Annotated in this window: 58 protein-coding genes, 1 pseudogene and 1 riboswitch (2 of these 60 cut by a window edge); of the genes and pseudogenes, 23 read left to right on the forward strand and 36 right to left on the reverse strand. The window is 69.2% G+C overall.

Annotation, left to right across the window (positions count from 1 at the left end):
• From ACQ5DX_RS18365 to ACQ5DX_RS18380, 4 genes are all read right to left on the reverse strand, one after another.
• On the reverse strand, positions 1-102 hold the beginning of the coding sequence (locus ACQ5DX_RS18365) for a sensor histidine kinase (protein ID WP_430333924.1). It extends 1,095 nt beyond the left edge of the window; the window shows 102 of its 1,197 coding nt (coding positions 1-102); the start codon lies at positions 100-102; the stop codon falls past the left edge of the window.
• Positions 103-306: 204 nt separating this feature from the next.
• A complete protein-coding gene (locus ACQ5DX_RS18370; protein ID WP_430335731.1) occupies positions 307-1,062 on the reverse strand; it encodes a phosphoglyceromutase in 756 nt (251 codons plus the stop codon).
• A 58-nt stretch (positions 1,063-1,120) separates the two neighbouring features.
• Positions 1,121-1,405 carry a putative quinol monooxygenase gene (locus ACQ5DX_RS18375; RefSeq protein WP_430333925.1) on the reverse strand — a complete coding sequence of 95 codons (285 nt, stop codon included), beginning with the start codon at positions 1,403-1,405 and terminating at the stop codon, positions 1,121-1,123.
• A gap of 97 nt (positions 1,406-1,502) precedes the next feature.
• Entirely contained in the window at positions 1,503-2,177 is a 675-nt protein-coding gene (locus ACQ5DX_RS18380; protein ID WP_430333926.1) for a TetR/AcrR family transcriptional regulator, read from the reverse strand.
• Positions 2,178-2,307: 130 nt separating this feature from the next.
• Between ACQ5DX_RS18380 and ACQ5DX_RS18385 the strand changes: the two genes are divergently transcribed.
• Entirely contained in the window at positions 2,308-3,699 is a 1,392-nt protein-coding gene (locus ACQ5DX_RS18385; RefSeq protein ID WP_430333927.1) for an MFS transporter, read from the forward strand.
• On the opposite strand, the gene ACQ5DX_RS18390 is transcribed toward ACQ5DX_RS18385, so the two are convergent.
• The 6 genes from ACQ5DX_RS18390 to ACQ5DX_RS18415 form a co-directional block, all read right to left on the reverse strand.
• Positions 3,677-5,383, reverse strand: a complete 1,707-nt coding sequence (locus ACQ5DX_RS18390) for a cation:proton antiporter (RefSeq protein WP_430333928.1) — start codon at positions 5,381-5,383, stop codon at positions 3,677-3,679. The genes ACQ5DX_RS18385 and ACQ5DX_RS18390 overlap by 23 nt on opposite strands.
• 242 nt (positions 5,384-5,625) lie before the next feature.
• On the reverse strand, positions 5,626-5,955 hold the full coding sequence (locus ACQ5DX_RS18395) for a transglycosylase family protein (protein WP_430333929.1): 330 nt from the start codon (positions 5,953-5,955) through the stop codon (positions 5,626-5,628).
• 408 nt (positions 5,956-6,363) lie between these two features.
• Positions 6,364-6,918 carry a YbjN domain-containing protein gene (locus ACQ5DX_RS18400; RefSeq protein ID WP_430333930.1) on the reverse strand — a complete coding sequence of 185 codons (555 nt, stop codon included), beginning with the start codon at positions 6,916-6,918 and terminating at the stop codon, positions 6,364-6,366.
• Entirely contained in the window at positions 6,915-8,255 is a 1,341-nt protein-coding gene (gene mshA / locus ACQ5DX_RS18405) for a D-inositol-3-phosphate glycosyltransferase (RefSeq protein WP_430333931.1), read from the reverse strand. Before mshA ends, ACQ5DX_RS18400 begins: the two co-directional genes overlap by 4 nt.
• A gap of 25 nt (positions 8,256-8,280) precedes the next feature.
• A complete protein-coding gene (locus ACQ5DX_RS18410) occupies positions 8,281-9,162 on the reverse strand; it encodes an alpha/beta fold hydrolase (RefSeq protein ID WP_430333932.1) in 882 nt (293 codons plus the stop codon).
• Between the two features lie 22 nt (positions 9,163-9,184).
• Positions 9,185-10,372 (reverse strand): MFS transporter, encoded by a 1,188-nt coding sequence (locus ACQ5DX_RS18415; protein ID WP_430333933.1) that lies wholly within the window; start codon positions 10,370-10,372, stop codon positions 9,185-9,187.
• 121 nt (positions 10,373-10,493) lie between these two features.
• Between ACQ5DX_RS18415 and ACQ5DX_RS18420 the strand changes: the two genes are divergently transcribed.
• The 3 genes from ACQ5DX_RS18420 to ACQ5DX_RS18430 are packed head-to-tail and all read left to right on the forward strand — an operon-like array spanning position 10,494 to position 13,675.
• Positions 10,494-11,267 carry a PIG-L family deacetylase gene (locus ACQ5DX_RS18420; protein WP_430333934.1) on the forward strand — a complete coding sequence of 258 codons (774 nt, stop codon included), beginning with the start codon at positions 10,494-10,496 and terminating at the stop codon, positions 11,265-11,267.
• 53 nt (positions 11,268-11,320) lie between these two features.
• Positions 11,321-12,337 (forward strand): tocopherol cyclase family protein, encoded by a 1,017-nt coding sequence (locus tag ACQ5DX_RS18425; RefSeq protein WP_430333935.1) that lies wholly within the window; start codon positions 11,321-11,323, stop codon positions 12,335-12,337.
• An 18-nt stretch (positions 12,338-12,355) separates the two neighbouring features.
• Positions 12,356-13,675, forward strand: coding sequence for a lipase family protein (locus tag ACQ5DX_RS18430; RefSeq protein WP_430333936.1), 1,320 nt, complete (start codon positions 12,356-12,358; stop codon positions 13,673-13,675).
• A gap of 20 nt (positions 13,676-13,695) precedes the next feature.
• Here the strand turns inward: ACQ5DX_RS18430 and ACQ5DX_RS18435 are convergent, their stop codons facing one another.
• A complete protein-coding gene (locus tag ACQ5DX_RS18435) occupies positions 13,696-15,000 on the reverse strand; it encodes an ROK family protein (RefSeq protein WP_430333937.1) in 1,305 nt (434 codons plus the stop codon).
• 323 nt (positions 15,001-15,323) lie between these two features.
• Between ACQ5DX_RS18435 and ACQ5DX_RS18440 the strand changes: the two genes are divergently transcribed.
• Positions 15,324-16,076 (forward strand): SDR family NAD(P)-dependent oxidoreductase, encoded by a 753-nt coding sequence (locus tag ACQ5DX_RS18440; protein ID WP_430333938.1) that lies wholly within the window; start codon positions 15,324-15,326, stop codon positions 16,074-16,076.
• 15 nt (positions 16,077-16,091) lie between these two features.
• Here ACQ5DX_RS18440 and ACQ5DX_RS18445 read toward each other — a convergent pair whose 3' ends face one another.
• From ACQ5DX_RS18445 to ACQ5DX_RS18455, 3 genes are all read right to left on the reverse strand, one after another.
• On the reverse strand, positions 16,092-17,624 hold the full coding sequence (locus ACQ5DX_RS18445) for an LCP family protein (RefSeq protein ID WP_430333939.1): 1,533 nt from the start codon (positions 17,622-17,624) through the stop codon (positions 16,092-16,094).
• Between the two features lie 40 nt (positions 17,625-17,664).
• Positions 17,665-20,373, reverse strand: a complete 2,709-nt coding sequence (mgtA, locus tag ACQ5DX_RS18450) for a magnesium-translocating P-type ATPase (protein ID WP_430333940.1) — start codon at positions 20,371-20,373, stop codon at positions 17,665-17,667.
• A 93-nt stretch (positions 20,374-20,466) separates the two neighbouring features.
• The gene (locus ACQ5DX_RS18455; RefSeq protein WP_430333941.1) at positions 20,467-20,604 is read right to left on the reverse strand and encodes a hypothetical protein; all 138 of its coding nucleotides are present in this window, start codon (positions 20,602-20,604) and stop codon (positions 20,467-20,469) included.
• 298 nt (positions 20,605-20,902) lie between these two features.
• Positions 20,903-21,072: riboswitch (M-box (ykoK) riboswitch) on the reverse strand.
• Between the two features lie 86 nt (positions 21,073-21,158).
• Here ACQ5DX_RS18455 and ACQ5DX_RS18460 point away from each other — a divergent pair.
• Entirely contained in the window at positions 21,159-22,178 is a 1,020-nt protein-coding gene (locus tag ACQ5DX_RS18460; RefSeq protein ID WP_430333942.1) for a DUF2804 domain-containing protein, read from the forward strand.
• A gap of 10 nt (positions 22,179-22,188) precedes the next feature.
• Here the strand turns inward: ACQ5DX_RS18460 and ACQ5DX_RS18465 are convergent, their stop codons facing one another.
• From ACQ5DX_RS18465 to ACQ5DX_RS18495, 7 genes are all read right to left on the reverse strand, one after another.
• Positions 22,189-22,386 (reverse strand): hypothetical protein, encoded by a 198-nt coding sequence (locus tag ACQ5DX_RS18465; protein WP_430333943.1) that lies wholly within the window; start codon positions 22,384-22,386, stop codon positions 22,189-22,191.
• A gap of 7 nt (positions 22,387-22,393) precedes the next feature.
• Complete coding sequence (locus tag ACQ5DX_RS18470; protein WP_430333944.1) at positions 22,394-23,254, reverse strand: hypothetical protein; 861 nt, start codon at positions 23,252-23,254, stop codon at positions 22,394-22,396.
• On the reverse strand, positions 23,254-23,568 hold the full coding sequence (locus tag ACQ5DX_RS18475; RefSeq protein ID WP_430333945.1) for a WXG100 family type VII secretion target: 315 nt from the start codon (positions 23,566-23,568) through the stop codon (positions 23,254-23,256). The genes ACQ5DX_RS18470 and ACQ5DX_RS18475 overlap by 1 nt, the downstream gene beginning before the upstream one ends.
• On the reverse strand, positions 23,561-24,091 hold the full coding sequence (locus ACQ5DX_RS18480) for a YbaB/EbfC family nucleoid-associated protein (protein WP_430333946.1): 531 nt from the start codon (positions 24,089-24,091) through the stop codon (positions 23,561-23,563). Before ACQ5DX_RS18480 ends, ACQ5DX_RS18475 begins: the two co-directional genes overlap by 8 nt.
• Before the next feature lie 77 nt (positions 24,092-24,168).
• On the reverse strand, positions 24,169-24,975 hold the full coding sequence (locus ACQ5DX_RS18485) for an ESX secretion-associated protein EspG (RefSeq protein ID WP_430333947.1): 807 nt from the start codon (positions 24,973-24,975) through the stop codon (positions 24,169-24,171).
• 192 nt (positions 24,976-25,167) lie between these two features.
• The gene (locus tag ACQ5DX_RS18490) at positions 25,168-26,313 is read right to left on the reverse strand and encodes a L,D-transpeptidase (RefSeq protein WP_430335732.1); all 1,146 of its coding nucleotides are present in this window, start codon (positions 26,311-26,313) and stop codon (positions 25,168-25,170) included.
• Positions 26,314-26,438: 125 nt separating this feature from the next.
• Complete coding sequence (locus tag ACQ5DX_RS18495) at positions 26,439-27,533, reverse strand: UDP-N-acetylmuramate dehydrogenase (RefSeq protein WP_430333948.1); 1,095 nt, start codon at positions 27,531-27,533, stop codon at positions 26,439-26,441.
• A gap of 23 nt (positions 27,534-27,556) precedes the next feature.
• Between ACQ5DX_RS18495 and ACQ5DX_RS18500 the strand changes: the two genes are divergently transcribed.
• The 3 genes from ACQ5DX_RS18500 to ACQ5DX_RS18510 are packed head-to-tail and all read left to right on the forward strand — an operon-like array spanning position 27,557 to position 29,391.
• Complete coding sequence (locus ACQ5DX_RS18500) at positions 27,557-28,057, forward strand: DUF2505 domain-containing protein (RefSeq protein ID WP_430333949.1); 501 nt, start codon at positions 27,557-27,559, stop codon at positions 28,055-28,057.
• Positions 28,058-28,105: 48 nt separating this feature from the next.
• Complete coding sequence (locus ACQ5DX_RS18505) at positions 28,106-28,606, forward strand: DUF2505 domain-containing protein (RefSeq protein ID WP_430333950.1); 501 nt, start codon at positions 28,106-28,108, stop codon at positions 28,604-28,606.
• Positions 28,607-28,611: 5 nt separating this feature from the next.
• Positions 28,612-29,391 carry a class I SAM-dependent methyltransferase gene (locus ACQ5DX_RS18510; RefSeq protein WP_430333951.1) on the forward strand — a complete coding sequence of 260 codons (780 nt, stop codon included), beginning with the start codon at positions 28,612-28,614 and terminating at the stop codon, positions 29,389-29,391.
• An 8-nt stretch (positions 29,392-29,399) separates the two neighbouring features.
• Here the strand turns inward: ACQ5DX_RS18510 and ACQ5DX_RS18515 are convergent, their stop codons facing one another.
• Positions 29,400-30,014: a type IV toxin-antitoxin system AbiEi family antitoxin domain-containing protein gene (locus ACQ5DX_RS18515; protein ID WP_430333952.1), complete on the reverse strand. Its 615-nt coding sequence runs from the start codon at positions 30,012-30,014 to the stop codon at positions 29,400-29,402.
• 113 nt (positions 30,015-30,127) lie between these two features.
• Between ACQ5DX_RS18515 and ACQ5DX_RS18520 the strand changes: the two genes are divergently transcribed.
• Positions 30,128-30,901, forward strand: a complete 774-nt coding sequence (locus ACQ5DX_RS18520) for an LmeA family phospholipid-binding protein (RefSeq protein WP_430333953.1) — start codon at positions 30,128-30,130, stop codon at positions 30,899-30,901.
• A 49-nt stretch (positions 30,902-30,950) separates the two neighbouring features.
• Here ACQ5DX_RS18520 and deoC read toward each other — a convergent pair whose 3' ends face one another.
• The 5 genes and pseudogenes from deoC to ACQ5DX_RS18545 form a co-directional block, all read right to left on the reverse strand.
• Positions 30,951-31,628, reverse strand: a complete 678-nt coding sequence (deoC, locus tag ACQ5DX_RS18525) for a deoxyribose-phosphate aldolase (protein WP_430333954.1) — start codon at positions 31,626-31,628, stop codon at positions 30,951-30,953.
• Positions 31,629-31,671: 43 nt separating this feature from the next.
• Entirely contained in the window at positions 31,672-32,598 is a 927-nt protein-coding gene (locus ACQ5DX_RS18530; protein ID WP_430333955.1) for a dioxygenase, read from the reverse strand.
• Positions 32,595-33,679 (reverse strand): annotated as a pseudogene (locus ACQ5DX_RS18535) (maleylacetate reductase). Before ACQ5DX_RS18535 ends, ACQ5DX_RS18530 begins: the two are co-directional and overlap by 4 nt.
• Before the next feature lie 14 nt (positions 33,680-33,693).
• Positions 33,694-33,867, reverse strand: a complete 174-nt coding sequence (locus ACQ5DX_RS18540; protein WP_430333956.1) for a hypothetical protein — start codon at positions 33,865-33,867, stop codon at positions 33,694-33,696.
• Between the two features lie 73 nt (positions 33,868-33,940).
• Positions 33,941-35,158: an erythromycin esterase family protein gene (locus tag ACQ5DX_RS18545; RefSeq protein WP_430333957.1), complete on the reverse strand. Its 1,218-nt coding sequence runs from the start codon at positions 35,156-35,158 to the stop codon at positions 33,941-33,943.
• A 113-nt stretch (positions 35,159-35,271) separates the two neighbouring features.
• Here ACQ5DX_RS18545 and ACQ5DX_RS18550 point away from each other — a divergent pair, with 113 nt between their 5' ends.
• Both ACQ5DX_RS18550 and ACQ5DX_RS18555 read left to right on the forward strand, forming a co-directional pair.
• Positions 35,272-35,970 carry a TioE family transcriptional regulator gene (locus ACQ5DX_RS18550; protein ID WP_430335733.1) on the forward strand — a complete coding sequence of 233 codons (699 nt, stop codon included), beginning with the start codon at positions 35,272-35,274 and terminating at the stop codon, positions 35,968-35,970.
• Between the two features lie 256 nt (positions 35,971-36,226).
• Complete coding sequence (locus ACQ5DX_RS18555; RefSeq protein ID WP_430333958.1) at positions 36,227-37,102, forward strand: TIGR03619 family F420-dependent LLM class oxidoreductase; 876 nt, start codon at positions 36,227-36,229, stop codon at positions 37,100-37,102.
• A gap of 6 nt (positions 37,103-37,108) precedes the next feature.
• Here the strand turns inward: ACQ5DX_RS18555 and ACQ5DX_RS18560 are convergent, their stop codons facing one another.
• Entirely contained in the window at positions 37,109-37,687 is a 579-nt protein-coding gene (locus tag ACQ5DX_RS18560) for a TetR/AcrR family transcriptional regulator (RefSeq protein ID WP_430333959.1), read from the reverse strand.
• 101 nt (positions 37,688-37,788) lie between these two features.
• Here ACQ5DX_RS18560 and ACQ5DX_RS18565 point away from each other — a divergent pair, with 101 nt between their 5' ends.
• The 3 genes from ACQ5DX_RS18565 to ACQ5DX_RS18575 all read left to right on the forward strand — a co-directional run bounded on the left by ACQ5DX_RS18565 (position 37,789) and on the right by ACQ5DX_RS18575 (position 40,991).
• Positions 37,789-38,928, forward strand: a complete 1,140-nt coding sequence (locus tag ACQ5DX_RS18565) for an acyl-CoA dehydrogenase family protein (protein ID WP_430333960.1) — start codon at positions 37,789-37,791, stop codon at positions 38,926-38,928.
• Between the two features lie 42 nt (positions 38,929-38,970).
• Positions 38,971-40,152, forward strand: a complete 1,182-nt coding sequence (locus ACQ5DX_RS18570; RefSeq protein WP_430333961.1) for an acetyl-CoA C-acetyltransferase — start codon at positions 38,971-38,973, stop codon at positions 40,150-40,152.
• A gap of 77 nt (positions 40,153-40,229) precedes the next feature.
• On the forward strand, positions 40,230-40,991 hold the full coding sequence (locus ACQ5DX_RS18575) for an SDR family NAD(P)-dependent oxidoreductase (protein ID WP_430333962.1): 762 nt from the start codon (positions 40,230-40,232) through the stop codon (positions 40,989-40,991).
• Between the two features lie 66 nt (positions 40,992-41,057).
• Here ACQ5DX_RS18575 and ACQ5DX_RS18580 read toward each other — a convergent pair whose 3' ends face one another.
• Complete coding sequence (locus ACQ5DX_RS18580; RefSeq protein ID WP_430333963.1) at positions 41,058-41,930, reverse strand: LuxR C-terminal-related transcriptional regulator; 873 nt, start codon at positions 41,928-41,930, stop codon at positions 41,058-41,060.
• A 103-nt stretch (positions 41,931-42,033) separates the two neighbouring features.
• Between ACQ5DX_RS18580 and ACQ5DX_RS18585 the strand changes: the two genes are divergently transcribed.
• The 3 genes from ACQ5DX_RS18585 to purU all read left to right on the forward strand — a co-directional run bounded on the left by ACQ5DX_RS18585 (position 42,034) and on the right by purU (position 45,532).
• Positions 42,034-43,665 carry an AMP-binding protein gene (locus ACQ5DX_RS18585; protein ID WP_430333964.1) on the forward strand — a complete coding sequence of 544 codons (1,632 nt, stop codon included), beginning with the start codon at positions 42,034-42,036 and terminating at the stop codon, positions 43,663-43,665.
• A gap of 119 nt (positions 43,666-43,784) precedes the next feature.
• Positions 43,785-44,627: a class I SAM-dependent methyltransferase gene (locus tag ACQ5DX_RS18590; RefSeq protein WP_430333965.1), complete on the forward strand. Its 843-nt coding sequence runs from the start codon at positions 43,785-43,787 to the stop codon at positions 44,625-44,627.
• A gap of 17 nt (positions 44,628-44,644) precedes the next feature.
• Positions 44,645-45,532 (forward strand): formyltetrahydrofolate deformylase, encoded by an 888-nt coding sequence (purU, locus tag ACQ5DX_RS18595; protein ID WP_430333966.1) that lies wholly within the window; start codon positions 44,645-44,647, stop codon positions 45,530-45,532.
• Positions 45,533-45,550: 18 nt separating this feature from the next.
• Here the strand turns inward: purU and ACQ5DX_RS18600 are convergent, their stop codons facing one another.
• The 3 genes from ACQ5DX_RS18600 to ACQ5DX_RS18610 form a co-directional block, all read right to left on the reverse strand.
• A complete protein-coding gene (locus tag ACQ5DX_RS18600; RefSeq protein ID WP_430335734.1) occupies positions 45,551-46,540 on the reverse strand; it encodes an alpha/beta fold hydrolase in 990 nt (329 codons plus the stop codon).
• 48 nt (positions 46,541-46,588) lie between these two features.
• The gene (locus tag ACQ5DX_RS18605) at positions 46,589-47,350 is read right to left on the reverse strand and encodes a MerR family transcriptional regulator (RefSeq protein ID WP_430333967.1); all 762 of its coding nucleotides are present in this window, start codon (positions 47,348-47,350) and stop codon (positions 46,589-46,591) included.
• A gap of 89 nt (positions 47,351-47,439) precedes the next feature.
• A complete protein-coding gene (locus ACQ5DX_RS18610; protein ID WP_430335735.1) occupies positions 47,440-48,324 on the reverse strand; it encodes an AurF N-oxygenase family protein in 885 nt (294 codons plus the stop codon).
• A 310-nt stretch (positions 48,325-48,634) separates the two neighbouring features.
• On the opposite strand from ACQ5DX_RS18610, the gene ACQ5DX_RS18615 reads away from it, so the two are divergent.
• Complete coding sequence (locus tag ACQ5DX_RS18615; protein WP_430333968.1) at positions 48,635-49,213, forward strand: hypothetical protein; 579 nt, start codon at positions 48,635-48,637, stop codon at positions 49,211-49,213.
• A 47-nt stretch (positions 49,214-49,260) separates the two neighbouring features.
• Here the strand turns inward: ACQ5DX_RS18615 and ACQ5DX_RS18620 are convergent, their stop codons facing one another.
• The 4 genes from ACQ5DX_RS18620 to ACQ5DX_RS18635 form a co-directional block, all read right to left on the reverse strand.
• The gene (locus tag ACQ5DX_RS18620; RefSeq protein ID WP_430333969.1) at positions 49,261-49,554 is read right to left on the reverse strand and encodes a DUF2516 family protein; all 294 of its coding nucleotides are present in this window, start codon (positions 49,552-49,554) and stop codon (positions 49,261-49,263) included.
• Between the two features lie 100 nt (positions 49,555-49,654).
• Complete coding sequence (locus ACQ5DX_RS18625; RefSeq protein ID WP_430333970.1) at positions 49,655-50,497, reverse strand: heparin-binding hemagglutinin; 843 nt, start codon at positions 50,495-50,497, stop codon at positions 49,655-49,657.
• A complete protein-coding gene (locus tag ACQ5DX_RS18630; protein WP_430333971.1) occupies positions 50,494-50,973 on the reverse strand; it encodes a helix-turn-helix domain-containing protein in 480 nt (159 codons plus the stop codon). Before ACQ5DX_RS18630 ends, ACQ5DX_RS18625 begins: the two co-directional genes overlap by 4 nt.
• Positions 50,974-51,088: 115 nt before the next feature.
• Positions 51,089-52,300 (reverse strand): DUF445 domain-containing protein, encoded by a 1,212-nt coding sequence (locus ACQ5DX_RS18635; RefSeq protein ID WP_430335736.1) that lies wholly within the window; start codon positions 52,298-52,300, stop codon positions 51,089-51,091.
• A 235-nt stretch (positions 52,301-52,535) separates the two neighbouring features.
• On the opposite strand from ACQ5DX_RS18635, the gene ACQ5DX_RS18640 reads away from it, so the two are divergent.
• The 4 genes from ACQ5DX_RS18640 to ACQ5DX_RS18655 all read left to right on the forward strand — a co-directional run.
• A complete protein-coding gene (locus ACQ5DX_RS18640; protein WP_430335737.1) occupies positions 52,536-53,279 on the forward strand; it encodes a TetR/AcrR family transcriptional regulator in 744 nt (247 codons plus the stop codon).
• Positions 53,280-53,329: 50 nt separating this feature from the next.
• A complete protein-coding gene (locus tag ACQ5DX_RS18645) occupies positions 53,330-53,674 on the forward strand; it encodes a DUF4873 domain-containing protein (RefSeq protein WP_430333972.1) in 345 nt (114 codons plus the stop codon).
• 71 nt (positions 53,675-53,745) lie between these two features.
• On the forward strand, positions 53,746-55,119 hold the full coding sequence (locus tag ACQ5DX_RS18650) for an ABC1 kinase family protein (RefSeq protein WP_430333973.1): 1,374 nt from the start codon (positions 53,746-53,748) through the stop codon (positions 55,117-55,119).
• Between the two features lie 39 nt (positions 55,120-55,158).
• Positions 55,159-55,193, forward strand: the start of a protein-coding gene (locus tag ACQ5DX_RS18655; protein WP_430333974.1) for a polyphosphate kinase 2 family protein. 829 nt of this gene lie beyond the right edge of the window; 35 of the gene's 864 nt are visible here — the first part of the coding sequence; it begins with the start codon at positions 55,159-55,161; its stop codon lies beyond the right edge, outside the window.

Raw genomic sequence — 55,193 nt, forward strand, 5'->3', positions numbered from 1 at the left:
GCGCGCCCGGCGTGCGGCGATTCGGGGGACGAGCACCGCACCGACCAAGCAACCGACGATGGCGGTCGCAACGGCCAACAGCACGGCCTGAACAACAGTCACACGTGAATCGTACGTTCGGCGAACCCGGGCCCGAAGGCGGGTTCGCCGGTTTTCTCGCACGTCATAGGCCCGAGAGCTGGAGTTTTCCGGTCGTTCACCGTTTGTTTCCGATATCGCCGAAACGCCGAGGAAAGGGCGAGGAACGACGAAGGCCGGTACGGATCGGCGATCCGTACCGGCCTTCGAGGCGTATCGGCGGGAGAGCTACTTGGCGCCCTGGTTCGCGACGGCGGCGGCGCCGGCCGCGGCAGCCGCGGGGTCGAGGTACGTGCCGCCCGGGTTCAGCGGCTTCAGGTTCTCGTCCAGGTCGTAGCGCAGCGGGATGCCGGTCGGGATGTTCAGGCCCGCGATGTCCTCGTCGGAGATGCCGTCGAGGTGCTTGACCAACGCGCGCAGCGAGTTGCCGTGCGCGGTCACCAGCACGGTCTTGCCGGCCTTCAGATCCGCCGCGATCGTCTCGTCCCAGTACGGGATCAAACGCTTGACGACGTCGAGCAGGCACTCGGTCAGCGGGACGTCACCGATGTCCGCGTAGCGCGCGTCCTGGTCCTGGCTGTACTCGCTGCCGGCCTCGATCTGCGGCGGCGGGGTGTCGTAGCTGCGGCGCCAGAGCATGAACTGGTCCTCGCCGAACTCGGCCTTGGTCTGGGCCTTGTTCTTGCCCTGCAGCGCGCCGTAGTGACGCTCGTTGAGGCGCCAGTCGCGCACGACCGGGATCCAGTGGCGGTCGCAGGCGTCGAGCGCGAGGTTCGCGGTGCTGATCGCGCGACGCAGCAGCGAGGTGTAGAGAACGTCCGGGAGCAGGTTGTGCTCGGCGAGCAGTTCACCGGCACGCTTGCCTTCGGCCATGCCCTTGTCGGTCAGGTGCACGTCCACCCAGCCGGTGAACAGATTCAGCGCGTTCCATTCGCTCTCGCCGTGGCGGAGCAGCACAAGTGTTCCGGTACTCATGCCCTCAATCCTGGCATGCGCGACTCGGGCGCCTGCGACAGCCATCCGTGCGCACCCTGCGACTTCGTCACCGAAGGCCGACGGTGTGATGGGACTCCCACCGTTCGATCACCGGACCGAACTCGTCGAGGAAGGCCCGCACGTGAACGGTGGTGCCGTGGTCGTCGAGCGACTGACGGGTGTCCCAGTGCTCGAAGCAGTGGAACAGCGCCGGGTCGTCGAGGTCCCGGTAGAACTCGTAGGTGATGCAGCCCGGCTCGGCGAGCGTCGGCTCCACCAGTTCGAGCATCGCCCGGGCCGCACGGTCGGCGTGCTCGGGGTGAACCTTCACCCGGATGAATGCGGTGTGCATGTCGGATGCGTCCTCTCGTCGATCGACCGGTGTCACCACACCGTATGAGCGAGAAGACAAGTCGCGGCAGCAGCTCTCCCGCCGACCGGGACGGTCGTCAACGATCGGCGTCCCCGAACCGGGCGACATACCCGTCGGCCAGGACTCGCAGACCCTCGACGTAGCTCTCCCGCGTCGTGCCCGACGGCCAGTTCTCCGCCACGGCGTGCAGCGCCGGCAAGCGGTCGACACCCGCCTCCCGGATCTTGACCGCCAACGGCGAGATCCCGTCGTCCGACGCGACCGGACGGATGTCGAGGAGCGCCCCGAGCGTGTAGTTCCACAGCGCCCGGTAGAGCAGCAGCGCACGCCGACCGTCCATGCCGAGTTGTTGCCCGGCCGCGATCACACGGTCGACGAGCACGAGCGCACCCGCGCCGCCGCGACCTCCACGTTGCAGCAGTTCGAGGATCCACGCCTCCGCAGCGAGGGTGTCGAAGATCGCCAGGAAGATCGTCTGGATCCGCTCCCGGGGCTGCTCGGGCAGTTCGATGTCGCCGAGGCCCGTCGAGTACTCGTCGAGCACGAGGCCGAGCAGTTGCTCCTTGTCGCCGACGTGCCGGTACAGCGCCATCGGTGTGGTGCCCAGATCCTTCGCCAGCGCCCGCATGCTGAGCGCGGCCAGCCCGCCCGCCTCGAGGTGCTCCCGCGCCGCGACCACGATCCGCTCGGCGGACAGGCTCGGCGGCCGTCCGCGCCGGGGCGCGCCACGGCCCGCGGCGGAAGCAGGCATCCAGCAATTGTGCACGAACCCCTTGCCGACACTCCGATCAGTAAGGTAGACCTAACCAATTATGAGAACGCGTATACAAATATCTGGAGCTGCGCTGACGACGTCCGCGCCTGCCAGTCGAACCGGCCTGGTGCTCGCCGCAGCCGCAGCCGCCCAGTTCCTCGTCGCCTTCGACATGTCGGTCATCAACGTCGCGCTGCCCGACATCCAGCACTCACTGCACTTCGCCGATGCCGACCTGTCGTGGGTCGTCAACGCGTACGCCCTCGCCTTCGGCGGCCTGCTCATGCTCGGCGGCCGGTTGTGCGACGCCGTCGGCACGCGGCGCGTCCTCGTCGCCGGACTGGTGATCTTCGGCGTGGTGAGCGTCGCCGGCACGTTCGCCCCCACTGCGGGACTGCTCGTCGCGGCGCGAGCCCTCCAGGGCGTCGGCGCCGCGATGATCGCGCCCGCCGGGCTCGCCGCGCTCAGCCAGGGCTTCCCCGACGGCGCCGCCCGCGCCAAGGCTTTCGGGATCGGGGCTATGTGCTCGGCGCTCGGCGGCGCCCTCGGGGTCGTGCTCAGCGGTGTCCTCACTCAGGGATTGAGTTGGCGCTGGGTCATGTTCGCCGGCGCTCCCGTGGCACTGCTCGCCGCCCTCGCCGCGATGCGCGGCCTGCCGCGGACCGCGCACCCGTCCGGCGGTTCGCTCGATCTGCCGGGCGCGGTGCTCGCGACCGCGGGACTGACGATCCTGGTCAGCACGGTCATCGCGACCGAGACGCGCGGGTGGGGGTCGGGGCTCGTCCTCGGCGGCGGCGCAGCCACCGTCGCGCTGCTGGCGGCGTTCGTCGTGGTCGAGACGCGCGCGTCGAACCCGCTCGTACGATTCTCGACCCTGCTGCGCCCGAGGATCGGTCTCGCCAACGCGATCATGTGCGTCGTGTGTGCCGGCCAGTTCGGCGGCTTCTTCTTCGTCTCGCTGTACATGCAGCGGGGACTCGGATACTCGCCCGCCACGACGGGCGTCGCCTTTCTGCCGTTCTGTGTCGGACTCGTCTTCGGGATCGTCGGCTCGTCGAAGTTGTTGCCGCGCTTCGGCGCCCGACCTCTGCTGGTGATCGGTACCGCGCTCGCGTCGATCGGCCTGCTCGGCTTCTCCACCATGACCGTCGGCGGAAGCTACGTCACCACCGTGCTGTTGCCGTCGCTCGCGGCGAGCGTCGGCATCGGGCTGTCGTTCATGCCGCTCAGCAACGTGGCCACCGCGGACGCTCCGCCCGGCGAGGTCGGCATGGCATCGGGCCTGCTCAGCGCATCCCGGCAGATCGGCGGGTCGGTCGGCCTCGCAGCACTCGTCAGCATCGCGGCCGCCGTCACCGCAGGTTGGGACGGACCGGCCGACGTCGCGCTGGTGTCCGGATATTCGCGGGCCCTGGCGGTGTGCGCACTGCTGTTGGTCACCGGAACCGTTCTGTCGCTGTTCTTTCCGCGTTCCGTCCGAACTGCGACGACCGGCGTCACTCGGTCAGCCGACGGCTGAGTACACCGAGACGCGCGTCCTCGAGGTCGAGCCGGCGGTTGGCGGCGGAGATCGCCCGGGAGCTGTAGGTGCCGCGGGCCCGGACGCCGAGGAGGTGCTCGCGCTCGGCCGCGAGGGCCTCGAGCCGCAGCCGCAGGTACTCCTCGTAGCGCAGATCGTGTTCGGGATCAGGCACCGCGCCACCCCGAACCTCGTGTCTGCCGATGAGATTGTGATCCCGAGCCAGCGCCACGATCTCCGGATCCGAATGCTCGGCGCTGTCCAGCGCTGCGTCGGCGGCGTCGGCGAGTTCGCCGAGGAGGTTGCCGAACTCGGTGGACAACCGGTCCGCGTCGTCGCCGGGAACCTTCACCCACCGAATGACCAGCGGCAGGGACAGGCCCTGCACCAGCAGTGTCGTCACGGCCACGACGAACGCGACGAGGATCAGCTCGGCTCGGTACGGCGTATCGAGCGGCAGCGTCTGCGCCGCGGCCAGCGTCACGGCGCCGCGCATGCCCGCCCACGCGAGAATCACCCCGCCTCGCAACCCGAGCCGCTCCGTGAGCACGAAGTCGATGTCCGCGGTGGTGCGCCTGACCCGACGTGCCACGAAGTCTTCCCGAAAATTACCGCTCTCGGCGTCGTCGCCGAGCATGTCGAGGCGTTCGCTCCACCGCTTGTATCGAGGCGCCCGCGCGGCCGCGCGGCGCTCATCACGGCGCAGCGAGGCGACGAGCGGGATCACGAAGATCATCCGGATCGCGACGACGGACGCGGCAGTCAGCAGGCCGATGAGGACGCTTTCGCCGAGCGACAGGCCCTCCGCTCGCACTTCGTCGACGAGGCTCTCGATGCTCAGACCCATCAGAAGGAAGACGGCCGACTCGAGCAGGAACGCGACGGTGCGCCAGTTGAGGTCCTCGCTGATCCGGTCCTGAGCACGCAGGTACCGATGGCTCAGATGACCCGTGACCAGTCCCGTCACCACCACGGCGAGCACGCCGGACGCCCCCGCCTTCTCGGTGGGAACGAAAGCGAGGAACGGGATGACGAACGAAACCGACGTGTTGAAGATGGTGTCGTTGAACCACCGACGGATGTGGACGTTCGCGTATCCGACGACCGCACCGATCACGATGGCGACGACGACCGAGTAGACGAAATCGCCGGCAACCTGCCACAGCGACACGGCGCCCGCCATCGCGGCAACCGCCGACCGCAGCAGCACGAGGGCGGACGCGTCGTTGATCAGGCCCTCGCCTTCCAGCACGGCCAGCAGTCGCGAGGGCAGGCCGAGTTTGCGGCCGAGCGACGTCGCGGCGACGGCGTCCGTCGAACTGACGACGGCACCCAGCGCGAATGCCGCGGGCCACCCCAGTCCGGGCATGACGAGGTAGAACAGGGCGCCTGCCGCCAGCGTCGTCACCACCACCAGCAACACCGCGAGGCCGCTGATCGCTTTGAAGTTCCGCCGGAAATCCTGTGCCGGCATCGTCACCGCCGCCGAGTACAGCAGCGGCGGGAGGACGCCCGCGAGAATCCACTCGGGTTCGACGTGCACGTCCGGCAGCCCCGGAACGTAACTCAGCCCGATCCCGACGACCAGGAGACTCAAGGGCGCGGCCACGCCCATCCGCTGCGAGAAGGCCGCAACGGCGACGATGCTGATGACGCCGACGACGGCGACCAAGGTCAGGTCCATACTCGAAATCTCTCGTCAGGCCGGCGCCGCACAATCACGGGGGCTCGTTCCAAACATGTTCCCCATGAGGAGCATTCGCCGATGAGCGCAAAATTTCGACATCGGACGGTCGAGCGAGATTAACAACCCGGGTTTCGATTGCGTCGACCGGGATACAGCTGAAGGGACCCTCCGTGCGCTCGGAGCGCTCGAAGGGTCCCTTCAGCTGTAGACGGGGGCTCAGCCCAGCCCGACCGTCAGGCTCAGAGGTACTGGCCGCACACCGGCCACGCACCGCGGCCCTGGCCGGCCAGCACGTTCTCGGCCACGCGGATCTGCTCGGCGCGAGAGTTCTCGTGCGCCATGCCCGAGCCGCCGTAGGCCTTCCAGGTGCTCGCGGTGAACTGCAGGCCGCCGTAGAAGCCGTTGCCGGTGTTCGCGGCCCAGTTGCCGCTGCTCTCGCACTGCGCGACGGCGTCCCAGTTGCCGGACGCGGCGTTGGCGGTGCCGGCGCTCATCGCGAGCGGGGCCGCGACGAGGGCGGCGGTGGCGGCGACGGTACCGATGGTGCGCTTGACGTTGAACTTGGCCATTTCGGGGTGGATCCTCTCGGTATTGCCGGCGAGACGACCGTCGGACGACGTGGAATGTCGATCCGGGCTCTGATGGGTCTCGCCCCTGCCCCTCATAGGTCTTGCGGTTCCGATCCCGCGGGGCAGATGAGCGGTGCGGGTCGGGTCTTTCCTGTCGTGCTCCCGATCCGTGTGTCTCGGGCTGGTTACAACCGTAGGAGCCGATCACGGAAAGGTCACGGATCGATTTTGTGAGACGGACGTACCCGAAAATAGCCATGACCAGGTAAAACGAGCAGGTCAACCGCCATGAATCATGGATTCGCGCTCGTGTCGTTGCATACTCGCAATGTGATGCAGATCACATGAAACGCGTGAAGGGGATCACTAAATCTCGGCCGGATAACGGTCGAACCGGCCCGTGCGACGTCAGCGAGACCCGGTGGGAGGCCCCCACGTCGGGTCGTCGGATGCCTCGTCGGGTGCCTCGACGAGGTGCTTGAAGGGCTGCAGATTCGCCAGCGACTCGCCGCGCGAGACACGCCACGCCCACTCCCGCTTGATGGAGGTGGCGAAGCCGAGCTCGAGCAACACGTTGAAGTCGCCGTCCGCGGCTTCGAGAACCTGCCCCAGCACGCGGTCCAGTTCCTCCCCGGTCACCGCGTGCGCCGAGATGCGACCCACCAGATAGATGTCACCGATCTTGTCGATCGTGTAGTGCACGCCGTACAACCTGCGGTTGCGGCGCAGCAGGTACTTGTAGACGCCCTCGAAGTTCTCGTCGGGCTTGCGGCACACGAACGCCTCGACGCGGACACCGTGGTTGCCGACGGTGAGCAGGGTCGTGGTCTTGAGCTTGTGCTCGCCGGGCAGCTCGACGATGAACTGGCTGTCGCCCCGGCGGCTGTAGTCGAGCTCGCGCTCCTTCAGCGCCGCGTCGATGACATCCGCGACGACCTCGGGGGTCCGGCCCGGTTCACTCATGCCCGCACTCCACTCGTCCTACGCAGCTTCCACAACCCACGCGACCTGCGCGGCGAGAACTCGGCGCCGTCCCACGCGGCGCGCTGGTACTTCGCGGCCGCGGCCCGATAGCTGGCGAGCAGCGCGTCCGCGGTGTGTTCCCACGAGAAGTTCTCGGCGTGCCGAGGAGCGCGCGCGGCCAGCTCGTCGAGCCGGTCCGGCATCGTCACCAGCGATTGCAGCGCCGACGCCCAGTCATCGGTGCGATGCCCCTGCACGAGCAGACCGGTCTGCCCGTCCCGCACGGCCACGCCGAGCCCGCCGACGTCGGCGGCGATGACGGGCGTGCCGCACGCCTGCGCCTCGATCGCGACCAGGCCGAAGGATTCCGAGTAGCTCGGCACGGCGACCAGATCGGATGCCCGATAGACGTCGGCCAGCCGCTCCGGTGGCTGCGGCGGCAGGAAGGTCACGCTGGTGCGAATGCCGAGCGTGTCCGCCAGCTCGATCAGCGCTTCGGGACGCTCGAGGCCGGTCCCCGACGGGCCGCCGACCACCAGCACCCGCAGCGGCAGCCCCGGCTCCCGCGCGATCACCTCGGCGGCCGCCCGCAGCAGGACATCGGGTGCCTTGAGCGGCTGGATGCGGCCGACGAACGTCACGATCGTCTCCGCCGGGTCGAGCCCGAGCGCCGCGCGGGCCTCGAGCCGATCCCCCGGCCGGTACCGGGCGAGGTCCGCGCCCGGCGCGACCACGTCGATCTTGCTCGGCGAGGCACCGTAGATCGACGCCAGCTGCGCGGCCTCGTCGGCGGTGTTGGCGGTGAGCCGGTCGGCCTCCTCGACCACCTGCTGCTCCCCGATCTGCCGGGCCGCCGGCTCGGGGGTGTCGCCGTCGGCGAGCGAAGCGTTCTTCACGGCCGCGAGCGTGTGCGCGGTGTGGACCAGCGGCACGCCCCACCGGTCCCGGGCCAGCCAGCCGACCTGCCCCGACAGCCAGTAGTGCGAGTGCACGAGGTCGTAGTAGCCGGGCTCGTGCCGGACTTCCTCGCGCAGCACCCCCGCCGCGAATGCGCACAGCTGCGTGGGCAACTCGTGCTTGTCGAGGCCCTCGTACGGGCCGGCGGCGACGTTGCGGACGCGGACACCCGGCGCGGCCTCCTGGACCACGGGCGTGGCCGACGACGTCGCGCGAGTGAAGATGTCGACCTCCACGCCCCGACGCGCGAGTTGGAGCGCGGTCTGCAGCACGTACACGTTCATTCCGCCCGCGTCACCGGTGCCAGGCTGTGCCAGCGGTGACGTGTGTACGGAGAGAACGGCGACCCGTCGGGGTCCCGCGCTGTGCTTGGGTGTCACGCGTCCATACTGCCCTGTCGCTCTTTCAAGAGGTAATTGCGGCCGACTCACTCTCACCGACCGGGACACCCCCGTCGATTCCGACCACGAAGGCTCGCACCTCGTCGACGAACCGCTGCGGATCCTCGACGAACGGCCCGTGCCCGCAGCCCTCCCAGTACGACGCGGTGGCGCCCGGAATGAGCGCGGCAGCGTGCTCACCTGCGGAGACGTCGACGACGGCGTCGGCAGTGCCGTGCAGGACCAGCGCCGGCACGTCGAGGGTGCGCAGCAGGTCGTCGTGGCCGACGGCCCGGGTGAACAGCGCCGCCCGCACCCGCGGCGGTGTCGACAGGCTGGCCCCGAACAGCGTCTGCGACCATGCGCCCTTGCCGGGCGCGTCGTCGATCGGGCCGGTGAGCGCGGTCCCGAAGCTGCCGAGCGCCCCGATCGCGGTCGCCGGGTCCTCGGCCATCGCGGCGGGGATCGCGGCCCTCATCGCCGCACCCACCTTGCCGCCCGCCTCGCCGCGCCCGATGCTCGTGATGGCGCCGACGAACACGACGCCGTCGATCGCCGTAGTGCCGTGCGCGGCAAGGTAATCGCAGATCACCAGGCCGCCGTAGGACCAGCCCAGCAGCACCGCCCCGGACGTGACGGCCTCCGCGGTCAGCACCGCGTCGACATCGGCGGCCCAGTTCGCCGAGTCGTCGTAGCCGAACGCCGGGACGTCGGAGTAACCGTGCCCGCGCAGGTCGACCGCGATCACCCGGAAGTGCTCCGCCAGGTCGGCGAGTACGTCGTCGCCCCAGCAGCGCGACGACTGCGCCCAGCCATGGATCAGGACGAGCGGACGCGACGACGCGCTACCGAACGTTCTGTAGACGAGGGTGGTGCCGTCGGCACTGGTGGTTTCGCGAATCGCCATGCGGCCACCCTAGGGGGCTTCCTCACTCGGTACCGCGCGCACGGTATGCGACGTATGTCCCACCTGCGATGACGAGCGCGGTGACACCCGCGATCACCGCCACGGCGAATCCCGCGCGGGTGCCGAAGTGGTCGATCGTCTGGCCCGCCACCGCCGATCCGACCGCGACGCCGACACCGAGTCCGGTGACGGTCCACGTGATGCCCTCGGTCAGCTTGACGTGCGGGACCACCGACTCGACAAGCGTCGTCGCGACGATCATCGTCGGAGCGACGGTGATGCCCGCCAGCGCGAGCGCCCCGGTGAGGGTGAGGATCGAGTTCGCCGCCAGCAGCGGCCACAACAGGAGTGCGACCGCACCGGTCGCGAACACGAGTTGGCGGCGCAGCGCCGCCCCCGGGCGCATGGCACCGAACACCACACCCGCGACGGCGGACGCGCCCGCGAACAGGGCCAGCGCGATGGTCGCGGCCGCCGGGGTGCCGCGCTCGGTCGCGAACGCGATGCTCGTGACGTCGACGGAGCCGAAGATGGTGCCCATCGCGAGCATCACCGCGACCAGCGCCCACATCGCCGGGATGCGCACGACCGATCCGCCGGTGTGCTCGGTGCGGTCGAGAACGGCCGGTTCGGTGTCGCGCTGCGCGACCAGCGCGAGGGTGCCGACCACCAGGAGGATCAGCGCCAACAGCGGACCGGCCTCCGGGAACACCGACACCGACAGCCCCACCGAGATCACCGGCCCGGCGACGAAGCAGACCTCGTCGAGCACGGACTCGAACGCGAAGGCCGTGCGCAGCTGCGGCTTTCCGCGATACAGCGCGGTCCAGCGGGCCCGGACCATCGCGCCGATCGTCGGCATACATCCGGCCGGGACCGCGAGCAGGAACAGCACGAAGTCGGGTGCGCCGAGCCGCACGCACAGCAGCATCACCGCCAGCGCGCACGCGCTGACCCCGGCCGCCGTCGGCAGGATCCTGCGCTGCCCGTAGCGATCGACGGCCCGCGAGACCAGCGGGGTGATCGCGGCGTACGCGAGCGCGAACACCGCCGACAACGCACCGGCCAACCCGTAGTCGCCGCGCAGCTGCGAGAGCATCGTCACGATTCCGATGCCGACCATCGCGATGGGCAGCCGGGCGACGAAGCCCGCTGCGGAGAAGGCCGCGGCGCCGCGGGCGGAGAAGATCTCCCGGTAGGTGCCGATCATCGCCGCTCGCGACTCCTCACGCGTCCTCGAAGTGGCGCGAGAGCCGTCCTCCGGTGGTCTGATGTGCGAACAGTGTCGCACCCTTGCCTGTCGACGGTGCGCGCGTGTAAGCATTCACCGCATGAGCGTTCTGGTCTGTTTCCACGCCCACCCCGACGACGAGGTGTTCGTGACGGGTGGGGTGATGCGGCAGGCGGCCGACGCCGGGCACCGCGTGGTCGTGGTCACCGCGACGGACGGCGCACTGGGCGAGGTGCCCGACGGCCTGCTCGCCGACGGCGAGTCCCTCGCCGCTCGTCGTCGCCGGGAACTCGAGGCGTCGACGAGCGTGCTGGGCGCGCACCGCGTGGTGATGCTCCACTACGCCGATTCGGGGATGGCCGGCACGCCCGACAACGCGAACCCCGACGCGTTCTGCAACGCCGACATCGAGGACGCGGCGGCGCGTCTGGCGGCAGTCCTCGACGAGGAGGCCGCGGACGTCCTGACGATCTACGACTCGAACGGCGGCTACGGGCACCCCGATCACGTGCAGGTCCACCATGTGGGGGTTCGTGCGGCGGAGATGGCCGGCACCCCGCACGTGTACGAGGCCGCGCTCAGCCGCGACCACATCCGACGCCTGATGCAGGCCAACCCGGAGTGGTCCGAGGACGCGGTGCCCCCGGAACTCGACTCGATCGGGCTCTCGGACGCGGAGATCACCACGGTCGTCGACGTGAGCGCGGCGCTCGCCGCCAAGCGGGCCGCGATGTTCGCGCACGAGACCCAGATCGGCGACTTCGGGCCGTTCCTGCAGATGCCCGAGGAGCAGTTGCTGGCCGCCTTCGGGTTGGAGTGGTTCCGCCGGCGCGGCGCGTTGGACGGCCTCGAGGAGACCGCCCTGCCGCTCTAGCGGATGCCGTCAACTGCCTGCGGATTCGCGGTCCGCGGACCTAGCATCGCCACATGCCCGGCCTCCTCGCTCGCTATCGACGGACGGGCGCCGACGTGCCGTTCGGGAACCCGCTCGCCGCGCACGACGTCGCGATGGAGGGCTATTTCTGGCGGTTCACGCAGCGCGACTCGGGCCGGGTGCTGATCGCCCTCGCGGGCATCAACCGCGCCGCCGACGGCCGCTGGGCGACGCTCGGGCTGGGGACACATCCCGGCGGATTCCTGCGCACCGCGGTGCATCCGGTCGCATCCGCCGATCCCGACCGCCTCGGCGCCTTCGCCGGCAACGCGTTTCGCGGAACCACCGACCGGCTGCGCGTCGATCTCGGACCGGGCGCGCGACTCGATGTCCGGATCATCGATCCCGTGCCGTGGCCGCGGCGACGCCTGGGCGGCTCGAGTGTCTTCCACGTGGTGCCGGCGCTCAACCAGTATTGGCACCCGTGGCTGCTGGGCGGTCGCGTCGAGGGGTGGGCCGAGGTGGACGGCGAGCGGTGGGACCTCGACGATGCCCAGGTGTACGGCGAGAAGAACTGGGGCAGAGAGGGTTTCCCGAAATCGTGGTGGTGGGGCCAGGCGCAGGGCTTCGACGACCCGCGCGTGTGCGTCGCGTTCGCGGGCGGCACCGTCACGGCGGGGCCGCTGCGCACCGAGGTGACTGCCGTCGTCGTGGCGCTGCCGGACGGCCGCGTCGTGCGCCTGGGCAACCCGGTCACGTCCCCGATCCGCGCCCGGGTGGGCGACGGCGCCTGGCTGCTCAGCGGCGGCAACCGGCGGTGGTCGGTGGAGATCGAGGGGCGTGCCCCGCTGTCCGGTGCCCACGTCCTGCCGGTACCACTGCCCTCGGAGCGCCGGAACGTTCCGGGCGCGTTGGAGCACCTCGGCGGGAACTTGCGTGTAACGGTGCATCACAACGGCCGATGTGCACTGTCGGGTGAATCCCACCTGGCGGGGCTCGAGTGGGGCGGGATCTCGCGGGCGCACGACGAACTCCGACGGCGGGAAAGCCGCGGAGACGAACAGAACTGAAGACGGCGAGGGGGAATCTTGCGCACACTTCGATCGACACTCGCGGCGACCGCGGTCGCCGCGGCGGCCCTGCTGATCGGCACGCCGATCGCAGCGGCTGCACCGGACACGGTGGACATGAACAACGTGTTCAGCCCGTTCGTGCTCAGCACGTTCCGGGACGGCCGGATCGCGCCGCCCGAGCAGTGGCAGCCGCGGCACCCCACCACCGATCCGTGGTTCCAGGCCCCGCCCGTCGCCGGTCTCGCCCCCGGCACGCTCCTGAAGGCCCGGCCCGCGACGGTCCAGGTGTACGGCGTGCAGCCGGCGCACGTGCGCGCCTACCAACTCATGTACGTCACCACCGACTTCGACGGCTCGCGCGTCGCGAGCACGGGCATCCTGATGATTCCCGAGAACGGCGACGGCGGGACCTCACCGCGAGCTCGCAAGCTGATCGGCTACTCCGAGGCGAACGACAGCCTCGGCCCCGGCTGTATGCCGAGCGCGCAGTGGACCGGAACCGATCAGGACGACCCGTCGCTGTTCTCGGCACTCGGACCCGTCGCGCAGATGTTCGGCAACGGCTGGGCCGTGATGATGAGCGACACCGCCAACGACGGCGATTCCGCACCCAACGGCTTCTCGATCGGCCGGTTCTCCGGTGCCGCAACGCTCGACGGCCTGCGGGCCGCGATCGCGCTGCCCGATGCCGGATTCGAACGCGACATCCCGATCGGCATCTACGGCATCGCCGGCGGCGGGGTCGCGGCCGGTTTCGCGGCCGAGAGGCAGGCGACGTACGCGCCGGAACTGAACGTCGTCGGCACGGTGCTCCAGGCGATGGTGGTCGACAGCGCGACGTTCGAACGCCAGGCCGACGGCGGGATCGGCGCGGGCTTCGTGTTCGCGAACTCGCTCGGCTACGCCGCGCGCTATCCGGAGATCGATCTCGACGCCGAGCTGACGCCTCTCGGTAGGCAGGTCGCCGACATCTTCAACCGCACCTGCCAGCAGACCTACCTGATGATGCCGTTCCTCCCGCTCAGCGCGCTGTACACGCACGGGCGTCCGGCCGACAACCCCGCGTTCGCCCGCGCGTACGCCGAGAACCGGATGGGGCAGCAGGCCCCGAACTCACCGGTCCTCGTCACGTCGTGCCGGGACGACTTCCTGGTCCCCTACCCCGACGTCGAGAACCTGATCGCGACCTACCGCGCCGGTGGAACCGACGTCACCGTCGAACCGAGCCACTGCGGCGTGAGCGATGTGCTGACCAATCCGTACCGGGTGGGCACCGAACTGCTCGGCATGCAGAACATCGACTGGCTCGTCGGCCGGTTCGCGGACGCCGGCTGAGCGGCGGCGGCCGCGCCGGTTCACACCAGCGCGGTCGCCTTCCGCATGGCCACCAACGGATTCGAGTACAGCGAACTGAGCGAGACCACACCGGCCGCGTGTTCCTGGACCCGGTTGCCGAACCCGGTGATGCGCACGTCGGAACTCCCCGCCCGCGACGCCTTCGACAAGGCCCGCGCCACGTGCGGCACGGCCTCGGGGTAGTCGGTGAACGCCTGTCCGCCGAGGGTCACCCGGTCGGGGTTGAACAGGTCGCGCAGCATCGCCACGGCCCGACCCAGGATCCGCGCTCGCTCGTCGAGGATGTCCTGCGCTGCAAACGATCCCGCACGGGCCTCGCGATACAACGCGACGATCGGCGGTAGGTCGTCGCCGGCGGGCAGCACTCCCGCCTGTTGGGCCGCACGCAGCACACCCCGATCGCTGACCGCCGCCTCGAGGCAGCCGGTGGCGCCGCACTCGCACCGCACCCTCGCCTCGGTGGGCAGGTGTGCAATGGACCCGGGACCGGCCGCCGGGGTGTGCACCTTGCCGTCGAGGGTCAGTGCGAGACCGACGGTTTCACGCGCATAGAAGTACAGCCCACTCCCGCGCACCTCCGTGTTCTCGGCGCGCTGCGGCGTGAGCAACAGCTCGGAGGCGGCCATCGCCTCGACGTGCGCCGCCACCGACACCGGTAGCCCGAACCCGGCGCCGACGACGTCACCGACACGGGCACCCGTCCAGCCGAGACGGTCGTGGTCGACCACGCCGGTCTCCGGGTCGACGCGGCCGCCGAGCGCGACACCCACCCACAGCGGGCGTCGCCGGTGCCAGCGGGCCGCGAAGCCGCGCGCGCTGGCGGTGATGGTCGCGAGTGCGGCGTCGGACGCCCCTCGCGGGGTCGGGATCTCCGCCGCGCCGAGGATCCGTCCGCGCAGGTCGGAGGCGATCACACCGGTGACGACCGCGCCGATGTGGACGCCGACGGTGAGGTATCGCTCGTGCTCCACCTCGAACGGGATGCGGGGCCGGCCGATCGCCCCGGAGACGGCCAGATCGGGGCGTTCGCGCAACAGGCCCGCGGACAGCATCGCCGACACGTGCCGGTTGACGGTCGCGATGCTCGCACCGGACGCCCGGGTGGCGTCGTCGCGGTAGATGGGTCCGCCCGCGGCGGCCGCGCGGAACACCGCGGCGGCCGGCCCGTCTGCAATGCCCAGGCTGGGCGGAACGATGCGGGGCCGGGTGGCGGGACGAACGCCGGTGGGGCGCACGGGTCGCGCGGTGGAGGTACGGGCGGTCACGGATCTCGTTCGGGTGACGTGTGGTGCTGCGGTGAGCATGTCGGTTGTCCTTGCCTCGTCCCGGTGGGGACGGCTGTCGACGCGGTGGGGGACGCGCTGCCGACAGCGATCAGCCCCGGCGCGACGGCCGGGCGATCAGCGTGAAACGGGGTGTGAGCAGCGCAGAATCAGCGGCGAGAGATACGGCAGGGACAACAGAGTTCCCGCGGATGCGGCAGGCGCGAACCCAACGCGGCGGTCACATAGGTGACCCGCGGGGCGGAGGTGGCGCCGGACGACATGACGATCAAGCTAGCATCTGCGGGCCCCGTCCACCCAGCCCATGCCCGGTCCGGTGGCCGTGTCGGCACTACGATCGGGTCATGAGCCTGTCACCGGACACCCGCGTCGCCGTCGTCACCGGAGCCAGCTCCGGCATCGGCGAAGCCACCGCCCGCACCCTCGCCGACCAGGGATTCCATGTCGTCCTCGGCGCCCGCCGGCTCGACCGGCTCGAGGCGATCGCGGAGGAGATCGGGGGCACCGCACTCGAACTGGACGTCACCGACGAGGATTCGGTGGACGCGTTCTGCGCGGTCCTCCCCCGCGTCGATGTGCTCGTCAACAACGCGGGCGGCGCGAAAGGGCTCGCGCCGGTCATGGAGGCGGACCTCGACGACTGGCGATGGATGTGGGAGACCAACGTGCTGGGCACCCTTCGGGTCACGAAGGCGCTGCTGCCCAAGCTGATCGAGTCCGGCGACGGACTGGTCGTCACCGTCACGTCGGTCGCGGCGTTCACCGCCTACGACAACGGCTCGGGCTACACCTCGGCGAAGCACGCGCAGGCGGTGCTGCACCGCACGCTGCGCGGGGAACTGCTGGGCAAGCCGGTCCGGCTCACCGAGATCGCCCCGGGCGCGGTGGAGACCGAGTTCTCGCTGGTGCGATTCGACGGCGACGAGGATCGGGCAGCCAAGGTGTACGAGGGCATCACGCCGCTGATCGCGCAGGACATCGCCGAGATCATCGGGTTCGTCGCGTCCCGTCCGCCGCACGTGAACCTGGACCAGATCATCGTCAAGCCGCGCGATCAGGCCGATTCGGGACGCTTCCACCGCGTCACGCAGCCCTGACGACAACCGATCCGCTCAGTCGACGCACGGGATTCCGCCGGAGATGTCGGCGGCGATCGGCGCCCCCTGGGCACCGGAGGTCGGGATGGCGGCTGCCACCGTGCTCGGGGCGGGCGTGTCGAGGATCGTCATCAGATCCTCGGCGAGGTCGCGTCCGATCACGATGAGGACGTGGTTGGCGGCGACCGACGTGTCGGACTCCGTCTCGGCCCCGAGTTCGTCGGCCAGGCTCTGCGCGGCGGCCTCCGCGCCGGTGCCGTAGGCGATCGTCGTGGTTGCCGTGCTACTCGCAGTAGCCGTGGAACCCGCTGTGTACCCGCGCAATTGGAGTGCCGTGGCGACGGCCGCGGCGAGTCCGTCGTGGCTCGTCCCGTTGTGGACGTCGACAACGACACGCGGGTCGGGGGCGGGCGCCGCGGATGTCGTCGGAGCGGCGCTGGCCGATGCCTGCGACCCGCTGAACAGTCGGGCGACCTCTCCGCGGAGTCGGTTCGGGTCGACGACGTTCACGTCCTGTCCGTCGACCGTGTCGTACCCCTCGATCGGCAATGTGTAGAAGTCCACGCTGCCGTCGGTCAGGTTGCGCGAGTGGAGCGCGAAATCGACAGGGTCGAAACGGGAGTCGATGACGATGTCGTTCTTGACGGCGTCCGCCAGCCCCCGCATCTTGGCGAGGTTGCCGAACACCCCGGTCGACTTCAGGTTCCGGATCACCGCGCTGATGAATGCCTGCTGCCGGTGGGTGCGGTCGAGGTCGCCGTTGTCGAGACCGTGTCGCTGCCGCACGAACGACAACGCCTGCGACGGATCGAGGAACTGCCGGCCGGCCGGGAAGCTCGCCCCCGAGTATTCGGAGTCGTCGACCGGCGCGTTCAGGCATACCTCGAGCGGGCCGAGCACCTTCGCGATGTCGTAGAAGCCGACCAGGTTGACCTCGGCGAAATGGTCGATCGGCACGCGCAGCAGGTTCTGCACGGTCTTCAACGTCGAACGCCGCCCGGCGTCACGGGCCTTCTGCTCGCGCTCCGCCGGATCGGTCACCCCCTGCTCTTCGAGCTCGGAGTCGGCGTCGGCCTTCGCCAACCCGTACGCCTCCTTGATCTTGCGTTTGCCGTAGCCGGGAACCTCGACGTAGTCGTCGCGCGGGATCGCAGCGGCGGTGGCACGACTGCCGTCGCCGGGCACGTGCAGCAGGATCAGCGTGTTGGTGTTGTAGCCGCCGACGTCGCTGTCCCCGGCATGCAACTGGTCGGTGACGAACGCCGCGGGAAGATCGTTGCCGTCCATGTCCTTGCGGCTGTCGAGACCGATCAGCAGGATGTTCGAGTCGCCGTGCGACGACGTGCCGTTCTCGTCGGACACCGCGTCGAGCGCATCCGATCGGGTGAGCCCCGAGATCAAGTCCCGCTGGGCACCCCATGCGAGACCCGTCGACGTCAGGACCAGCACGGACGCCACGGCGCCGACCGCCCGTGCGAACACGGGCGACCGACGCCGCCGGGGCGCGTGGTGGCGACCCCGTCCCGTCGAAGCTCGGCGCGTTTGCACCGCGCCACGGTACCTGACCACCCTGAGAGAAGCCTGCGGCCTACAGCCACCGGCCGAATCGGCGGATGAACAGCACCTTCGCGCACTGGGTGAGGACGCAGTAGGTCGCCAACGTCAGCACCAGCCACGGGAAGTACGTCCACGGCAGCGGCACCAGCCCGAGCGACTGCCCCCATCCCGAGAACGGGAACACCAGACCGAAGATGCAGGCCGCACCGGTCGTGATCATGACCGGCCACGACGCCCGGGACTGGATGAACGGGATTCGCTGGGTGCGGATCATGTGGACGATCAGGGTCTGCGAGATCAACGACTCGATGAACCAGCCCGACTGGAACAGTGCGGCGTGCTCGGGGTTGTTCGCGCCGAACACGAACCACATGAGCGCGAATGTCGTGATGTCGAAGATCGAACTGATGGGCCCGATGAACACCATGAACTTCGCGATGCTGTCGGCCGCCCACTGCCGCGGCCGCCGGACGAACTCCTCGTCGACGCGGTCCCACGGAATCGTGAGCATCGACAGGTCGTACACCAGGTTCTGCACCAGGACGACGGCCGGGATCATCGGGAGGAACGGGAGCAGCGCGCTCGCGACGAGCACCGAGAAGACGTTCCCGAAATTCGAGCTCGCGGTCATCTTGATGTACTTGAGGATGTTGCCGAACGTGCGCCGCCCCTCGATCACACCGTTCTCGAGGACCCCGAGGTCCTTCTCGAGCAGGATGATGTCGGCGGACTCGCGGGCGATGTCCACGGCCGTGTCGACCGAGATGCCGACGTCGGCGTTGCGCAGCGCGGGCGCATCATTGACACCGTCGCCGAGGAAGCCGACGGTGTGACCGCGCCGCTTGAGGGCATCGACGATGCGCGCCTTCTGCAGCGGATTCACCTTGGCGAACACCGTTGTGTCGTCGACGATCTCGTCGAGTGCCGCATCGTCGAGCACGTCGATCTCCGGACCGGTGACCACGGTTCCCACGTCGATCCCGACCTTGCCGCACACCGTTTCCGCGACGATCGGGTTGTCCCCGGTGATGACCTTGACCGCGGTTCCGTGCTCCCGCATCGCCGCGATCGCGGGAGCCGCGGACTCCTTGGGCGGGTCGAGGAACGTGAGAAAGCCGACGAGGGTCATCTCGGCCTCGTCCGATGCGGCGTACTCACGTTCGTGGGAGTCGACCTCGTCCCGATCGAGGTTCCGGGTGGCGACCGCCAGTACCCGCTTGCCCTGGCTGTTGTAGCCGGCCACCAGGCGATCGAGTTCAGCCAGCAGACCCGGTGTGAGATCCTGGGTAGTGTCGCCGACGATCGCGGTGGTGCACACGGCCAGCACCTCGTCGACCGCACCCTTCGTCACGATCAGATCGGTGTCAGCTGCGTCGCTGTCCACGACCACCGACATCCGGCGGCGCTTGAAGTCGAACGGGATCTCGTCGACCACTCCGTGCGCACGGTTGACGGCGTCGATCGTCTCCGGGCCGGCGGCTGCGATGACCGCCTTGTCGAGCATGTTGCGCAGCCCGGTCTGGAAGTGCGAGTTGATCGCCGCCAGCCGCAAGGTTCGCGGACTGACTCGGCCTTGGGTGTCGAGGTGCTCCTCGAGCACGATCCGGTCCTCGGTGAGGGTGCCGGTCTTGTCCGTGCACAGCACGTCCATGGCGCCGAAGTTCTGAATCGAGTTGAGCTGCTTGATGATCACCTTGTGCCGCGACATCGACACGGCGCCCTTCGCCAGGTTGGCGGTGACGACGAGCGGCAGCATCTCCGGGGTCAATCCGACCGCGACAGCGACACCGAACAACAGTGCCTCCGTCCAGCTCTTGGTCAACCCGTTGATGACGAAGACCGCCGGCACCATGATCGACATGAACTTGATCAGCATGAAGCTGACCTTGCGGACACCGATGTCGAAGCTGGTCTCGGGACGCTTGCCACCGAGACCCGCCGTCATCGCCCCGAAGTAGGTGTTGCGCCCGGTATCGACGACAACTGCCGTCCCGGATCCGGACACCACCGATGTCCCCATGAACCCGAGATTCTCGGTGTCGAGGATGTGCGCGGAGTCGACGTCCTCGATCGGATCGGCGGTCTTCTCGGTCGGCATCGACTCGCCCGTGAGCATGGCCTGGTTGACCTGCAGGTCCTTGGCGCGGATGAACCGCACGTCGCCGGGAATCATGTCGCCTGCCGCGAGTTGGACGACGTCACCCGGCAGCAGCTGCGCGATCGGTATCTCGGTCGTCACGGGCTTGCCGTCGCGCTGCCGCGTGGTCGCGGCGGTGGTCGTGACCATGGCCTCGAGCGCCTCGGCGGCCCGGCTCGATCGGTACTCCTGCCAGAACCGCAGCGTGACGCTCACCAGGATCATCGCCGCCACGGTGACGATCCCCTTGTAGTCCGGGCCCTCGTCCGGATCGGCCATGACCACATCGGTGACGTACATGATCGCGCCGATGAACAGCAGGATCAGGATGAACGGGTTCTTGAACGTACCCAGGAACTGCACGAGCGCCGGGGCTGGGCGCTCGTGCCGGACCTCGTTGAGTCCGTGCCGGCGACGCAGCGGCTCGATCTGGTCGGCCCGCAACCCCCGCTTGGTGGTGTGCAGGTCTGCAAGAACACCCGACGCCGCGAGGCGCGCGGATCGGGCGAGCTTCGTGGACTGGTCCTCGGTGAGGAGGGCGGCCTTTCGGGCGCCCGGCTTCTTCGGCTTCGTGGCCGGTGCCGAGACGGCATTCATCGACATGGGTGATGTCTTTCGGTCAGCGCTCCCACCACATGGCGGGAGCGGTCGAATGTCTTGTGGGACAAGAGAACAGCCGGAACCAACTTTTCGGGATCAGCGGAACATTCCGCCGCCGAGCGAGGCTGCGACGACGGCCGGCGGCGCGTAGGACGCGCGCAGGTTCGCCCGCTCCTGCGGGGTGAGGTTGCGGCGCGCCCAGAACTTGCGCACATTCGACAGAGTGAAGGCCATGGCTAACTCCTTGCATGGAAAATCAACCAGGGCAGGACATTTCGCCCAATAGAGGCTACGCCGCGTCGTCACGGAGGCGCACTCGACAACTGATCGGTTGCGCGTCGAGACGAGGAGACGTCAGGCCACCTGGGGCAGAATCCGGCCGAGGCTGAGGAACTGATGGTTCACCGAACTCGGATAGCGACTATCGCTGGTACTGGTGCCTGTACTCACAGGGGTTCCTCACCTCCTCGAAGCCGAGACGCGCGGGGGCGTCGAGCCGTGCACACGGGGAGTACACCCGGACCGACCCGGGTGGGCACCCCTCTCGTCAGAGCTTTGGCACTGCGTGACGTGTCCCGGTACGGGAAGCCACTTCGGGTCACCCCTTCATCCGGGGAGACCTGTCCTAACCTTGGGCGTCTCTCGACGTCGTCAGATCAGTGGCCTGTGTTCACGCAGGAGCCTCACCTATCGAGGTGCTTGCCGAACAAGCATGGCCCGGCCGCTGCGGCCTTGTCAATCCCGCGTCGATCCACGTCGGCGCCCACGGCCTCGAGTAACCTCGCGGCATGCAGCATCGATTGCAGTCGGGCCGACTCCTGGACGCGCGAGGCCGCCTCACCGAAGCAGGTTGGGCGACAGCGGAGATCCGTCACTACGACCGCGCGGCGATCGCGGCGCCATCGTGGCGGGTGAAGGAGTGGGACTACTACTGCGTCCTCACCCCGGATCACGGACTGGCACTGACGGTCGCGGACAACGGTTACATGGGCCTGCTCGGCGTCTCGTGGCTCGATCTCGGTGCGCGCCATGAGGTCACCGAGAACGTGATGCTGCCGTTCCCGATGGGCCGCATGGGTTTACCGGCGAGCGCGGATGCCGGTGACGTCGTCGTCGGCCACCAGAAGATGCGGATCGCGTTCCGCCACGTCGCCGGTGGCCGCGTCCTGACGGTCGACTACCCGGGGTTCGACGGCGGCCGCGGCCTGCGCGGCGAGCTACACCTGGCGCAGCCGCCGATGGATCGCATGGTGATCGCCACGCCGTTCCCGAACGCACCGAAGGCGTTCTACTACAACCAGAAGATCAATTGCCTGCCATCGAGTGGCGAGATCACCGTCGGGGCAGACACATTCGCGTTCGATCCGACCTCGGCATTCGGGGTGTTCGACTGGGGTCGCGGTGTCTGGACGTACGACAACACCTGGTACTGGGGTTCGGCGTCGGGCGTCGTCGACGGTCTGCCGTTCGGTTTCAACATCGGCTACGGTTTCGGTGACACGTCCGCGGCGAGCGAGAACATGGTGTTCGTCGACGGAACCGCACACAAGCTCGACCGGGTGACCTTCCACCTCCCCGAGGGCACCTACGACGGGGCACCGTGGACGTTCAGTAGCAATGACGGACGCTTCGAGATGGCGTTCGAGCCGATCCTCGACCGTGCTGCCGCAGTGGATTTCAAGGTGCTGCGGTCGATCCAGCACCAGGTGTTCGGACGGTTCACCGGACACGTGGTGCTCGACGACGGCAGTCGGGTCACGGTCACCGACCTCCTCGGGTTCGCCGAGGAGGTCCGCAACCGCTGGTGAGCGAAGGCGCTCACCACTCCCGGTAGGTTGGTTCGTCCGATGTGCCGTCCGGTGGGTCGGAGTTGTTCTTTTCCTTGATCTTTCGCTGCACCGCGTGGTAGCTGCGAATCTCGAGAACGAAGAGAACGACGGCGACGACTGCCAGAACGCAGATCACGACGACGAGCTCGGTGGGTACGTGGACCGGCGGTGTGGTTCGTATGGCCATCCGATCCCTAGCCCATGTTCAACGAGCTTGCGGCGCCTGCTGCGTCACCGGACGGCGGAGGTGGCGGTGGCGATCCCACAGCCTTCGACCTCTCGGCCACGTGTGCACCGACGAGCCCGGCCGCGACCTCGGCGTGGGAGCCCGCGACGTGTCGGATCCGCTCACCGACAAGACCGCCCACCGCGTCCCGGACCTCCGCGCCGACTGCCTTGCCCAGCCCCTCGAGTTGGTGCGACACCCCGGCACCCACGCCGCCGGCGACCGCATCCTTGGCGATGTTGGAGAAGTTCATGTGCGGTCGATCTCCGGCAACGAACTGTGCGCCCTGGATGATGGCCGAGAGCCCACCCTCGCGCACTACCCCGGCTGCCACGCTCCTGGACAGGCTTTCGAGTAACTCCCGCAAGATCATTCGCACAGCGACCTGGGTGGCCGCCTCGGCAGCCGGAACGGCGGCCGCGCTCGTCCCCAGCGTGGCGACTGTCGACGCCACGAGCGCAGCGACCTCCGCCGCCAGGGTGGCCAGGGCGACGATGATCGAGAGCTTCGCGTGTTCGACGTCTGCTGCGGTCTGCTCACAGAGGTCCGCGAGTTGACGACACGTCGCCGTGAGTTCGTCGACGACGCCTCCCGGTCCCCCGACGCGCTCCCAGTGCTCGCTCATCGACACGTTGACGTCCCCGACCACTGCCTCCAGCGCACGCTGGATGGCCGCCTCGCCTGCTTCACCGACCTTCTCGATCCGAGATGCAGCGATCTCCCAGTCGTCGGCGAGACGGCGCAGCGACGTCTCGTCCGTCTGGGGCCAGTCCTGCCCGACCGCGACGGACGCGACGGTGCGCAGCGCTCCCGGGATTTCGATGCCCATCAGTTCGTCCCGCCCAGCGACCTCGAGAAGTCGCCATCGGTGACCTCGAATTCCGAAGCGGTATCCCGTAATCCGCCTCCGATGGCCGCGAACGAATCCACCAGCGCGGCCAACGCGGTCAACGCACCGTCCTGCTCGGGCACGTATGCCGATGCGAACGTGGTACCGGCTGCGTCCCCTCCCCAGCTCGGTCCCTCGGCCTCGATCGAACCGCGGAGCATGTTCAGCGCATATGCGAGGTCCTGCGCGCACCGATCGAATCTGGGCGCCTCGGAACGCAGCAGTGACGGATCGACCCGCATCTCGTCACCCACGATGCGCCTCCCGCATGATCGGCGCCCGCCAGTCGTGGAGGTCGTCCGCGTCCGCGTCGGACACGCACGAAGGCGTTGTGGCCGAGGTGAATTCGGTTGCCACGGTCGGGACGAGATTGCGCATCGGGGGGGCACCCGCAACCAGGTCGGGAAGATCGGGGAGGCCGGCCGCAAACGCGGTGACCGGCGCCAGAGCCTCCGCGACCCGCTCCCGCACGTCGGCGGCCGCGGCGCGTGCGGCCGCGGTGACCGACTCGGCGAGCCGGTCCGGGGTGGTGCGGGTGAACGCGCTCGGTTCCACCCGCACCGACAGGACTGCGCCCGCCGCATCCACCGTGACCCGGACCAGGCCGTCCGGCGATTCGGCCTCGGCCGTGGCGGTCGCGACGGCCCCCTGCGCCGCCTCGAGTGCCTCGGTCTGTGCCTGGAGTCCCTCGAGCATCGCGTCCACCTGCGCACGCAGCGCGGAGTTGCTGCGCCGCAGGCGCTGACGCGCTTCCTCTCGAATGCCGTCGTCGGTCATCGATCCCCTCCCTGTCGTCCCTTTCGTTGAAGTAGACGTGGCCGGTCGGGATTCGGTTCCCACGAGTTTCGAATTCGTCAGTGCACCGTCTCGCGGGCACGAATCCTGGCGACGAGCGCCGAGATCTCCACCGCGAGTCGGGGCCCCGACGCGGGCGTCACCGCGATGTCGGCCGTTTCGCGGAGGCAGTAGCGGCCGTCGCCGTCGAAGTCGAGCCAGTGCAGTCCGACGCCGTCGGTGGTGGGGCGGCTGTCGTACGCGGCGCCGGCGAATGCCGTGATCTCACCGATCCCGGTGCGTGGCCGCCGCAGCAGGTCCAGCGCAGCGTCCCGAATGCGAGTGGAGCCCGCGGAGACGAGCAGCGGACCGCTGCCGGATTCAAGATCGCTGCGGCGGAACCGCATCGCCGGGCGGGATCCGGTGGACATCACGGGAAGGGCGGCCGCGATCGCGTTCGGGATCTGCTCCGGGTCCACGCCGTGCGCGAGCACGTCACCGCCGCTGTCGGCGTCGGGCCCGGGCAACTGGATCGCGAGCGTCGCAGTGTCTCCCCGGATCCCGGCGTGCATGCGGATCCGGGTCCCGTCCTCGCGCCCCGCGAACCCGGCCACCTCCACCCGGACGTCGGGGTCGGCGAGAACCGCCAGGTGGCGGTCGAGCGTTCCGGTCAGCCGCGGCGCCCACGACGCGGCCGCTGCCCGTCGCTGCCGGTCCAGGTCGTCCTGCGTGTCCGCGATCGGCCGGAAGCGCAGCGGGTACGGGAGCCGGTCCCGTCCCAGTTGCGCCCACACGACCTGGAATTCGAGACCGGTGAACCGCCAACTGGCGCCGCTCACCCTCCGATCACCCGAGCTACCCCAGTCGAGGCCCACGTCATCCCCCATCACTCCTCCCCGAGTGCGCGACAATGCCCACCGACAATAGACGCGCCGCGGCGGTGGACGGTTCCGATCTGCCTGGACCCGATCAGCCGGGGTGCCCACTCCGTGTCGCCGCGGGCGGGATTCCGCCTCAGCGGACGAAGAATGGGCGCTCAGGCTCGAACTCGCCCGCAGTCCGACGCGTCGGTTCCGGACTCAGACGAGCGCCGACATCGACAGCCACGTCGGCCAGTCGATGGCCCAGTCGTAGAGGTCGCCGTCGGCCGCGGACAGGTCGATGCGGGTGCCGGTGACCTCCACCGGGTCGCCGTAGATGGCGGTGCCGAAGTACTCCTCGGCGTCGGAGAGCGACAGGTTGATGCACCCGTTCGTCACGTTCGACGCGCCCTGCACCCCGACCGTCGCAGGGTTGGCATGGATGAACTCGCCGTTGTTGGAGATGCGGACGGCCCACCGTTCGCGCACGTTCTCGTAGAACGGCGGGTTCGACATCAGGAAGTCCTCGTGCTTCTCGGACACGACGTGGATACCGCTGCGGGTGACGTTGCGGTTCTCGTTGCCCTCGCCGTAGCTGACCGGGATGTCCATGATCGTGACGCCGTCGCGGACCACCTGCATGCGGTGGCTCGGCGCGTTCGCCTTCACGATCTGGCTGCGCCCGATCGTGAAGCTCAGCGACAGGTCGCTCGCACCGTAGGCGCCGCCACCGAAGTCGAGGCCGTACAGCTTGGCGTTCACGTCGACGGTGGTGCCGGGCGCCCAGTAGTTCTGCGGCCGCCAGTGCACGCGGGCGCCGTTGTCGTCGGGCAGCCACGCCCACGCGCCCGGGGTGGGCGGGTTGGTCGTGATCGTCAGCGCCTTCTCGACGGCGGCTTTGTCGGCGATCGGCCCGTCGAACTGCAGGATGATCGGGGCGGCGATGCCCACGACCTGCCCGTCGGCGATGTTGGTGCGCACCGACGTCTTCGTGTCGGGGGCGACGGTGGTGAACGTGCCGGCGACCGGGACCGACTTGCCGTCGGTGCCCACGGCGCTGCCCGACCACATGTACTTCGCGTCGTAGCCGAGCGCTTCGGTGACCGTGAACGACGTCCGGTCCGGGCTCAGCGTGCCCTGGACCGTCTTGCCTGCGGCGTTGGTGAGCGCGACGTTCTCGAGTGTGCCCTGGCTCACGCGCACCGAGATCGGTTCGACCGGATTGACGTTCTGCGCGCCGGAGCCCGGCGTCTGGATCACCTGCGCGACGGGATCGGCGGCGACGGGGTTGCCGTCCGCCGCACCACCGGTCGCGATGGTGCACCCCGCCAGGAGAGTCATACCCAGCAGCGCGGCCACCACCATCAGCAGCCGCGTCCGATTTACCCGTTTCCCCTGATCGCGCACGAAAACCACGGTACTCGCAGTGCGACAGTGGCTTTCGTCACACAGAGACGATCAGGGAACGATCAGGGAACGATCAGGCCAGCTCAGATCACACAACCGACGGTGACGGGCTCCGGTTCGAGCCGCACCCCGAACGCCGACTCCACACCGTCGCGGACGGTGCGGGCCAGTTCGACGAGGTCGTTCGCACTCGCGTGCCCCCGGTTGGTGAGCGCAAGGGTGTGCTTGGTGGACAAGCGGACCCGCGACGCGTCGCCCGGGTACCCCTTGCCGAACCCGGCCCGTTCGATGAGCCAACCGGCCGACAGCTTGGTGCCGGTCTCGCCGGGAAACTGCGGAATCCGCGCTTCCGCACCGACCTTCGCCCGGATCGCGTCGAGCACGGCGGGCAGGCTCGCGTCCGCGATCACCGGATTGGTGAAGAACGACCCGGCACTCCACGTGTCGTGGTCGTCGGCGTCGAGCACCATGCCCTTGCCGCGGCGCAGGTCGAGGACGGTGTCGCGGACGTCCGCGGTGGGGCGGCGCTCCCCCTCCTGCGCACCGAGCGCGGCCGCGAGCTCGCGGTATGCGAGCGGCGCGCTGGCCCCGTCGGGCCGCACCTGCATCTCCACGGCGAGCACCAGCGCGTCGCTGCGGTGCTTGAGGACGCTGGTGCGATACCCGAGCCCCAACTCCGACGGCGCCGCCCAGCGAACCTCACCGGTGGTGCGATCGAGCAACTGCACCCGACGGAGCAGCGAGCCCACCTCGACGCCGTACGCGCCGACGTTCTGCACCGGCGTCGCACCGGTCGAGCCGGGAATGCCGGACAGGCATTCGAGCCCGCCGAGCCCTGCCGCGACGGTCTTGGCGACGACGTCGTCCCACACCGCCCCGGCCTGTGCCAGCACGGTGTCCTCACCGAGCTCGACACCGGCGTCGGCGACCCGGACCACCACGCCGGCGAAGCCGTCGTCGGAGATCACCAGGTTGGAGCCGCCGCCGAGGATCAGCGTCGGCACCCGCGCCTCGTCGAGCAATCGGACGACGTCGACGAGGGTCACAGTGGACGGGCATTCGGCCAGTACCGCGGCGGGCCCGCCGAGCCGCAGGGTCGTCAGGCTTGCCATCGGCACTTGCTCGGACAGCTGCGCGCCGGCCTGCTCGAGGCGCCCCCGGATGAGTGGATCCAACACGTGGAAACGGTAGCGTGCCGTGCATGGCCCGACACATCGAGCATTCCGCGCATTACACCCACACCGTCGCGACGCTGCATGCCGCGCTCACCGATGAGCGCTACTGGCAGGCCCGTTTGCAGCAGGTCGGTGGACCGGGCGCGACGCTCGACCGGGTAACCGTCGGCGACGGCACGATCGACGTCGCGATGACGCAGTCGGTGCCCGCCGAGCACCTGCCTTCGGTGGTCACCAAGATCCGTCCGGGTGACCTGCACATCAAGCGCACCGAATCGTGGGGTTCACTACAGGGCGACCGCGCCCAGGGCACCTTTTCGGCCGAGGTCGAGGGCGCTCCCGGGCAGCTGCGCGGCACCATGACCCTGACGGCCGACGGCGACGGATCGCTGCTGGTCATGGAGGGTGACGTGCAGGTCAACCTGCCCATCTTCGGCGGCAAGGTCGAGGGCGTCATCGCGGGGCAGGTCCTCGAGCTGCTCGACGCCGAGGAGGACTTCACCGGCCAGTGGACGACTGCGACGTAGTCGCCGCTTTCGCCGACTCACGGGGCATCGGCCGGTAATCTGCCGGTCATGGCCCGTCGCATCGACTACTCCGCCAGGTTCGAGCATCCTGCCGAGAAGGTGTACGCCGCGCTGTCCGACCGGGACTACTGGGAGGCGCGGATGGAAGAGATGCGCAAGTACAGCGAGAACCACATCGAATCCCTCGAGGTGAGCGACGGCGGGATCGACCTGGTGCTGCACCACGTGCTGCCGCGCAAGGACCTGCCGGAGATCGCTCAGACCGTGTTGAAGAAGGACCTGATCATCACCCGCAAGGAGAGGTACACGCCGTTCGGGGAGCCGGTGACCGGCACCTACGAGGCGTCCATCCCGGCGGGCCCGGGCAGCCTCACCGGGACGATCGAGTTGTTCACCACCGACAACGGGTGCACTCTGCGCACGACGTCGGAGGCGAAGGTCTTCCTCCCGTTCGTCGGCGGCAAGCTCGAGCAGTTGATGCTGGTGAATCTGGTCGACCTGTTCCGGACCGAGGCCGAGGTCACCGCTGCCTGGCTCGCGCAGCAGTAACCGGCGTGCGTGAGGGCAAACCCGACGGCGTCATCACCCGCGGAACCACAGGTATCAACCGGCTGCGCCGAAGCGACCGCTGGCTCGTCCACAGCCCGGTCGTCGCGCGCACACTGCGCGACGCCCCCGACCCACTGATCGTCGATCTCGGATACGGCGCGATGCCGGTCACGACGTACGAACTGGCGTCCCGGCTCCGCACGGTCCGCGGCGACGTGCGCGTCGTCGGCCTCGAGATCGATCCGGACCGGGTGGTCGAGGGCCGCGACGGCGTCAGCTTCGCGCGCGGCGGTTTCGAACTCGCCGGTCTGCGGCCCACCCTGATCCGCGCGTTCAACGTGCTGCGCCAGTACCCGGAGGACGCCGTCGACCACGCGTGGGGACGGCTGCGTGACGGGCTCGCGCCGGGTGGGCTGATCGTCGACGGCACGTGCGACGAACTCGGCCGGCGGTGTGCCTGGGTGCTGCTCGACCGGGACGGCCCGCGTTCGCTGACCCTTGCGTGGGATCCGTTCGCCGCCGACCGGCCCAGCGACATCGCCGAACGACTGCCCAAGGCCCTCATCCACCGGAACGTGCCGGGCGAGCGCATCCACGACCTGCTGGTGACCGCCGATCGCGCGTGGGCGACATCCGCCGGGCTGGCCCCGTTCGGTCCCCGCACCCGCTGGCGGGAAACCCTGCGCCTGCTGTCCGACCTGGGCGTGCCAGTCGCACCGCAGCGGCGGCGGATCCGGGACTGTGTCCTGACGGTGCCGTGGAATTACGTGGAGCCCGGACGGTAGCCGAGCCGCTACCGGCACGCCCCCAGCGCGTGCTCGATGCGCTCGACCACCTGCTGCGGACGGCCGTCGCACGCGGCCCGCAACTGCTCGGGGTCGAGACGGCCGATCGCGATGCCGTCGCTGACGACCTCGTCGAACAGGTCCTGCGCGATGCCGCCGCACGCGAGGTCCACGGCGGTGCACAGCGGGGTCGTGATGCCGAAGGTTCCGGCCTGTTCGCAGTCCTCGGGCCGCAGTTCGCGGCGGTGCAGGGCGAGTCGACGGGTGGGCGGCGCCTGGGCGGAACCCGGCATGGACAGGTGCACGAAGCTCGGGTGCAGGTGACCGAGTCCGTGCAGTTCGGCCGCGCTCTGGTGGGAGACCACCGCCGCGCCCTCGAACCACGCGCACCACTTGGCGTACTCCTCGAGGTCACTGCGAGGGAACGCGGCAAGGCGGAACAGATCCCGTTCGATCCGCAACCAGGACCCCTCGGCCAGGCGGCCGCCGATATCCTCGGCAGTGCAACCAAGACGCAGCGCCTGCCCGGTCGTGAAATACCCCGCTTGCCGGAGCGCAAGGCGACGCAGATCCTCCCCAGCTTCCGGAGTGGGTTCGCGTCGCGGATCTGTCCAGCCCGCCATGGTGACACCCTACTGCTGTGCTGTGCCCCAGATCACAGGTTTGGGTCTCAGGGTGTCCATACCGAGTCCCGTTTCACAGAAACCGCACAGAGTATTGCTGGAGAATCCTTCCCATGTCGGCACCAGTGAACGCAGCCCAGATGCCCACGGCTCCGAAACCCAAATCGCGCAAGCCGCTCGTGATCACCCTGATCGTGGTCGCGGCGCTCGTCGTCGCATTGATCGGTGGTGAGCTCTTCGTCCGCCAGCGCGCGACCAGTTGCATGGAGTCGCAGTTCCAGAGCCAGCTCGGCTCACCGGTGGACGTCGGGCTCAGCTGGAAGCCCATCCTGCTGCAGATGGTGGACAAGAAGATCCCGTACGTGACGATCGACAGCACCGGCTCGTCGTTCGGCCCGGCGCAGGGCATGCAGGTCCACGCCCGGGCCAACGACATCGAGGCGACCAGCTCGCCCGACAGCAGCGGGACGATCGGCAGTTCGACGGCCGACGCCACCTGGAAGACCGCCGGCATCCTCGCGACGGTGCAGTCGCAGACGCTCGGCAACCTGGTCAGCTCGGTGACCCCCGACCCGTCCACCGGCACGCTGAAGTTCGCCGTCGGCCCGGCCGGCCTCGCGGATCTGACGGTGCGGCCGACCGTGCAGGACGGTCAGATCAAGGTCGAGACCGTCGGCGCCGAGATCCTCGGCCTGGGCCTGCCGACCGCGCTGGTCGACGGCATCGTGCAGACCCTGACCGACAGCCTGCAGCAGTACCCGCTGGGCATGACACCGCAGTCGCTGACCGTCACCGACGACGCGATCGAGGTGCACCTCGAGGGCGGTCAGTACGTGATGCCGCCGCAGGATCCGAACGCGCCGCAGTCCGGCTGCAGCATCCTGTAGCGGTCCGGATCACCGAGGACCAGCACAGTTCAGCGCTGGTCAGAACTGGTCAGTCCTGGTCGCGGAGCCCGTCGAGGACGGCGCGGGTGCGGGACAGACCCAGCCGGGTGGCGCCCGCCTCGATCATCGCCAGCGCGTCGTCCGCGGTGCGGATGCCGCCGCTGGCCTTGACCCCGAGGCGCCCGCCCACGGTCTGGGCCATCAGCCGCACCGCCGCGACGTCGGCGCCGCCCGCCGGGTGGAAGCCGGTGGAGGTCTTCACGAAGTTCGCGCCGGCAAGCGCGGCGGCACGGCACGTCTCGACGATCGCGTCGTCGGACAGCGCCGCCGATTCGATGATCACCTTCAGCACCGGCGTCGGCCCGATCGCCTCCCGAACGGTGAGGATGTCGGCGAGCACCGCGTTGTATTCGCCGGCGACCGCAGCGCCGATGTCGATCACCATGTCGACCTCGGCGGCGCCCTGCTCGACCGCGAGCCGCGCCTCGGCGCCCTTCACGAGTGAATGGTGCTTGCCCGACGGGAATCCCACGACGGTCGCGAGCACCGGTCCGCTCGGGTCGATGCGCAGCGGCAGCATCGACGGCGACACGCACACCGCGTAGGCCCCGAGTTCGCGCGCCTCGTCGACGAGGGCGCGGACGTCGGCGTCGGACGCCGTCGGGTCGAGCAGCGTGTGGTCGACCATGGCGGCGACGCGGGAACGGCTGAGCGCGATGTCGGACATGCCTCGAAGCTTGGCACAGCCCGACTGCCCCCGCGGGGCGGACTCACGTGCCTTCGGGCGCGAGCGTGATGTCGAACCGGGCCCTGGCCCAGCTGCGGCCGGTGAGGTCGCGTCCGTCGGGCGTGGGCTCGCCGGCGGGCTGCTGCTCGAATCGGGTGATCAGCGAGTCCTTGACGCCGAACACGCTGTCGCCGATCGCGATCTGCGGATCGCCGTCGACGAAGATGTGCGTGACCAGCGTCCGACGGTGTTCGGCGGTCACCATGAAGTGCAGGTGCGCGGCCCGGACCGGGGAGCGTCCGGTGGCGGCGAGCATCTTCCCGACGGGGCCGTCGTGCGGGATCGGGTACGGCACCGGTGTCAGACCCCAGAACCGGTACCGCCCGTCGGCATCGGCGAACAGGTGCGCGCGGCTGGCGGTGCGCCCGTCCGGGTACTGGACGTCGTAGAGACCGTCCTCGTCGCATTCCCACACCTCGATCCGGGCGCCGGGGACCGGCGTGCCGTCCGTGTCGGTGACGGCGCCCTCCACCCAGCACGGCTGTCCGGGTGCGCCGAACGCGATGTCCCCGCCGAGCGGAACCTGTGGCGCGTCGTCCACGAAGAAGGGGCCGAACACGGTCGCCTCGGTCGCGCCCTTGTAGGCCCGGTTGTTGACCGCGATCGTCTGCATCGACACCCCGAGCACGTCGGACAGCAACACGAACTCCTGCCGGCGCTCGTCGGTGATGTGCCCGCACGCGGTGAGGAACTCGATCCCGGCGTTCCACTCGGCCTCGGTCAACCGCACGTCTCGGACGAACGCATGCAGGTGCCTCGTCAGCGACTGCATGATCTGCCGCAGCCGCGGGTCCTCGGTACCGTCGAACGAGCTCAGCACCGTCTCCACCAGCCGGTCCTCGACCTCCCGCTGTTCAGGACCGATCGGCGCCTCGGTGCCCGCCCCGGCCGGGTGTGAATCGCCGCTCATCGGTCGGCCTCCGTCTTCTGTCCGTAGGTCTGCGGATCGGTCCCGCGGCAGGCGGCCCGCAGCAGATCCTCGAGATCCCGCGCGGTCACCGGCCGCGGGTTCCCCGCGGGCACCGCCGGCAGGATGACGTCCACGGCGTCCGCGATGTCGGACTCGTCGAACCCGTAGTCGTGCAACGCCTTCGGCGCATCGAGGCGACTCCGCAGCGCCTCGAGTCCGCCCAGTGCGTGGGCGCGTCGAGCGCGGTCGCGATTCGCCGCTCGGCCTCCGGAGCGGCGGGGCCGTTGAACGCGAGGACATACGGCAGCACCACCGCGTGCGTCTGCGCGTGCGGCAGATTGTAGGCACCGCCGAGCACATGGCAGATCTTGTGGTGCAGACCGGATCCCGCGGAAGCGAACGACACCGCGGACAGGTACGCGCCGTACAGCGCCGACTCGCGACCCTCGAGATCGCGCGGATCACGCGCGACGGCGGGCAGTCCCGCTGCCAGCGCCCGGATGCCCTCGGCGGCCATCGCTCGGTTGATCGGGTCCGTGCGCGGGGCCCACATCGAATCCACGCAGTGCGCCAGCCCGTTCAGCCCGGAGGCGACCGACATCGCCACCGGCAACGACAGCGTCAGTTCGGCATCGTAGACCACGCTCACCGGGAGCACCCGCGGGTCGACGCCGGTCGTCTTGCGGGCGCCCTCGGTCGACCCCCACACGTTCGTGGCCTCGGAGCCGGCATACGTCGTCGGAACCGCCACGATGGGGAGCCCGGTGGTGAGCGCGACCGCCTTCGCGAGCCCGGTCGCCGACCCGCCGCCGATCGAGACCAGGGCGTCGGTCCGGTGGCGGGCCGCCGCCTCGCGCGCACGGTCGGCCACCTCCACCGGCACGTGCATCGTCACCTCGGCGTGGTGGTACGCGCCTGGGAGCGCCGCGATGATCGACGCCGCTCGTGCCGCGTCCTCCGGGGAGGCGATGACCATCACCCGCGAGGCACCGAGCCGGTGCACCTCGCGGGCGACGGTCGTCGCGGCCTCACCGGACGCGAAACAGACTCGCTGCGGCAGACTCTCGTGTACGAATCGCATGCTGCCCACCTCTCTCACGCCCCCGCCTCACCTGAATACCCGACGAGGCGATCGGCGAACCAGTCGGCGACCAGATCGTTGCGCTCCTCGGCATGGTTGTAGATCGTGTGCTCGCCGTCCTCCCACACGCGCAGCGTCGCGTCCCGGGCTGCGCCGTCGAGGAATGGTTGCTGGTCTTCCAGTTTCACCAGCGGGTCGGCGCCGCCGTCGCTCGAGTTCGTTTCACCGCAAACGGTTCGGCGTGGGGCCGATCGAGATCGGCTACCAGTACTGGTGCCGCTCTCCGTCGGTGTCGGCGACGAAGACGACCGCGTCGGCGCCCTCCAGGTTCGCGGGCGTGAGCGGGATGTGGCCTTGCACGATCGGTTCGCCCGCGCCGATCGTCGGGGCAAGCGCGGCGCGCAGGGACGGCGTCGGGAACAGGGCGCGCCGCGTGGTCGCCTCGGCCAACGCACGTTGGAGGGTGCCCGGCACGCTGTCGGGTGCGGCATCGGTTGCCACGAATACGTAGCGCTCACCGAGGGCGAGTCCGACGAGCGCGCCTGCGCCGCACCAGTTCACATCTTCCGGGCCGACCGACATGTCGGACTGCGTGCGCTGCAGGTGCACATTGTGCGCGAACACCAGGCTCGGTCCCCGTCGATGCTCCTGCGCGACGATCGCGAGCAGGTTCTCGGCCATCATCTCGGCGCGCAGGCTGAGTAGGGTCGCGATGCGATCGGATGCGGGTCGGGCCATGGCCGCGTGATAGCGGAGCAGGCCCTGCGCGGTGCGCGCGTGCGCGACGGCGTGGTCGTGGCCGGTCGGTTCGGCGGGGCGCAGGACAGGTGCCGCGCGGTGCAGCGCACTGGCGAGATCGTCGGCGACGATACGCAGGGCGCGGGCGCGATCGGAGTCGCCGATGGACTCCGCCGGGTCGAACATGGCCGCCTCGTTCGTCCAGTCCGCGTCTTCGCCGAGCAGCACGTCGAGGTCGCGCACCGATTCGGGTCGCAGCGCCCCGGGCAGATGGTCGACGACCGCGAACAGTGCGCGTCGCGGGCTCGGCGCCCCGGCGAACTCGAGCGGTGCGTCGAAGCCGTGGAAACGAATCCGATCCTCCGGCGCGCGGCCGGCATTGTGAGCGCGGAGCCATTCGACGAGCTCGCGGTTGCCCGGCACGGCGCCGAACCCGTGGCTGAACCCGGTCGCGAGGACGGCGTCGATGTCGGTCGGTGCCCCGGCCACGTAGTCGTCGACGACGGACGCGGCGAACAGATCGGTCTCCAACACGATCGATCGGTACCCGCGCTCGACGAGGTGGCGGAGGAGTTCGTTGCGCAGCAACGGGAACGCCTCGATCCCGTGTGTCGGCTCGCCGAGGGCGAGCAGGGACGGCGGCTCGGTCCGCGTCGCGAGCAGCTCGTCGACGGCACACCCCAGGCTTGCGGAGTCGTCGAGTTGGCGGCCGATTGCACGCAGCGATGTCGCAGTGGACATGAATACCCCTTTCCGAAAGGAACTACCCTCGACGCTATCGTTGAAGAGTCGAGTGAAACTTCTGTGAGTTTCACCTGGAATCCAGGGGTGAAAGCCTCAATCGGAGGTGCCAACTGCGACCCGTCGACCTCGCTCGGGAACACGGCTTGTCCGCGCAGGCGATCCGCAACTACGACGATGCCGGCATCCTCCCGCCGACCGAGCGCAGCGAGACCGGCTACCGGCGCTACACGCACCTGCACGCGCAGGCCCTGCGCGCCTTCCTCGCGTTGCGCGGCGGGCACGGACACCAGCGGGCAACCGAGATCATGCGTGCAACCAACCGAGGCGACACCGAGTCCGCCTACCGGCTCATCGACGCCTCGCACGTCGCGCTGCTCACCGAACGCAACACACGTTCCGAGGTCGCGGCGGCCCTGGGCGCCCTCTCCACCGGGACACCCACCCTGATCGACGGCCCACCACTGACCGTCGGCGAACTCGCGCGCCGACTCGGCGTGCACCCGGCGACGCTGCGCACCTGGGAGACCGAGGGCATCCTGCGCCCCGAACGCGACCGTGCGACGGGCTACCGCCGGTACGGACCGGACAGCGTCCGCGACGCCGAGATCGCACGGCAACTGCGCCGAGGCGGGTACCCGCTGCACCAGGTCGCACAATTCGTCGATTCGCTGCGCGAGGCGGGCGGGGCGGAAGCGCTGAGCGCCTTCCTCGGCTCCTGGCAGGAGCGGCTGGCCACGCGCAGCCGCGACCTTCTCGCCGGCGCGGCGCAACTCGACGCCTACCTCTCCCTGCTCGATCGGGCGGGGTAGCTCGCCCGAGCAACGAATCACACTGGCGGACTTGCACGATCGGGCTCCCGGTGCCGACGTGGGTCACCATCGGCGGCAGGCTGTCTCATTGAGTGGAAGATCGCCTGGGCGATATGCCCTCCGGCGGCTTGAATGACCCCACGAACGAGGTGACCGGCATCACATCGCGTCGCCCTGCGATGGCCCATGCCCACCGGTGGCATGGCGTGCTGTCGGTTCCCGGCCGCGATGTTCACCGACCGACAGGAGCAGATCGATGCGATTCACCTACGCCGAGGCGATGACGAACCCCGACTACTATCTCCCGCTGGCCTGCGCCGCGGAGATGGCCGGCTTCCACAGCATGACGGTCGCCGACAGCATCTGCTATCCGGAGGAATCCGATTCGGTCTACCCGTACAACGCCGACGGCAGTCGAGAGTTCCTCGAGGACAAGGCGTTCCCGGAGGCGTTGATCCTCACCGCGGCGATGGGCGCGGTGACGACCACGCTGCGTTTCACCCCGTTCGTGCTCAAGCTTCCGGTGCGGCCGCCGGTACTGGTCGCCAAGCAGGCGGCGACGATCGCGCACATGACGAACAACCGACTCGGACTCGGCGTCGGCGTCAGCCCGTGGCGTGAGGACTTCGAGGTGATGGGCGTGCCTTTCGCCAAGCGCGGCAAGCGCATGGACGAAGCGATCGACGTCGTGCGCGGCCTCACCCGGGGCGGCTACTTCGAGTACCACGGCGAGTTCTACGACGTTCCGTCGATCAAGATCAACCCCGTTCCGACCGAGCCGATCCCCATTCTCATCGGCGGCCACAGCGACGCTGCACTGCGTCGCGCAGCGGTGCGCGGAGACGGCTGGATGCATGCCGGCGGCGATCCCGAGGAACTGGACCGCCTGCTCGGCCTGCTGCAGAAGTACCGGGAGGAAGCGGGAACCGCCGATCGCCCGTTCGAGATCCACGTGATCTCGCTGGACGCCTACACGCCGGACGGAATCCGGCGGCTCGAGGACAAGGGCGTCACCGATGTGGTCGTCGGGTTCCGCAACTCGTACGCCGAGGGGCCGGACCTGGAGTCGCTGGAGGAGAAGATCGCGAAGCTCGAGGGGTACGCCGAATCGGTCATCACCCGGACGTCTTGATCCAGGTCAGGCGCTGACGCCTGCCGTGAGGATGGAAGCGAGTTCGCGGTAGGCGTGCGCGTCGTCGAGTCCGGTGGCGGCGCGCACGCCGCCCTGCTGAATACGCACCATCATGGTCGCGACGAGGTCGGCGGCGAACGCGGCGTGCACCTCGCGGAAGTCGCCGGTCGCGACGCCGTCGGTGATCAGTTCCTGGACGCGGCGGGCGGCGATACGGGTGTTGCGTTCGTACACCTCCCGGGCCGGGGCGAAGGCGTCCAGGTCGGCCATGAACGCGTCCGACGTGACCGCGAGGGCCTCGCCGACGGCGGTCAGGTACGCGGCGATACGTTCGCGCGGACCGGCGATGTCGGCGACCGTGGTCTCGACCCGTTCGGTCGCACGCTTGAAGAAGTGCACGGTCGCCGCCGTGACCAGCTGTTCCTTGCTGCCCGCCAGGGTGTAGAGGGTGGACTTGGAGCACTTGAGCCGGGCGGCGATCGTGTCCAGGGTCAGGTGTGCGAAGCCTTCGGCGACGAACAGGTCGACGAGTGCGTCGAACAGTTCGGTGCGGCGGGTGGTCGCGAAGGACGAACGGGTCTCCATACGAGCAATGATACTGAGGGACGGCTTGCAGTACCGTCGGGCGGTCAGTACCGTGAGGCGCAATCCAGTACTGCCCTCCGTATCGCCCTGAGGAGAACCCTGTGGCCGTCGACCGACTCCTGCCCACCGACGAGGCGCAGGACCTCATCCAGCTCACCCATGACATCGCCGACAAGGTCCTCGCGCCGATCGTCGACGAGCACGAGAAGACGGAGACCTACCCCGAGGGCGTGTTCGCCACGCTCGGGGAGGCCGGGCTGCTGAGCCTGCCGTACCCGGAGGAGTGGGGCGGCGGCGGACAGCCGTACGAGGTGTACCTGCAGGTGCTCGAGGAGATCGCCGCCCGGTGGGCCGCGGTCGCCGTCGCCGTCAGCGTCCACAGCCTGGCCTGCCATCCGCTGATGGCGTTCGGCACCGACGAGCAGAAGCAGAAGTGGCTCCCGGACATGCTCGGCGGCAACACGATCGGCGCCTACAGCCTGTCCGAGCCGCAGGCCGGATCCGACGCTGCCGCGCTGGCGTGCAAGGCCACCGCCACCGAGGGCGGCTACCGGATCACCGGCGCGAAGGCGTGGATCACGCACGGCGGCGTCGCCGACTTCTACAACCTCTTCGCCCGCACCGGCGAGGGCTCGAAGGGCATCTCCTGCTTCCTGGTGCCCAAGGACACCGAGGGACTCAGCTTCGGCAAGCCCGAGGAGAAGATGGGCCTGCACGCCGTCCCCACCACCTCGGCCCACTACGACGGCGCCTTCCTGCCCGCGGAACGCCGCATCGGCGACGAGGGCCAGGGCCTGCAGATCGCGTTCAGCGCGCTCGACTCCGGACGCCTCGGCATCGCGGCCGTCGCCACCGGCATCGCGCAGGCCGCGCTCGACGAGGCCGTCGCCTACGCGAAGGAACGAACGGCGTTCGGGCGCAAGATCATCGACCATCAGGGCCTCGGGTTCCTGCTCGCCGACATGGCCGCCGCGGTCGACTCGGCCCGCGCCACCTACCTCGATGCCGCCCGCCGGCGCGACGCGGGCCTGCCGTACTCGCGCAACGCGTCGGTCGCCAAGCTCGTCGCAACCGACGCCGCGATGAAGGTCACCACCGACGCCGTCCAGGTCCTCGGCGGCTACGGCTACACCCGCGACTTCCGCGTCGAGCGGTACATGCGCGAAGCCAAGATCACCCAGATCTTCGAGGGCACCAACCAGATTCAGCGCCTCGTCATCAGCCGGCACCTCGCCGGCTGAGCTGCGGACCACCGACAACGCCTCGAGAAGGACCACATTTTCATGCCCACTTCCGTGATCGTCGCAGGCGCACGCACCCCGATCGGCCGCCTGCAGGGCGCCCTCGCGGGCTTCACCGCCGCCGACCTCGGCGCTCTCGCCATCGGCGGCGCCCTCGACAAGGCCGGCGTCGCCGCCGACGACGTCCAGTACGTCATCATGGGACAGGTCTTGACCGCCGGGACCGGACAGATGCCGGCGCGCCAGGCCGCGGCCAAGGCGGGAATCCCGATGTCCACGCCCGCCTTGAACATCAACAAGGTGTGCCTGTCCGGCGTCGAATCGATCATCCTGGCCGATCAGTTCATCCGTTCCGGCGCCTTCGAGGTCGTCGTCGCCGGCGGCATGGAATCGATGAGCCAGGCTCCGCATCTGCTCCCCGGCTCCCGCAGCGGGTTCAAGTACGGGGACGTCACCCTCGTCGACCACATGGCCTTCGACGGTCTCCACGACGCGTTCACCGATCAGCCGATGGGTCTGCTGACCGAGATCGGCAACGACCGGGACGTCATCGCCCGGGAGGACCAGGACGAGTTCGCCGCCCGCTCACACCAACTGGCCGCCAAGGCCTGGGACAACGGTGTCTTCGACGACGAGGTGATCCCGGTCGAGATCCCGGCCCGCAAGGGCCCGTCGACCTGGCTGCACCGCGACGAGGGAATCCGGCCCGACACCACGGTCGAGACGTTGGCCCGCCTGCGCGGAGCATTCCGCGACGGCGGCACCGTCACCGCGGGCAACGCGTCGACGATCAACGACGGCGCCTGCGCGCTGGTCGTGATGAGCAAGGACCGCGCCGAGGCCGAGGGACTCTCGTGGATCGCGGAGATCGGCGAGCACGGCATCGTCGCCGGCCCCGACTCCGGCCTGCAGTTCCAGCCGTCGGAGGCGATCGCCGCCGCGTGCGCGGCGCGCGGAATTGCGCCGACCGAGTTGGACCTGGTCGAGATAAACGAGGCGTTCGCCGCCGTCGGCGTCGCGTCCACCCGGGCCCTCGGAATCGACACCGATCGGGTGAACGTGAACGGCGGCGCCATCGCGCTCGGCCATCCGATCGGCATGTCGGGCGCACGGATCACCCTGCATCTCGCGCTCGAACTGGGCCGACGCGGCGGGGGAACCGGCGCCGTCGCGCTCTGCGGCGGCGGCGGCCAGGGCGACGCCCTGATCCTGCACGTGCCCTGACCGGCCCCGGTTCACACAGCCCCACATCTCGGGTCACCGACCAGACCCGTGTCTGCCCCACCCAGAGGAGAATTTCGATGAACATCGACGGAGCCGTCGCACTTGTCACCGGCGGTGCATCCGGTCTCGGCAACGCCACCGCCCGCGCCCTCCACGAGCGCGGCGCCCAGGTGGTGCTGATCGACCTGCCCAGCTCTGCCGGCCACGACGCCGCGGCGGCGATCGGCGACGGTGCGCACTTCTTCGCCGCCGACGTCACCTCCGCCGACGACGTTGCCGCGGCTGTCGACTTCGCCGCCGGACTCGGTGACCTGCGCGTCGCCGTCAACTGTGCAGGCGTCGCCACCCCCGGCAAGGTCCTCGGACGAGGCGGTGTGCTCCCGCTCGAGGACTTCGAGCGGGTCGTCCGGATCAACCTCGTCGGCACCTTCAACGTCATCCGTCTCGCCGCGGAGAAGATCGCCGCGACCGAGCCGATCGACGGCGAGCGCGGTGTCATCGTCGACACGGCGTCGGTCGCCGCATTCGACGGACAGATCGGTCAGGCCGCCTACGCGGCGTCCAAGGGTGGCGTCGCGGCGCTGACCCTCCCGGTCGCCCGCGAGCTCGCCCGCCACCTCATTCGCGTCGTCACCATTGCGCCCGGAATCTTCGAGACGCCGATGATGGCGGGGCTCCCCGAGGAGGCGCAGCGATCGCTGGGCCAGCAGGTTCCGCACCCGTCCCGCCTCGGGAAGGCCACCGAGTACGCCGCGCTGGCCACCCACATCATCGACAACGCCATGCTCAACGGAGAGACGATCCGCCTCGACGGTGCCATCCGCATGGCGCCGAAGTAATACGACCGGTCACACGGCGACTACGGCGATCCGGCGGGAGCTCCCGCCGGATCGCCGTTCGCTGTCTCACGGCAGCAGCCCGAGCCTTCGCGCGGAGACCACCGCCTCGCGGCGCGAATGCGCGTCGAGCTTGCTCATCGCGCTGCGCAGGTAGCTCTTGACCGTTTCCGGCTTGACCGAAAGCCGTTCGGCGATATCGGCATTGGTGCATCCCAGCGCAGCGTGACTGAGGACGTCGACCTCGCGGGGCGACAGCGTGACAGCAGGCGGTGCGGGCGTAGTCGCAGCCGCGGGGGACGCGACGGCCGCCAGCCGGCCCGACAGTGCCCGCAGCCGCTCCTGGAGTTCGGGGTCGTGCACCGTCTGCGCGATGCTGCGCAGCTCGGCATGCACGTCGCGGATCTCCTCGGCATCCGCCCCGGGGTGCGCGGTGTGCTCCGCCGTCGCGGCGTCGAGCAGCTGAACGCGGCGGTCCACCTCGTCCCGAATTGCGATCTCACCGGCGAGCCGGCGACCGGCGCGCGTCATCACATCGGCCAGCCGGTCACCGAGCGGGGAACGATCCCGGACCGCCGCATACATCACCGCACGTGAGCGGCCCTGCACGACTACCGGGACCGCGAGCACCGACCGAATTCCTTCGGCGAGGACCGGTCCGTCGTAATGATGCGTGATCGTGTGGTCGAGTCGGTAGTCGTTGACCACGATCGGGTTCTTCCGCTCGACCACCCGTCCACCCAGCCCCGAGCTCTCGCGGACCGCGAGACCGCGCAGTCCGTTCGTGAGGTTGCCCACGAATTCGTGCAGATGGAGGGTGCGCTCCAGAACCTCGCCACCGAAGACGACGGGAACGATGCCGGTGGCGGCGATCTTTCGAAGCTCGGTACGCAATGCGTCGCGGTCGCGCGGACGGAGCAGGGCCGTGGTGTCGATCGGCATCCTCAGCACCCCTTTCCGGGGGTAGTGGTTCGAGGCTGTGACTTGGAGCATAGGTCGAACGACGGCCCGACGGTGAAGTGGGCCCCGACGACGAGGAGTGACGATGACCGTCGACACCACGACCCGTGTGCGCGAACTCTTGGCGCAGTACGACACCCCGGACGCGTGCGCCGCGGAGCTGCTGTGCGATCGGCATCCGGCCGATGCGGTGGCGTTCACCGTCGTCGAGGCCGACCTGTCGTCGACCGATCTCACCTACGGCTGGTTGCGTGAGCAGTCCACCCGGTTCGCGGCGGCCCTCGCCGATCTCGGGGTCGAGCCCGGCGACTGTGTCGGAACCCTGATGGGCAAGTCCGCCGACCTCGTCGTCGCGCTCCTGGGAGTGTGGCGCCGCGGTGCCGTCCACGTCCCGCTGTTCACGGCGTTCGCGGCACCGGCGATCGCGTTCCGGCTCGAGGCCAGCGGCGCGAAAGTCGTGATCGCCGACGCCAATCAGCTCGACAAGCTCGCACCCGGCGACGACATGCCCGCCGACCCGGCGTGGCGCGTCGTCGTCGCGGGCAGCGGAGACGCCGGTGACGGCGTCCTGCGTTTCGCTGATCTCGTCGCCCGGCATTCCGCCGACGACCCGCGCGGCGCCGCGGTGGCGTTGGGCGGCGACGCGCCGATGGTTCGTCTGTTCACCAGCGGCACCACCGGCACGCCCAAGGGGGTTCCGGTGCCGATCCGCGCGCTCGCGGCGTTCCGGTCGTACATCGAGTGGGGCCTCGACGTGCGCGAGGACGACGTGTTCTGGAACGCGGCCGACCCGGGGTGGGCGTACGGGCTGTACTACGCGCTGCTGGGCCCCATGGCGTCGGGCATTCGCAGCATCCTGCTGCACGCCGGGTTCTCCGCGGCCCTGACCTGGCGGGTGATGGAGCATTTCGGTGTCACCAACTTCGCGGCCGCACCCACCGTGTACCGCAGCCTGCGCGCCGACGAGACGCCCGTCCCGGAGTCCGTGAAGCTGCGGCGGGCATCGTCGGCCGGTGAACCGCTCACCCCCGACGTCATCGCCTGGTCCGAGGCCGAGCTGGGCGTGACCGTCCGCGACCAGTACGGGCAGACCGAGCACGGCATGTTCATCATCAACGCGTGGGCCGACGGGCTGCGTGAGGACGTCGTCGCCGGGTCGATGGGCCGGCCGCTGCCCGGCTGGAGCTGCGCCGTGCTCGCGGACGACTCCGACGAGATCGCGCCCCCGAAGACCCCGGGCCGCGTCGCGATCGACACACACAACAGCCCGCTCATGTGGTTCACCGGCTACAGCGACGCCCCCGAGAAGACCGCCGCGCGATTCACGCCCGACGGGCGCTGGTACGTCACCGGCGACGCCGGACAGGTGGACGAGCAGGGCCGGTTCTTCTTCTCGTCCCGCGACGACGACGTGATCATCATGGCCGGATACCGCATCGGCCCGTTCGACGTCGAGAGCGTGCTGGTGATGCACGACGACGTGGTCGAGGCCGCCGTCGTCGGTATGCCGGACCAGTTGCGCGGTGAAGTGCTCGAGGCGTTCGTGGTGCTGCGGTCGGGTGTCGAGGGCACCGACGAGCTCGAGAAGGAACTGCAGCAGCTGGTGAAGCGGAAGTTCGCGGCGCACGCCTACCCGCGCACCGTGCACTTCGTCCCGCACCTGCCCAAGACCCCCAGCGGCAAGGTTCAGCGCTACATCCTGCGCCAGGGTCACTGACCTTCGGCCTGAGCGCCCATTCCTCGCCGATCTTCGCGGAACCCCGCGGATCGGATCGAGGAATGGGCGTTCCGCGCTTCAGGGCTCGCGACACCGCCCGGCTCACTACCATCGGTCGCATGGCCGAGCGCAGCGCCGAGGAGATCGCCGCGACGTTCGACGCGGCGGCCGCCGACTTCGACCGGGTATTCACCGACGTGTGGGGCCCGGCCGGGCAGTGCCTGGCGTTCCAGGCGGGGCTGCGTCCGGGGGACGCCGTGCTCGACGTCGGCAGCGGGACGGGCGCGTCGGCGCTGCCCGCCGCGGCCGCGGTCGGTCCGACCGGTCTGGTGCACGCGATCGACCTGTCCGACGCGATGCTCGAACGCGGTCGGGTGAAGGCGTCGGACCGGGCGCTGCTGAACATCGAGTTCGTGTGCGCCGACGCCACGACATGGGAGGCGCCCAGCACGGTGCCCGACTCCGGCTACGACGCGCTACTCAGCTCGTACGCGGTGTTCTTCCTGCCCGAGATGGACGACGCGTTCGCGCGCCTGCTGCGACTGGTGCGTCCGGGCGGCACGGTCGGGGTCACGGCGTGGCGCGAGAGCGCGCTGCGCGAGTACGCCACGACGTACTTCGACGCGCTCGGCCCGCATCTGCCGGAGCCGCTGCCCGATCGCGCCGCGCGGATGGAACCCGCCCAGCGCATCGATACCCCCGTCAAGCTGGGCGCGTGGCTCGCCGCGGCCGGAACCGAGGCGGTGGAGGTGCGCGAGCTGCCGAATCTGATCCCGGCCACGGAGGAGTTCTGCTGGAACTTCGTGCTGGGCAGCGGGTTGCGCGGGACGCTGTCGGGGTTGCCGCCGGACGTCATCGAGCAGGTCCGGACCGATTTCGTGGGCCTGATCACCGACCGCGGGATGCACACCGTCGACGCGACGACACTCGTCGGCACGGCGAGGGTCATCGGGATTCCGTGACCTGAGAGACTGGGACCATGAGTTCCGCTGCCTCGAAAGACGACCGTCGTTACGTCCTGTCTCTGGGTTGCCCCGACCGCACCGGCATCGTGGCCCGCATCTCCGCATTCCTCGCCGAGATCGGCGGATGGATCGTCGAGGCCGCCTACCACGCCGACGCCGACACGGGCTGGTTCTTCACCCGGCAGGCGGTCCGCGCGTCGTCGATCAGCCTGAGCCTCGAGGAGATGCGCGAGAAGTTCGCGGCCGTCGCCGCCGAACTCGGCCCCGAGACCGAGTGGACGCTCACCGACACCGGCGAACGCAAGCGTGTCGTGCTGTTGGTCAGCAAGGAGGGCCACTGCCTGCACGACATCCTCGGCCGCGTCTCGGCCGGCGAGCTGCAGTGCGAGGTGGCCGCGGTCATCGGCAACCATCCGGACCTCGAACGCGTGACGAAGCGGCACGGCGTCGACTTCCACTACGTGTCGTTCCCGAAGGATCCGGCCGAGCGCGGCCCGGCGTTCGAGCAGGTCCGCAAGCTCGTCGACGCGCACGACCCGCACGCGGTGGTGCTGGCCCGCTTCATGCAGGTGCTGCCGCCCGAGCTGTGCGAGCACTGGGCCGGACGCGCCATCAACATCCACCACAGCTTCCTGCCGTCGTTCATCGGCGCCCGCCCGTACCACCAGGCATTCGCCCGCGGCGTGAAGCTGATCGGCGCGACCTGCCACTACGTGACCGCCGAGCTCGACGCCGGCCCGATCATCGAGCAGGACGTCATACGGGTCGACCACACCGACGAGGTCGCCGACATGGTCCGGCAGGGCCGGGACATCGAGAAGCTGGTGCTGGCACGCGGCCTGCGGTGGCACCTGGAGGACCGTGTCCAGGTGCACGGCCGCAAGACCGTCGTGTTCAGCTGAGCTCGGAGCCCCTACCGGTCAGTTCAGGCGGCGCAGTCGTTCGACCTCGGCGTTGAAGTCGGCGACGGCCTCGACCGACGTCATGTGGCCGATGTCGCGGAGCACGATCAGACGCTCGAGGTTGTCGGCGTCGTCGAGCAACTGCGCGAGCCGGCGCGCGTGCGACGGCGGGGTGAGCCGGTCCGCGGTGCCGACCATCACGGTGGTCGGCACCCGCAGGTTCTTCAGCCCGTCGGTGATGTCGAGGGTGCTCAGCGCCGCGCCCCAGCCGCCACGGGTGCGCGGGTGGCACTCGCTGACGATGCGACCGCAGAAGTCGACCTCGGCGGGCGTCGAACCGGGCGCCATCGCGATGTACTTGATCGCACGGGTGGTCACCCGGGACGCGGGCATCGGCATCGCCGAGCCCAGGACCGCGCGCCCCACCGGCACCGGAAGTCGCGGAAAGCGCTGCGGCAGTGGGACGACCGTCGTCTCGGCGACGAGGCTGTCGGTGCCGGTGCTCGCCAGCAGCACCGAGTGGGCGTAGCGGTCGACCTGCTCGGGATACTTGCGGGCCCACGCGACCACGCTCATCCCGCCCATGCTGTGTCCGACGATCTCCGCCTTGCGTCCGTCGCGCACGGTCGCGCCGACGACGGCGGCCAGGTCGTCGGCGAGGACGTCGGGTGACAGCGGGGTGGACCCGATCCCGCTGCGGCCGTGGCCGCGCTGGTCGTAGGTGATGACGCGGTACTTCTCGGCGAGAGCGTTGACCTGCGGATTCCAGAAGTCGGCCGAACACGTCCACCCGTGGCTGAGCACGATCGGGTCGGCGTCGGGCGAACCGTAGGCCCGCACGTGCAGTTCGGCGCCGTCGGCGGAGACGACCGGGATGATTTCCGGCTCGAGTCGCGGGGCCGCGAACAACGCGGCCTGATCCTGATACGGCACCGTCTCGGACGTCGACGCCCGCCGCCGCGACACGACCGCGGCAGCACCCACCGCGCCGGCGACACCGATCAACATCCACAGCCCCTTGCGGGACTTCCGTTCGCTCACTCCACTCCCCTGTTCCTAGCCGGCGCGCGACGAGTTCCCCTCGGGCGCAACCGGTTCGAGTTGACTCGCGGCCTTCGCGAGCGCCTTCGAGATCTGTTCCTCCATGGCCTCCGAGAACAGGGCGTGCACCGCGTCGTGCGCGAGCGGACGCACCTGGTTCACCAGGGCCGCCACCTCCGACACCTTCGCCTCGTCGAGGTCGAGGGTCCCGCCCTCGGGGGCGAGGTAGCGGTCGGAGACGAGTTCGACGAACCGGGCGGCGACGTCCCCGAGATCGCGGCGCACCGCCTCGGTCTGTTCGAGGATGTCGGACAGCGGGATCCCCGCGTCGACGAGCACCTGTGCGGCCTCCATGAGCCGCGGATTGGCGACCGAGTACTCGGCACCGGCCTTCGCGAGGACCCCAAGTCGGGTGCCGAGGGCGATGTCGGCCTCGGTGGTCTGGTCGCCGAACATCCGGCGCAGCTCCGACAGCGTGAGCTTCGCGGCCCGCCGGTACTTCTTCCAGCGCCCGCCGGGGTCGTCGGTCTCGAGGACGTCGCGCACGTGCAGGCCGTACTGGGCCGCGGTGAGCAGTTCACTGATCGTGGCGAAGGTGTAGCCGCGATCGAGCATCCGGCTGATCAGGTTGAGCCGCGCGAGATGCGACTCGTTGTACCAACCTGCCCGCCCCTCCCTGCGCGGCGGGGGAAGCAGTCCCCGATCCTGGTAGACCCGCACATTCCGCACACTGACGCCGGCCTCGCGTGCGAGGTCGTCGATGCGGTACTCGTTCATGTTCCGCCTTCCCCACTGGAACCGCGACGACATCGGCGGTTCCGGCGCGGTCGACGGCGTGGGAAATTCTATCGCTGCGAGGGCGGGCACTAGATGATGTGCGCGCGGCGCAGCAGCAGCTTCGACGGGCCGCCGATCAGGCCGCACTCGTCGAGGAACTCGATCGTCTTGCGGGAGCCCTCGCGGATCATCGCGTGATAGTGCTCGTTGGTCTTCGCGGCCTGCTTGGCCTCCTCGACGTCGAGGCCCGCGGCTGCGTAGACCTGCTCGTTCACCAGGCACGTGACGATGAAGTACGCGGACGCACCGAGGACGAGCCGCTGGTAGGCGAGCTTGCGGCGCGACAGGTTCCGGACGCGACGCACCGTCTCCTCGCGCGCGAACTTGATGTGGCGCGCCTCCTCGAGGACGTGGATCTTGCTGACCGTGCGGGTGATCGGCTGGACGCGCTCGTCCTTCATGAAGTCGCGCTGCATCATGTCGAGGATCTCCTCGGCGAACAGCGTGCCGCCGTACGCGAGCGAACCCGACGCGGTGGTCTTGAACAGACGAGCCGCCTGCAGGATCCACCTCTTGGGCCGGTACGACGGAATCCCGAAGCGCTGCGCCGAACGCGCGAACATCGTCGAGTGCCGGCACTCGTCGGCGATCTCGTTGAGCGCGAACTGCACGTGTGGTGTCGACGGGTCGTGCGTGTAGATGTCGCGCAGAAGCATCTGCATCAGGATCATCTCGAACCAGATGCCGGTGCCGGCGACGCTCGCGGCCTCGTGCTTGGTGAGGGTGATCCGCTGCTCGTCGGTCATCCGCTCCCACAACTCGGTGCCGTACAGGCTGCACCACTCGGGTGTCATGCCGTACAGATCGTCGGGAATCGGCGCCTCCCAGTCGACCTCGACCAGCGGGTCGTACGACTTGCGGGCGGCCGAGGCGAGCAGACGGGCCGCGGTGTCCTGCCGGTCCCCCACGCGCATGTGCCGGGAGGAGCGAGGCTCGACAGCCTCACCGCGATGCGTGTTCGGATGGATGATCGACATCGTCAACTCCTGCTCGGCCGGGCGCGCGCACAGGACGCGTTCACGCAGGTCATGGCCCGGTAGGCCAGGTCGGATCGGACCTCTTCCAGGCCCGAATCGACGATAACATCGTCACAATGTCCGTTGTCAAGGTTTATCTGTAACCGCTAGTCACGCCACACGTGTCGGCTCGTCGTCGGGGCCGGCTGGCAGTGTCGGTCCCGAGACGGCGCCCCGAGGCGCCGGAGCCGATCGACAGGAGACGAACGTGGCCAATCGCAGCTACCTGTACACCACTTCCTTCGCCCCGGACACCGATACGGCGCGCACTCCCGCCGACCGCGTCTCGGGCATCTCGGAGTGGCCGTACGCGATTCCGCTGGTCTTCCGCATTCTGGTTTCGGCGGACCCGCGTCCGTGCCGGTCGCTCATCTGGAACGACGGTCCCGATCCGACTGCGATCACCGGACGATGCGGCCCGGGAATCATCCGGCTCGAGCAGTTCCTGGCCCGCATAGATCACCCGGCCCTCGGCTCGTGGGCCGACGACGCGATCGCATTCCTCCGAGCCCACACCGAGCCCGACGGCCATTTCGTTCTCGAGTGCGCCGAGATCTTCGCGATGGACGACGCGCCCGTCGGCGAGCAGTACACGCGAGAGATCCAGGCGTTGAGCGAGTTGGACACCGAGATCGATGCCACGCTGGCCCGCCTCGCGCCCACGAAGCCGAATTTCTGGCAGCGGGTATTCAAGCCCTCACAGGAGAGTCTCGAGGCACCCATCCGCGAACTCGGCCTGGGCTACTGGTCCGACACCCTCTACTGCGACCTCGACAACCGGTCGTAGGGTCGCTTCGTTTCCGGGAAGGCGAGTCCCGACGGGTCTCGCCGGAGTTACCAGCGCGGGCCGCGCTGGACGTCGTCGACGCGTGGACGGACGTCGACCAGGTACACGCAGACCGCGACCACGGCGATGAGCCCGAGCATGTGGACGGCGCCGAACAGGAAGATCACCAGGAGCGACGCGGCGAGGATGCCCAGCCAGATCGGCTTGGTCAGCTTGTCCACGGCCGTGAACGCATCCTTGCGCTGGCGCACCGCATGGAAGATCGCGAACACCGCCGCGGCTAGTGCAAGCAGCTGCAGTGCGAGCAGGATCAGGCCGGTGATGCCGTGAGGATTGAACACGTTTCCATCCTACGAATCGGATAGGGATGCGCGCAGGCCCCCGCGCAACGGATTGCGCGGGGGCCGATCCCCGATGGTGGTGCGTGCGATCAGTTACCGATCAGCTGGTGGCCTTCTTCGCCGGGGCCTTCTTGGCGGCGGGGGCCTTCTTGGCCGCCGCAGCCGGGGTGGTCTTGGCGGGAGCGGCCTTCTTCGCGGGCGCCTTGGCGGCCGGCTTCGGCGCCGGGGCAGCCTTGGGAGCCGCGGCCTCGACACGCTCGGCTGCGGCAGCGGACGTCGTCTCGGCGCGCTCACCCGCGGCCTCGACTCGGTTGGCGACGGAGTCGCCCGTCTCGGACAGACGGCTGGCAACCGAGTCACCCGTCTCCGACAGCACGACGGCGGCCTCGTCGGCGACGTCGCTGATGCGTCCGGCGGCGCGGCCCGCGAGCTTCGCGGCCTGCTCACCGACGGCGCGGGTCTGACGCGCGACGGTGCCGAGCGCCTCTTCGGTCAGTTCCACGGCGTCGCCGAACGCGGCCTCGGCCCGCCCGATCTGCTCCTCGACGGCCGGCTGCCGGCGGATGCGCTCGACGGCCTCCTCGCCACGCTCGGCGAGCGCGATGTACAGGTCGGACGCGACCTTGAGGTAGGCCTCGGCGACCTTGCGCAGCTCCTCGGCGCTGAACCGCTCGCGCAGCTCGGCGAGCTCCTCAGGCAGCTCGGACGGCAGCGCAGCGAAACGCTCGCGAAGCTGCTCGACGCCCTCCGACACCTCGTTGGGCAGGTTGGCCCACCGCTCGCGGGCCTCCTCGAGGCGGCCGGACATCTCGGTGTCGGCATTCTCGGTGCGTGCGCGTACCTGCGACACGACGTCGGCGACGGCTTGGACCACCAGGTCACCGGTGCCCACCGCCGCGTAGAACGGGGTCTTCACGTTCTCGATGAACTTCGGATCAGTCATTCTCGGATCTCCCTGTCGAGTGGATCTGCGATCTCGTGTTCTTCCTCGTCCGAGGCAGCCGTATCCCCCTGGGCCTGATCGGCAGTTTCGGACTGTTGCGAGTCGTTCTCACGACAGAACGACTCGTAGATCTCGAGCAGCACCTGCTTCTGCCGCTCGGTGATGGCACCGTCGGCCAGCAGCGCGTCCCGGACCGGGCTGTGCGGACGCTTCTCGAGAATCCCGGCCTGGATGTACAGGACCTCGGACGAGACCCGCAGACCCTTCGCGATCTGCGCGAGGACGTCGGCGGACGGCTTACGCAGCCCGCGTTCGATCTGACTGAGGTAGGGGTTGCTGACGCCGGCGAGTTGGGCGAGCTGACGCAATGACACCTGCGCCGCTTCCCGCTGCGAACGAATGAAACTGCCGATGTCCTGAGCGGCGCTGCTGACAACGCGCGCCGCGCCGCTCATGTCGTCGGACTCGTCAACCATCAGTACTCCCTGTCCTGTACGCAAATCCCACGGTAGAACAGGGTGCTAACAATTGCAAGCACTTTGTTAGCACGTGAACGTGGAGGCACCGATACCGGCGTTCCGGACGGGCCCGTCAGGCGAACAGCAGCTCCGAGATCGTGTAGATCGCCAAGCCCGCAAGGGCGCCGACGACGGTGCCGTTGATGCGGATGAACTGCAGATCCCGGCCCACCTGGAGCTCGATCTTGCGGCTCGCCTCCTCGGCGTCCCACCGCTGCACCGTCTCGGTGATGACCGCGGTGATCTCGTCGGTGTAGTTCTCGGCGACGTAGCGGGTGCCCGACAGCAGCCAGCCGTCCACCTTGGCGCGCAGGTCGGCGTCGTCGCGCAACCGGACCCCGAGGTTCACGACGTTCTCGGCGATCTTGCGGCGCAGCGTGCTGTTCGGGTCGTCGACCGATTCCATGATGAGCCGCTTGGCCACCCGCCACGTCGCGGCGGCGAGCCCGGTGATCTCCTCGCGCCCCATGATCTCGGCCTTGATCGCCTCGGCCTTGGCGATGGTCGCGGGATCGTTCTGGAGGTCGTCAGCGAAGTCGATGAGGAACCGATTCGCGGCCAGGCGTACCTCGTGCTCGGGGTTGGAGCGGACCTTCCACGTGAACTCGACCAGCTCGCGGTAGATCTTCTCGCCCAGCATCGCGTCGACGAACTTGGGCGACCACGACGGCGAGTCCCGACTGATGATGCGGTCGATCGTGTCCTGACTGTTCAGCGCCCACTGGTGGGCTCGCTCGGCGAGCAGGTCCAGCAGCGGCAGCTGCCGGTTCTCGCGCAGCAGTTCGGCGAGGACCTTGCCGATCGGCGGACCCCAGTCCGGCTCGGCGATCCGCCGGACGATGGTGTTGTCGATGATCGCGGTGATGTCGTCGTCCTGGAGGACCTCGACGACGCCCCGCAGCAGGGTCGAGGTCTCCGCCGCGACGCGCCGCGCGTGCGCCGGCTCGGCCATCCACGTTCCCACCCGCAGCGGGATCTGCGCGTTCTCGACCTTGGCCGAGACCACCTCGGGGGCAAGGAAGTTGTCGCCCACGAAGTTGCTCAGGCTCTCACCGAGCTGGTCCTTCTTGCGCTTGATGATCGCGGTGTGCGGGATCTTGATCCCGAGCGGGTGCCGGAACAGCGCGGTCACCGCGAACCAGTCGGCGAGCGCGCCGACCATGCCGGCCTCCGACGCGGCGCGCACGTATCCGACCCAGGCGCCGGCGCCGCGGACCTCCTGCCAGCGGCAGAACAGGTACACGACGGTCGCGAAGACCAGGAACCCGGTCGCGACCGCCTTCATCCGCCGCAGTTCCCGGCGCTTGGTGGCGTCGTCGAAGACACCGGCGAACGCCGAGGCGCCGTCGGGCCTCGGCGACGGCGGACGGGACCGGCGCGCGGGCTGCGCGGGAGACTGTTCGGACTGCACGGGCTGCACATTGGACATTGTGCCGAAATCCGAGATCAGACCGTCGAGATAGACATCACCCCAACCCGATGTGCCGATTAAGCTGGCCTTCTGGATCAACCCCGAACGGATGTGGCGAACCCCAGTGCCGAAGCAAAGCGCAGATCTGCAGCAGGAACCCGAAGAGACGACCGACAAGGCCGAGAAGCCGGACGGCCGCAAGCGTCGCTGGCGCGAGCACAAGATCGCGCGCCGCGAGGAGCTCGTCGACGGCACCATCGCCGCGATCCGGGCGCGCGGCCGCGACGTCGGCATGGACGACATCGCGTCGGAGATCGGCGTCTCCAAGACGGTGCTGTACCGATACTTCACCGACAAGAACGACCTGACGAGCGCGACGATGATGCGCTATGTCGAGACGATCCTGGCGCCGCGCATGTACGAGGCGATCGGCGAGGATCTCGACGAGTACGACCTCACCCGGGTGGCGATCTCGGCCTACGTCGAGACCGTCGCCGCGGACCCCGAGGTCTACCTGTACGTGATGGCGAACAGCTCGGGGCCCAACCGCGACGTGGTCGCCGACTCCGAGCGCATGATCGCCGAACTGCTCGCGACGGTCCTCGGCGAGCGGCTGCGCGGTATGGACATGGACTCGGGTGGGTCGGTGCCGTGGGCGTACGGCGTCGTGGGCGCGGTGCAGTTGGCGACGCACTGGTGGATCTCGAACCAGTCGATGTCGACCGACGACCTCATCGACTACCTCGTGATGATGACGTGGGGCGGCATCTCGGGCATCGCGGCGTCCAACGGTTCGCCGTCGAGGTTCAAGTCGGTGCCGCATCCGCTGCGCGAGACGCCCGCGGAAGACTGACGCCGCGCACCACATCTTGTGTAACCGCTCGTAACAGGTATCCTGGCGGTGTGACCGACTTCACCGATCCGCACGACGAACCGGACGGCTACCGGGGACCCGCCCACGTCACCGTCGGGCAGCATCCCCCGGTGATCGTCGACGTCGAACTGTCCGGCAACTTCGAGCCGATCAGCGGGCGCTTCGTGTGGCGCGGACGGGTACGGGAGTTGGCGCACGCGCTCGGCGGTGTCGACGTGCCGACGGGCACCGAACTGACGGTCACGACACTCGAGGGCTCCGGCGTGGCCCGGGTCGGCGGCACCGACCTATGGGGCAGCCACATGGTCGACGGCGTGACCCGGCCACCGTTCCCGATGCACGAGGATCTGGAGAACACCGACGGGCTCATCTAGTGTGACCCGCGGCACGCCGCCGCAGCCCTACCCACGCAGTCCGTCGTCACTGCCCGCCCCGGAGGTCCTCGTTGGCCGACAAGGTTCCCACATCCCGACTCGTGCGGGGCTCGAAACTCGGCCAGGTCGCCGCCGGTCGCGCCATCCGCAACGCCGGCACCCGGGTGTCGATGCTCGGACGTTCGGAGGAGGTCCGCTCCCGCCTGGCGGAAAAGTCCGCGATCGCGGCCGCCGACCAGCTCGTCACCGTCCTCGGCGGCATGAAGGGCGTGGCGATGAAGCTCGGCCAGATGCTGTCGATCCTCGACCTCGATCTGGTTCCCGAGGAGCATCGAGAAGACTTCCAGCGCAAGCTCGCCGCACTGCGCGACCAGGCGCCGACGACGTCGTTCGAAACGATGCGCGGCGTCGTCGAAGCCGACTACGGCCGCCCGATCTCCGAGGTGTTCGCGGACTTCGACCCCGACGCCGTCGCGGCCGCGTCGATCGGTCAGGTGTACCGCGCCCGCCTGCACGACGGCCGCGACGTCGCGGTCAAGGTGCAGTACCCGGGCATCGACGCCGCGATCCGCGCCGACATGAAGAACCTGACGATGTTCCTGAAGATCTGGAAATCGACGGTTCCGACGCTGTCCACCCCCGCACTGCTCAACGAACTGCGACTGAACTTCGAGGGCGAACTCGACTACGAGCGTGAGGCCCGCACGCAGCACCAGATCGCGCGCCTGTACGCCGACCACCCGTTCATCGCCGTCCCCGACAGCCTCCCGGAGCTGAGCACCCGGCGGGTGCTGGTGAGCGAGTTCTTCGACGGCACCGGGTTCGCCGGGATCCGCGATCTCCCCCAGGCGGAACGAAACCGCATCGGCGAGATCGTCTTCCGCTTCTACATCGGCTCGCTGTACCGCTATCACGAGTTCTGCGGCGACCCGCACCCCGGCAACGTGCTGCTGGGCGCGGACGGCCGGGTCGGCTTCGTCGACTTCGGACTGTTCAATCGGATGGACGCCGAGCACGTCGAGTTCGAGAAGCTGTGCCTGCAGGCGGCGACCGAGGGCCGCAAGGACGACCTGTACGCACTGTTGGTGCGGCGGGGCGTCATCGCGCCGGGCGCCGACGTGACGCCCGACGAGTGCATCGACTACGTCTACGCCGCCGCCGAGTGGAATCTCGTGGACGAGGAAATCGCGATCACCCCCGACATGGCGAGCACCGGCTTCCTGCTCGCGATCGACCCGCGGGCGTCGGAGTTCTCCGGCATGAAGGGCCAGAATCTGCCGCCAGAGCATCTGTTCTCGCGCCGGGCCGATTTCCTGACCTTCGGCGTCCTGGGACAACTCGACGCGAGTGCCAACTGGCACCGCATCGGACGCGAGTGGGTGTACGGCGACCCTCCGGCGACCGAACTCGGTGTCGCAGAGCAGCACTGGCGCCGCGCTCGTTGAATCCTTCCCGGCCCGGGTTCGCTGTGGCACAGTCTGTGCATGGCACCGCACGGGCACGACGGACTGTGGAAGAC

Origin of the sequence: Rhodococcus sp. ACT016 (assembly GCF_050477185.1) — a bacterium.
In the GTDB taxonomy this organism is placed as follows: Bacteria; Actinomycetota; Actinomycetes; order Mycobacteriales; family Mycobacteriaceae; genus Prescottella.

Excerpts from the sequence above, each read along its gene's own strand:
- ACQ5DX_RS18375 (WP_430333925.1), bottom strand. The coding sequence starts at position 1,405 with ATGCACACCGCATTCATCCGGGTGAAGGTTCACCCCGAGCACGCCGAC.
- ACQ5DX_RS18380 (WP_430333926.1), bottom strand. The coding sequence starts at position 2,177 with ATGCCTGCTTCCGCCGCGGGCCGTGGCGCGCCCCGGCGCGGACGGCCG.
- ACQ5DX_RS18390 (WP_430333928.1), bottom strand. The coding sequence starts at position 5,383 with ATGGACCTGACCTTGGTCGCCGTCGTCGGCGTCATCAGCATCGTCGCC.
- ACQ5DX_RS18395 (WP_430333929.1), bottom strand. The coding sequence starts at position 5,955 with ATGGCCAAGTTCAACGTCAAGCGCACCATCGGTACCGTCGCCGCCACC.
- ACQ5DX_RS18400 (WP_430333930.1), bottom strand. The coding sequence starts at position 6,918 with ATGAGTGAACCGGGCCGGACCCCCGAGGTCGTCGCGGATGTCATCGAC.
- ACQ5DX_RS18410 (WP_430333932.1), bottom strand. The coding sequence starts at position 9,162 with ATGGCGATTCGCGAAACCACCAGTGCCGACGGCACCACCCTCGTCTAC.
- ACQ5DX_RS18415 (WP_430333933.1), bottom strand. The coding sequence starts at position 10,372 with ATGATCGGCACCTACCGGGAGATCTTCTCCGCCCGCGGCGCCGCGGCC.
- ACQ5DX_RS18420 (WP_430333934.1), top strand. The coding sequence starts at position 10,494 with ATGAGCGTTCTGGTCTGTTTCCACGCCCACCCCGACGACGAGGTGTTC.
- ACQ5DX_RS18425 (WP_430333935.1), top strand. The coding sequence starts at position 11,321 with ATGCCCGGCCTCCTCGCTCGCTATCGACGGACGGGCGCCGACGTGCCG.
- ACQ5DX_RS18435 (WP_430333937.1), bottom strand. The coding sequence starts at position 15,000 with ATGCTCACCGCAGCACCACACGTCACCCGAACGAGATCCGTGACCGCC.
- ACQ5DX_RS18440 (WP_430333938.1), top strand. The coding sequence starts at position 15,324 with ATGAGCCTGTCACCGGACACCCGCGTCGCCGTCGTCACCGGAGCCAGC.
- mgtA (WP_430333940.1), bottom strand. The coding sequence starts at position 20,373 with ATGTCGATGAATGCCGTCTCGGCACCGGCCACGAAGCCGAAGAAGCCG.
- ACQ5DX_RS18455 (WP_430333941.1), bottom strand. The coding sequence starts at position 20,604 with ATGGCCTTCACTCTGTCGAATGTGCGCAAGTTCTGGGCGCGCCGCAAC.
- ACQ5DX_RS18460 (WP_430333942.1), top strand. The coding sequence starts at position 21,159 with ATGCAGCATCGATTGCAGTCGGGCCGACTCCTGGACGCGCGAGGCCGC.
- ACQ5DX_RS18465 (WP_430333943.1), bottom strand. The coding sequence starts at position 22,386 with ATGGCCATACGAACCACACCGCCGGTCCACGTACCCACCGAGCTCGTC.
- ACQ5DX_RS18470 (WP_430333944.1), bottom strand. The coding sequence starts at position 23,254 with ATGGGCATCGAAATCCCGGGAGCGCTGCGCACCGTCGCGTCCGTCGCG.
- ACQ5DX_RS18480 (WP_430333946.1), bottom strand. The coding sequence starts at position 24,091 with ATGACCGACGACGGCATTCGAGAGGAAGCGCGTCAGCGCCTGCGGCGC.
- ACQ5DX_RS18485 (WP_430333947.1), bottom strand. The coding sequence starts at position 24,975 with ATGGGGGATGACGTGGGCCTCGACTGGGGTAGCTCGGGTGATCGGAGG.
- ACQ5DX_RS18490 (WP_430335732.1), bottom strand. The coding sequence starts at position 26,313 with ATGGTGGTGGCCGCGCTGCTGGGTATGACTCTCCTGGCGGGGTGCACC.
- ACQ5DX_RS18500 (WP_430333949.1), top strand. The coding sequence starts at position 27,557 with ATGGCCCGACACATCGAGCATTCCGCGCATTACACCCACACCGTCGCG.
- ACQ5DX_RS18505 (WP_430333950.1), top strand. The coding sequence starts at position 28,106 with ATGGCCCGTCGCATCGACTACTCCGCCAGGTTCGAGCATCCTGCCGAG.
- ACQ5DX_RS18515 (WP_430333952.1), bottom strand. The coding sequence starts at position 30,014 with ATGGCGGGCTGGACAGATCCGCGACGCGAACCCACTCCGGAAGCTGGG.
- ACQ5DX_RS18520 (WP_430333953.1), top strand. The coding sequence starts at position 30,128 with ATGTCGGCACCAGTGAACGCAGCCCAGATGCCCACGGCTCCGAAACCC.
- deoC (WP_430333954.1), bottom strand. The coding sequence starts at position 31,628 with ATGTCCGACATCGCGCTCAGCCGTTCCCGCGTCGCCGCCATGGTCGAC.
- ACQ5DX_RS18530 (WP_430333955.1), bottom strand. The coding sequence starts at position 32,598 with ATGAGCGGCGATTCACACCCGGCCGGGGCGGGCACCGAGGCGCCGATC.
- ACQ5DX_RS18545 (WP_430333957.1), bottom strand. The coding sequence starts at position 35,158 with ATGTCCACTGCGACATCGCTGCGTGCAATCGGCCGCCAACTCGACGAC.
- ACQ5DX_RS18555 (WP_430333958.1), top strand. The coding sequence starts at position 36,227 with ATGCGATTCACCTACGCCGAGGCGATGACGAACCCCGACTACTATCTC.
- ACQ5DX_RS18560 (WP_430333959.1), bottom strand. The coding sequence starts at position 37,687 with ATGGAGACCCGTTCGTCCTTCGCGACCACCCGCCGCACCGAACTGTTC.
- ACQ5DX_RS18570 (WP_430333961.1), top strand. The coding sequence starts at position 38,971 with ATGCCCACTTCCGTGATCGTCGCAGGCGCACGCACCCCGATCGGCCGC.
- ACQ5DX_RS18575 (WP_430333962.1), top strand. The coding sequence starts at position 40,230 with ATGAACATCGACGGAGCCGTCGCACTTGTCACCGGCGGTGCATCCGGT.
- ACQ5DX_RS18580 (WP_430333963.1), bottom strand. The coding sequence starts at position 41,930 with ATGCCGATCGACACCACGGCCCTGCTCCGTCCGCGCGACCGCGACGCA.
- ACQ5DX_RS18585 (WP_430333964.1), top strand. The coding sequence starts at position 42,034 with ATGACCGTCGACACCACGACCCGTGTGCGCGAACTCTTGGCGCAGTAC.
- ACQ5DX_RS18590 (WP_430333965.1), top strand. The coding sequence starts at position 43,785 with ATGGCCGAGCGCAGCGCCGAGGAGATCGCCGCGACGTTCGACGCGGCG.
- purU (WP_430333966.1), top strand. The coding sequence starts at position 44,645 with ATGAGTTCCGCTGCCTCGAAAGACGACCGTCGTTACGTCCTGTCTCTG.
- ACQ5DX_RS18600 (WP_430335734.1), bottom strand. The coding sequence starts at position 46,540 with ATGTTGATCGGTGTCGCCGGCGCGGTGGGTGCTGCCGCGGTCGTGTCG.
- ACQ5DX_RS18605 (WP_430333967.1), bottom strand. The coding sequence starts at position 47,350 with ATGAACGAGTACCGCATCGACGACCTCGCACGCGAGGCCGGCGTCAGT.
- ACQ5DX_RS18610 (WP_430335735.1), bottom strand. The coding sequence starts at position 48,324 with ATGCGCGTGGGGGACCGGCAGGACACCGCGGCCCGTCTGCTCGCCTCG.
- ACQ5DX_RS18625 (WP_430333970.1), bottom strand. The coding sequence starts at position 50,497 with ATGACTGATCCGAAGTTCATCGAGAACGTGAAGACCCCGTTCTACGCG.
- ACQ5DX_RS18630 (WP_430333971.1), bottom strand. The coding sequence starts at position 50,973 with ATGGTTGACGAGTCCGACGACATGAGCGGCGCGGCGCGCGTTGTCAGC.
- ACQ5DX_RS18635 (WP_430335736.1), bottom strand. The coding sequence starts at position 52,300 with ATGAAGGCGGTCGCGACCGGGTTCCTGGTCTTCGCGACCGTCGTGTAC.
- ACQ5DX_RS18640 (WP_430335737.1), top strand. The coding sequence starts at position 52,536 with ATGTGGCGAACCCCAGTGCCGAAGCAAAGCGCAGATCTGCAGCAGGAA.